This is a genomic window from Coleofasciculus sp. H7-2 (assembly GCF_042747725.1).
Lineage (GTDB): Bacteria > Cyanobacteriota > Cyanobacteriia > Cyanobacteriales > FACHB-T130 > FACHB-T130.
On the sequence record NZ_JBHZGO010000009.1, the window covers coordinates 1 to 57,671 of the forward strand.

Annotated in this window: 26 protein-coding genes, 1 tRNA gene, 1 pseudogene and 1 CRISPR repeat array (1 of these 29 running past the window's edge); of the genes and pseudogenes, 13 read left to right on the forward strand and 15 right to left on the reverse strand. The window is 44.0% G+C overall.

Annotated elements, in window-relative coordinates:
* Nucleotides 1-136 (forward strand): annotated as a pseudogene (locus ACFW2W_RS01810) (RNA-guided endonuclease TnpB family protein); the annotation flags it as partial.
* A gap of 82 nt (nucleotides 137-218) precedes the next feature.
* Nucleotides 219-803 carry an NADPH-dependent FMN reductase gene (locus tag ACFW2W_RS01815; RefSeq protein WP_378172543.1) on the forward strand — a complete coding sequence of 195 codons (585 nt, stop codon included), beginning with the start codon at nucleotides 219-221 and terminating at the stop codon, nucleotides 801-803.
* 151 nt (nucleotides 804-954) lie between these two features.
* Here ACFW2W_RS01815 and ACFW2W_RS01820 read toward each other — a convergent pair whose 3' ends face one another.
* The 3 genes from ACFW2W_RS01820 to ACFW2W_RS01830 form a co-directional block, all read right to left on the reverse strand.
* On the reverse strand, nucleotides 955-1,416 hold the full coding sequence (locus ACFW2W_RS01820) for an MgtC/SapB family protein (protein WP_378172545.1): 462 nt from the start codon (nucleotides 1,414-1,416) through the stop codon (nucleotides 955-957).
* Nucleotides 1,417-1,528: 112 nt separating this feature from the next.
* Nucleotides 1,529-1,613, reverse strand: a tRNA-Ser gene (locus ACFW2W_RS01825).
* Nucleotides 1,614-1,657: 44 nt separating this feature from the next.
* A complete protein-coding gene (locus tag ACFW2W_RS01830) occupies nucleotides 1,658-2,593 on the reverse strand; it encodes a TIGR04168 family protein (RefSeq protein WP_378172548.1) in 936 nt (311 codons plus the stop codon).
* 340 nt (nucleotides 2,594-2,933) lie between these two features.
* On the opposite strand from ACFW2W_RS01830, the gene nadA reads away from it, so the two are divergent.
* The 3 genes from nadA (at nucleotide 2,934) to ACFW2W_RS01845 (ending at nucleotide 5,399) form a co-directional block, all read left to right on the forward strand.
* Nucleotides 2,934-3,908 carry a quinolinate synthase NadA gene (gene nadA / locus ACFW2W_RS01835; RefSeq protein WP_378172551.1) on the forward strand — a complete coding sequence of 325 codons (975 nt, stop codon included), beginning with the start codon at nucleotides 2,934-2,936 and terminating at the stop codon, nucleotides 3,906-3,908.
* A 184-nt stretch (nucleotides 3,909-4,092) separates the two neighbouring features.
* Nucleotides 4,093-4,707, forward strand: a complete 615-nt coding sequence (locus tag ACFW2W_RS01840) for a TIGR04282 family arsenosugar biosynthesis glycosyltransferase (RefSeq protein ID WP_378172611.1) — start codon at nucleotides 4,093-4,095, stop codon at nucleotides 4,705-4,707.
* On the forward strand, nucleotides 4,704-5,399 hold the full coding sequence (locus tag ACFW2W_RS01845) for a TIGR04283 family arsenosugar biosynthesis glycosyltransferase (protein WP_378172554.1): 696 nt from the start codon (nucleotides 4,704-4,706) through the stop codon (nucleotides 5,397-5,399). The genes ACFW2W_RS01840 and ACFW2W_RS01845 overlap by 4 nt, the downstream gene beginning before the upstream one ends.
* Before the next feature lie 40 nt (nucleotides 5,400-5,439).
* Nucleotides 5,440-37,548: a CRISPR direct-repeat array (repeat unit 37 nt; unit sequence GTTTCAATCCCTAATAGGGATTTGTGGGAATTTCAAC).
* A gap of 404 nt (nucleotides 37,549-37,952) precedes the next feature.
* Here the strand turns inward: ACFW2W_RS01845 and ACFW2W_RS01850 are convergent.
* The 4 genes from ACFW2W_RS01850 to ACFW2W_RS01865 form a co-directional block, all read right to left on the reverse strand.
* Nucleotides 37,953-39,725 (reverse strand): M61 family metallopeptidase, encoded by a 1,773-nt coding sequence (locus ACFW2W_RS01850; protein ID WP_378172556.1) that lies wholly within the window; start codon nucleotides 39,723-39,725, stop codon nucleotides 37,953-37,955.
* Between the two features lie 904 nt (nucleotides 39,726-40,629).
* Nucleotides 40,630-41,313, reverse strand: a complete 684-nt coding sequence (locus ACFW2W_RS01855; RefSeq protein WP_378172559.1) for a Crp/Fnr family transcriptional regulator — start codon at nucleotides 41,311-41,313, stop codon at nucleotides 40,630-40,632.
* Nucleotides 41,314-41,484: 171 nt separating this feature from the next.
* Complete coding sequence (locus ACFW2W_RS01860; protein WP_378172562.1) at nucleotides 41,485-42,648, reverse strand: hypothetical protein; 1,164 nt, start codon at nucleotides 42,646-42,648, stop codon at nucleotides 41,485-41,487.
* 268 nt (nucleotides 42,649-42,916) lie between these two features.
* Nucleotides 42,917-44,050: a HetZ-related protein 2 gene (locus ACFW2W_RS01865; protein WP_378172614.1), complete on the reverse strand. Its 1,134-nt coding sequence runs from the start codon at nucleotides 44,048-44,050 to the stop codon at nucleotides 42,917-42,919.
* A gap of 425 nt (nucleotides 44,051-44,475) precedes the next feature.
* On the opposite strand from ACFW2W_RS01865, the gene ACFW2W_RS01870 reads away from it, so the two are divergent.
* The 5 genes from ACFW2W_RS01870 (at nucleotide 44,476) to ACFW2W_RS01890 (ending at nucleotide 52,350) form a co-directional block, all read left to right on the forward strand.
* Nucleotides 44,476-46,671, forward strand: coding sequence for an ATP-binding protein (locus tag ACFW2W_RS01870; protein ID WP_378172565.1), 2,196 nt, complete (start codon nucleotides 44,476-44,478; stop codon nucleotides 46,669-46,671).
* A 534-nt stretch (nucleotides 46,672-47,205) separates the two neighbouring features.
* Nucleotides 47,206-48,369, forward strand: coding sequence for a response regulator (locus tag ACFW2W_RS01875; protein ID WP_378172567.1), 1,164 nt, complete (start codon nucleotides 47,206-47,208; stop codon nucleotides 48,367-48,369).
* A 319-nt stretch (nucleotides 48,370-48,688) separates the two neighbouring features.
* Nucleotides 48,689-49,513, forward strand: a complete 825-nt coding sequence (locus ACFW2W_RS01880) for a cyanophycinase (protein WP_378172570.1) — start codon at nucleotides 48,689-48,691, stop codon at nucleotides 49,511-49,513.
* 151 nt (nucleotides 49,514-49,664) lie between these two features.
* Nucleotides 49,665-49,853, forward strand: coding sequence for a CsbD family protein (locus tag ACFW2W_RS01885; protein ID WP_378172573.1), 189 nt, complete (start codon nucleotides 49,665-49,667; stop codon nucleotides 49,851-49,853).
* 565 nt (nucleotides 49,854-50,418) lie between these two features.
* The gene (locus ACFW2W_RS01890; RefSeq protein ID WP_378172576.1) at nucleotides 50,419-52,350 is read left to right on the forward strand and encodes a cyanophycin synthetase; all 1,932 of its coding nucleotides are present in this window, start codon (nucleotides 50,419-50,421) and stop codon (nucleotides 52,348-52,350) included.
* Between the two features lie 768 nt (nucleotides 52,351-53,118).
* Here ACFW2W_RS01890 and ACFW2W_RS01895 read toward each other — a convergent pair.
* Nucleotides 53,119-54,006: a hypothetical protein gene (locus tag ACFW2W_RS01895; RefSeq protein ID WP_378172578.1), complete on the reverse strand. Its 888-nt coding sequence runs from the start codon at nucleotides 54,004-54,006 to the stop codon at nucleotides 53,119-53,121.
* Between the two features lie 9 nt (nucleotides 54,007-54,015).
* On the reverse strand, nucleotides 54,016-54,288 hold the full coding sequence (locus ACFW2W_RS01900) for a hypothetical protein (protein WP_378172581.1): 273 nt from the start codon (nucleotides 54,286-54,288) through the stop codon (nucleotides 54,016-54,018).
* A 9-nt stretch (nucleotides 54,289-54,297) separates the two neighbouring features.
* Between ACFW2W_RS01900 and ACFW2W_RS01905 the strand changes: the two genes are divergently transcribed.
* Complete coding sequence (locus tag ACFW2W_RS01905; protein WP_378172583.1) at nucleotides 54,298-54,489, forward strand: hypothetical protein; 192 nt, start codon at nucleotides 54,298-54,300, stop codon at nucleotides 54,487-54,489.
* A gap of 26 nt (nucleotides 54,490-54,515) precedes the next feature.
* Here ACFW2W_RS01905 and ACFW2W_RS01910 read toward each other — a convergent pair whose 3' ends face one another.
* Nucleotides 54,516-54,791, reverse strand: coding sequence for a hypothetical protein (locus tag ACFW2W_RS01910; RefSeq protein WP_378172585.1), 276 nt, complete (start codon nucleotides 54,789-54,791; stop codon nucleotides 54,516-54,518).
* A 16-nt stretch (nucleotides 54,792-54,807) separates the two neighbouring features.
* Here ACFW2W_RS01910 and ACFW2W_RS01915 point away from each other — a divergent pair, with 16 nt between their 5' ends.
* Together ACFW2W_RS01915 and ACFW2W_RS01920 are read left to right on the forward strand one after the other, a co-directional pair.
* Nucleotides 54,808-55,080 carry a hypothetical protein gene (locus ACFW2W_RS01915; protein WP_378172587.1) on the forward strand — a complete coding sequence of 91 codons (273 nt, stop codon included), beginning with the start codon at nucleotides 54,808-54,810 and terminating at the stop codon, nucleotides 55,078-55,080.
* Nucleotides 55,081-55,468: 388 nt separating this feature from the next.
* Nucleotides 55,469-55,777, forward strand: a complete 309-nt coding sequence (locus ACFW2W_RS01920; RefSeq protein ID WP_378172589.1) for a sensor histidine kinase — start codon at nucleotides 55,469-55,471, stop codon at nucleotides 55,775-55,777.
* Here ACFW2W_RS01920 and ACFW2W_RS01925 read toward each other — a convergent pair.
* The 5 genes from ACFW2W_RS01925 to ACFW2W_RS01945 all read right to left on the reverse strand — a co-directional run.
* Entirely contained in the window at nucleotides 55,774-56,457 is a 684-nt protein-coding gene (locus ACFW2W_RS01925; protein WP_378172591.1) for a response regulator, read from the reverse strand. The two genes, ACFW2W_RS01920 and ACFW2W_RS01925, sit on opposite strands and share 4 nt — an antisense overlap.
* 207 nt (nucleotides 56,458-56,664) lie before the next feature.
* Complete coding sequence (locus ACFW2W_RS01930; RefSeq protein WP_378172594.1) at nucleotides 56,665-56,835, reverse strand: hypothetical protein; 171 nt, start codon at nucleotides 56,833-56,835, stop codon at nucleotides 56,665-56,667.
* Nucleotides 56,836-56,865: 30 nt separating this feature from the next.
* The gene (locus ACFW2W_RS01935; protein WP_378172597.1) at nucleotides 56,866-57,198 is read right to left on the reverse strand and encodes a type II toxin-antitoxin system PemK/MazF family toxin; all 333 of its coding nucleotides are present in this window, start codon (nucleotides 57,196-57,198) and stop codon (nucleotides 56,866-56,868) included.
* Complete coding sequence (locus ACFW2W_RS01940; protein ID WP_378172599.1) at nucleotides 57,183-57,377, reverse strand: DUF2281 domain-containing protein; 195 nt, start codon at nucleotides 57,375-57,377, stop codon at nucleotides 57,183-57,185. The genes ACFW2W_RS01935 and ACFW2W_RS01940 overlap by 16 nt, the downstream gene beginning before the upstream one ends.
* Before the next feature lie 175 nt (nucleotides 57,378-57,552).
* A protein-coding gene (locus tag ACFW2W_RS01945; RefSeq protein WP_378172602.1) for a hypothetical protein crosses the window boundary here: on the reverse strand, nucleotides 57,553-57,671 show its final stretch. The gene runs 136 nt beyond the window's last position; the window shows 119 of its 255 coding nt (coding positions 137-255); its start codon lies off the right edge, out of view; its stop codon occupies nucleotides 57,553-57,555.

The window sequence follows — 57,671 nt, forward strand, 5'->3', positions numbered from 1 at the left end:
CCATGACCGGGATGTGAATGCCGCACATAACATACTCGCCGCAGGGCTTGCGGTGAAAGTCTGTGGAGCGAACGTAAGACCGGATAGGCATAAGTCTGATGGCAGTTGCATTGAAGCAGAAAAGTCTGAGAAGTGATTCTTGGAATCCCCGTACCTTTTAGGTCGGGGAGGATGTCAACAACCAGAGATAGAAGTAGCACGAAAACAGATTTGCACCTATGGCTTACACCTCTAAAATCTTGGCATTTGCCGGTAGCACCCGCACCGATTCGTACAATAAAAAGCTGGTACAAGTTGCGGCGAACGGAGCGCGGATAGCGGGAGCTGAGGTGACATACTTGGATCTGCGCGATCTGCCGATGCCGCTATACGATGGGGATCTGGAAGCAAGCGAGGGAATGCCTGAAAATGCGCGGAAGTTTAAACAGCTGATGATCGAACATCAGGGACTTCTCATCGCTTCTCCGGAGTACAATAGCTCAATTACAGCCGTTTTGAAAAATGCCATTGATTGGGCATCACGTCCATCAGCGCCGGAGGAACCCCCGCTAGTGGCTTTTGCAGACAAGGTGGCGGCGATCATGAGTACCTCACCGGGAGGATTGGGCGGTTTACGCTGTTTAGTCCACCTGCGCTCAATCCTGGGGAATATCAGAGTCATCGTTCTTCCGGATCAGGTAGCTGTGCCAAAGGCTTTTGAGATATTTAATCCTGACGGTACGATGAAAGATCCCAAACAGCAAAAGTCTATTGAGAAGTTAGGAGAAAAAGTCGCTACCTTCGTGGCAAAGTTGAACGGGTGAAATAGGCAGGACTTACGCAACTTGCGCGACATCTGAGGGCAACCACAGGGGGATTGCCCCTACAAAAGGCTATATATATAAGCTTTGCGTAAGTCCTGATAGGGCACGGGAAGCGATCGCTTATTTGCTAAGCCCAAACTTGATAAAAGAACTAGCTATGAGGCTCTAACCTTTTAAAAGCTCTCAAAACCACCAAACACAGCAAAGCGCCAATTAAGCTCATTTGCCACAACCCACACCCAGCAGCAATTCCCAAAGCAGCGGAAACCCAAGTAGCCGCAGCAGAGGTGAGTCCGCGAACTTTAACACCTGTTTTTGATTCCTGCTGAGACTCGCGTAAAATTTCTCCAGCGCCTAAAAAACCAACCCCGGCTGTAATGCCCTGAATGACTCTGCCAAGAGCCTCAGCGCTTTCTTGAGCCGTACCTATCTGGAGGGGCACGAGAACAAAGAATGCTGAACCCAAACTTACTAACATATGGGTTCTTAAACCAGCTGGCTTGTGCTTAAGTTGCCGCTCTAAGCCGATAACCGCCCCAACCAGCAAAGCAAGGCATAGCCTTAAGAGAATGCCTAAGCCATCATTGGGAGAAAGCACGTAGGTTTGTGACAATGTTGTGCTACTAAAAACGAATATTTCAACCAGTCTAGTTTACAAGCTGGTTTATGCAGATGAATCAAAGCGCAACGGTTGCGATCGCAACCATTCCCCTTTTTTTAGCTAACGGAGAGGGGGGGATTCGAACTCCCGGAACCTTTCGGTTCATCCGATTTCAAGTCGGACGCAATCGACCACTCTGCCACCTCTCCAGATGTGTTTTTTTATCATATCAAGGTTGTGGAGCTTGTTACTACTAACTTAAAACTGGTTGTATTACTGGCTCGGTGCGATGGTAAAGAATCTGCTCGGATGCAATGGTGAAGTCTTTACCAACCCAAATTAGGGAGACTTGGGAGACGACACCAGCTTGCAGGGAAACGAGGGAGAAATTATGCAGGCGGTTCGTTTCCGTTAGGATAATCCGAGGTACGCTTGCTGAATTTAAGTAAACTGTTCCCTCTGAGCTGACATACACAGGGGTTCGCAACTGTTTCTTGGTGTGGCGCATCCCGTGGTGCATATGACCGAAAGTGACGAGGGGAATGATTTTACCTCCGTCACGAGTTTGGGCGATCGCATCTGCAAAATCCGGATCGCCATAGTCGCCACCGATGGGATGCCAATCTTTGCCACAGGGGTCTTCTGCGCGATCGCCTAACCCGACAGGTCCATTGTGACCCATAAAAATAATCGTTTCAGAAGCAGCATTCTGAGCCGCTGAGACAATTCGGGCGGTTGACTCCTCAAAATTCCTCACTTTGTACCGTTGTTCATAGAACTGGGCATTTTTCCAGACTTCTCCACCCCAGCTAAAAGGACGACTCCCGACTACTGTTAAATTTAGTGCGGGAAAATCAAGCGAATCGTAGCCGACATGGGTTTCTCCCAGCAAATCCAGCTGTTGTTGCACCCGGTCTTCTTTCTCGCGGTCGTAGGGACACCGACTTCTCCCCCAATCTGAGGCGCTGTACCAAGCGTCGTGGTTGCCCATTATTGCCGCTTTGGGAAGATCGAGAGATGCGATCGCTCTTACCACCTCCACCGACTCATTGCCAAAATCCCCCACAAACAGCACTAGGTCAACACCCAGATGCTTCAGGGCAATTTCATCATCACTGTCCCACTGGTCGTGAATATCGCCAACAACCGCAATTTTGATTGGTTTTTCCAGGTTCCTCTGATTGCTCATCCTATCTTCCTCGTCAGTCTTTCTCCAGCATAAAAAAGCATCGCCTGTTTTCGTAGTATCCTCTGGAGTAACTCCTTTTTTTGTCAATATATAGCAATCCTATTTAAGTTGTGCGCGAGTATTCGCCTTAGCGTAGAGACAAGGGTTATCGCGTCTCTACAGGGAGAGTGCAAATCATTTAGGATTGCTATATCCTCGTTCCCACCCGGTAGGAGCGGGGTTTCCCCGCCTTGGGAACCAAAAATTTTCTCTGAAATGACTTCCCCACAAGTTTTGGTAAAAACAACTATAATTACTGATTACACGCCTAACGACTTGATTCTCTAGAAAAATTATCACTATGTTTACTAATACGCTCCCCCAACGTAATTTTACTCAGACCGCCGCGCTACCTCACGATCTATTTGAGGCGATAAGTGCCCTCAAAAAAGAATTAAATGCGGTTATTCTTGCCCATTACTATCAAGATCCTGATATTCAGGATGTAGCGGATTATATCGGAGATTCCTTAGAGCTTTCCCGGAAAGCAGCCAACACAAATGCGGATGTCATCGTCTTTGCGGGGGTTCACTTTATGGCGGAAACTGCCAAAATTCTCAACCCCGATAAGTTGGTACTCTTACCCGATCTCAACGCCGGTTGCTCTTTGGCAGATAGTTGTCCTGCGGATGCTTTTGCTAAATTTAAGGCGGCTCATCCCGGTCATATAGTAGTTTCTTATATCAATTGCTCTGCCGAAATTAAAGCGATGAGCGACATTATTTGCACCAGTTCCAACGCAGTTAAACTGGTTCTTCAGATTCCAGAAGACCAACCAATTATATTTGCCCCAGATCGGAATTTGGGACGATATGTAATGGAACAAGCGGGGCGAGATTTGGTGCTGTGGCAAGGTAGCTGTATGGTGCATGAAACTTTCTCTGAAAAGAAGATTGTCCAGCTAAAAATTGAACATCCAGAAGCTGAAGTCATTGCCCATCCAGAGTGCGAAACGTCGGTATTGCGCCATGCCAATTACATCGGTTCTACTTCAGCACTGCTGAAGTATTCTCAAGCAAGTTCCACTCAGGTATTTATTGTGGCGACTGAGCCGGGAATTATTCATCAAATGCAGAAGCAGTCACCTAACAAACACTTTATTCCAGCGCCGCCAATGAACAACTGTGCTTGCAATGAGTGTCCTCATATGCGGTTAAATACTCTGGAGAAGCTGTATTTAGCGATGAAAAATCGGGCACCGGAAATTACTTTAGCAGAAGAAACGCGAGTGGCAGCGCTGCGTCCAATTCAGCGGATGTTAGAGATGAGCGCTTAGCCAATGTTGGGTTGGGAAGGAAACCTGAGAGAAAAGAACCCCACCCCCAGCCCCTCCCCGCTTGCAGGGAGGGGAGCCGGAAGCGCAGGCTCGCTCTGTTGGGATTCCTCTTGATTGCGGGTAATCAACCGGATTTGGTATAACAAGCAACGATGAACGATGAATTAGGAACGATTTAGTGGCGATGAATAGAGAGTGCTTGATCGTTTTTACTCGCTATCCAGAGCCAGGAAAGGCAAAGACTCGGCTAATTCCGGTTCTGGGGGAGAATGGCGCTGCAAATCTTCATCGCCAGATGACGGAACATACACTCTTGCAGGCGAGGGAACTGCAAAGCGATCGCGCAACAAGAGTGGAAGTTTATTTTACTGGCGGCAACCAGCATTTAATGCAAGACTGGTTGGGAACTGATATCATCTATCAGCCGCAGGATGAGGGCGATTTGGGACAGCGGATGAAGTCGGCGTTTCAAACGGCTTTTGCAGCTGGGATGGAGGGCGTGGCGATCGTCGGCACCGATTGCCCTGGTTTGGATGCGAAGATAATGGCGCAAGCGTTTGAGCAGCTAAACGGTCATGACTTGGTTTTGGGACCGGCGACGGACGGCGGCTATTATTTAATTGGGTTGCGGCGGGTGATTCCAGAATTGTTTGCGGGAATCAACTGGGGAACTTCGGAGGTGCGAGAAAAAACGGTAGCGATCGCTATCTCTCTTGGTTTGGCTGTTGCTTATCTTCCTTCTCTGGCTGATGTTGACCGTCCAGAGGATCTGGCAAAAGTTACGAGTTTTGAGTTTTGAGTCACACAAGCGCTAGAATTTCCATCATTATTCCCGTTTTGAATGAAGCCGCTGACAGAATTAAGTCAACGTTAGCGAGTGTTCAGAATGTCGAAAATGTGGAAGTAATTGTGGTGGATGGGGGGAGTCAGAATGAAACTGTCGCCCTAGTGAAATCCTGGGGTATTCCAGTTGTGTCTTCCACCGCTGGACGTGCCTGCCAAATGAACGCGGGTGCAACTGCTGCTACAGGAGATATCTTGCTATTTCTCCATGCCGATACCTCTTTACCGGCTGGGTTTGAGAAATTAGTTTCCCTGACACTAGCGCAGTCTGGAACCGTTGCGGGTGCCTTTGAACTAACAATTGATTCTCCAATGCGATCGCTACGTCTAGTTGAAAAGATGGCAAATTGGCGATCGCGCTTTTTTTCCCTACCCTACGGCGACCAAGCTATCTTCTTAAAAGCTTCTGTATTTCAGGATGTTGGGGGTTTTCCCGATCTGCCGATTATGGAAGATTTTGAATTTATACGTTGTCTGAAACGCTTGGGGCGAATTGCCATTGTCCCCACTCCGGTACTGACTTCAGCCCGTCGCTGGCAGAAACTTGGGGTGCTGAAAACTACCCTGATTAATCAGATAGTAATTCTTGGCTATTTATTAGGAATTTCCCCATCTCGACTGGTTAAATTTTATCGTCTTAAGAAGTGAGTAGACAATTTATCTAAAACTTTATTAATATACATATTTTTTTTAATTCCGATAAAGGGATTTATGGGAATTTCAACTACAATCGATGTACGGTAATGCCGCTACAGCTATGGTTTCAATCCCTAATAGGGATTTATGGGAATTTCAACCCGCAAAATTGATATTGCTGTAATCCGGGCTTATCTCGTTTCAATCCCTAATAGGGATTTATGGGAATTTCAACATTTTAGGTCACCCAAATCACCGGTGGATTTTTTTGTTTCAATCCCTAATAGGGATTTATGGGAATTTCAACTATAGGAGCTTCAAGGGTTCCTATACGCTGCGTTTCAATCCCTAATAGGGATTTATGGGAATTTCAACTGACTCAACAATTAAGGAGATTATTCGTGCAATACGGGTTTCAATCCCTAATAGGGATTTATGGGAATTTCAACTTGGAAGGGTGCTTTACCTCCGGGATAGTGAATCTCGTTTCAATCCCTAATAGGGATTTATGGGAATTTCAACAAGTTATTAAGAAAAGGTAAGGGGGCGGTAGGAATTGGTTTCAATCCCTAATAGGGATTTATGGGAATTTCAACCTCGTGAATATGCAGAAATAATTCTGGGAAAAAAAGCAGCGTTTCAATCCCTAATAGGGATTTATGGGAATTTCAACTGCATTCTGATTCTAAAATGTTTAGGTTTCGCTCAATATGTTTCAATCCCTAATAGGGATTTATGGGAATTTCAACAGCGGCTCTCTAAAAGATGTTGATTTTCAACTTGTTGAAGTTTCAATCCCTAATAGGGATTTATGGGAATTTCAACCAAAGAGTGCCAGAGATCCCCTTTGCAAATTTCCCTGTTTCAATCCCTAATAGGGATTTATGGGAATTTCAACTTCGCATCTGTTGCTTCCGATAAGTTGAATGCTGTAAAGTTTCAATCCCTAATAGGGATTTATGGGAATTTCAACGCTAAAGCAAACACTATTTACATTCCTAATGTGGTTTCAATCCCTAATAGGGATTTATGGGAATTTCAACTTTACCCACGACAAAAATTGCCGTGGGATACAGTAAGGTAGTGTTTCAATCCCTAATAGGGATTTATGGGAATTTCAACATCTGATAATATTTCGCCCACACCAAGACACTCCGGTTTCAATCCCTAATAGGGATTTATGGGAATTTCAACCAAGCTATGGGTTCGTTATCCTCATCGCAACTACGTTTCAATCCCTAATAGGGATTTATGGGAATTTCAACTTAATCGAGAGATTTGCTCCAAGGACAAAAAAGGTTTCAATCCCTAATAGGGATTTATGGGAATTTCAACTATTTGTGAATTATTTTCTAATGTGCAACCAAAAAGTTTCAATCCCTAATAGGGATTTATGGGAATTTCAACTCTATCCGGGGTTCTTTTAAAGGAGTAATTGAATGACAATGTTTCAATCCCTAATAGGGATTTATGGGAATTTCAACTCGACAAACTGATTGACGATGAAGGGTTCTAAGTTTCAATCCCTAATAGGGATTTATGGGAATTTCAACTCGTCAAAAGCGGGTACGACGTTAGAGATGGGATGTTTCAATCCCTAATAGGGATTTATGGGAATTTCAACTCGACGTATCACGTAGCGGAGATATCCCAATCATGTTTCAATCCCTAATAGGGATTTATGGGAATTTCAACTTGTCATATTTTTTCGTCCAGTCGTCGTTATCGGGGTTTCAATCCCTAATAGGGATTTATGGGAATTTCAACAACGTCATACACAATAAAAGCCACGGCGTGTCTAGGTTTCAATCCCTAATAGGGATTTATGGGAATTTCAACTGTGGCCCCGCTGCTTATCCGCCGCCGCCCACAGGAGTTTCAATCCCTAATAGGGATTTATGGGAATTTCAACTCGTTAATTAGTGGTGAAAGCTGATGCTTAATTTCGTTTCAATCCCTAATAGGGATTTATGGGAATTTCAACTTCAGTCAAGCTGCTTTACTCAAATCCAATCTCTTGTTTCAATCCCTAATAGGGATTTATGGGAATTTCAACCCCTATATCGCCATAATCCCTGAGATTGATGTGTCTGGTTTCAATCCCTAATAGGGATTTATGGGAATTTCAACTTTACTTTTTCACGAGTGACTTCAATCGCTTTAAGCCGTTTCAATCCCTAATAGGGATTTATGGGAATTTCAACAAAATAGTAATTGGAATCAAAGCCTTGAGAACTATGTTTCAATCCCTAATAGGGATTTATGGGAATTTCAACCATTTTCGGCAAATTGCTCTATTTATAGATGTTCTGCCGAGTTTCAATCCCTAATAGGGATTTATGGGAATTTCAACTGGAGGCGCTGGATCATGCTGCAACCGGCTGGGTTTCGTTTCAATCCCTAATAGGGATTTATGGAAATTTCAACGTTGAGTTTCTGAGGCTTCGTGCCGCTGGTTTCTGTTTCAATCCCTAATAGGGATTTATGGGAATTTCAACTTTTTCGACGATCCCGATCTGCCCTCCTATCAGTGCCCGTTTCAATCCCTAATAGGGATTTATGGGAATTTCAACTCGGGATAGCCTACCTTCCGGGCGATCCGGTTGAGGGTTTCCGGTTTCAATCCCTAATAGGGATTTATGGGAATTTCAACTTTTCTAAATCTGCTTTCTCTTCATCGGTCAAATCGTTTCAATCCCTAATAGGGATTTATGGGAATTTCAACAAGTCGGGTAACGGCTATCTTTCTTATGCATGACGTTTCAATCCCTAATAGGGATTTATGGGAATTTCAACCTCCGCCTCGAACCTTGAAAAATGAATTTCCTAATCGTTTCAATCCCTAATAGGGATTTATGGGAATTTCAACGAGATTACGGGCCATGCATCCCTGGCAAACGTGCGTTTCAATCCCTAATAGGGATTTATGGGAATTTCAACTGTATCCATTGAGGATTTTTACAGTCAGTTTTCTCGTTTCAATCCCTAATAGGGATTTATGGGAATTTCAACCGCAGGATATAAAGGTGCACGAGGAACCAAGGTTCCTCAGGTTTCAATCCCTAATAGGGATTTATGGGAATTTCAACGAGAGGCTTTATGTTTGTCAAGCGACTTATAATGAAGTTTCAATCCCTAATAGGGATTTATGGGAATTTCAACAATAGCCCAGATTCTACTTTATAAGCATATTGAAGTTTCAATCCCTAATAGGGATTTATGGGAATTTCAACAGCAGTGGATTAGCGAGATTCGCCGCAAACTAAAAGTTGCTTGGTTTCAATCCCTAATAGGGATTTATGGGAATTTCAACCGAATCCTCATCAACTTGAGCTGTCAGCGATCGGGTTTCAATCCCTAATAGGGATTTATGGGAATTTCAACTGTTATCCAACCGTGAATCTCCCAAAATGTAAGGTTTCAATCCCTAATAGGGATTTATGGGAATTTCAACCGTATCCCGATTCAACTTCTTTGAGGAACTTTTCGTTTCAATCCCTAATAGGGATTTATGGGAATTTCAACCTGATTGTTGAAATCGAGCGCTACTTAATTGTCAACATTGTTTCAATCCCTAATAGGGATTTATGGGAATTTCAACGTTGCGTGGCATGGAAAGGGGTTTGGGGTTAAGCCGATGTTTCAATCCCTAATAGGGATTTATGGGAATTTCAACTCGGTTGGGCTGCTACAAGGGGCATACTACTGCGTTTCAATCCCTAATAGGGATTTATGGGAATTTCAACTACAAGGGCTACCAGTGCCCATTATCCTATGCGTTTCAATCCCTAATAGGGATTTATGGGAATTTCAACTTCGTAGGGACGATTAAGGCTGGAGGTGTCGGGATGTTTCAATCCCTAATAGGGATTTATGGGAATTTCAACAATTTTAAGCGCAAAACCAAGGCCAAACGGGACTACGTTTCAATCCCTAATAGGGATTTATGGGAATTTCAACGGCAATATCGCCGCTGCTGCACCGCCTCCAGCCGTTTGTTTCAATCCCTAATAGGGATTTATGGGAATTTCAACTTTCCCGCTTCCCAGCTCAGAGATCGGATTCTTGTTTCAATCCCTAATAGGGATTTATGGGAATTTCAACATGGCTAAATTCTCCACGGGATAAGTCTTGAGCATCGTTTCAATCCCTAATAGGGATTTATGGGAATTTCAACCTGTATGCCCATTCCGTTAAATCGTTGTAATCGTTTGTTTCAATCCCTAATAGGGATTTATGGGAATTTCAACATAATAATGAAATAATGAAAAGCTTTCTAAATACAGTTTCAATCCCTAATAGGGATTTATGGGAATTTCAACTCGCACCTGTGCATCTGATAGCGGTTCCAGTTTGATGCGCGGGTTTCAATCCCTAATAGGGATTTATGGGAATTTCAACAACACGGCAGCATCACCCTGTTGCAGTGCAAAAGGTTTCAATCCCTAATAGGGATTTATGGGAATTTCAACTAGCCTCCTTATTAACTGGTGATATATCTAAAATTTCAGTTTCAATCCCTAATAGGGATTTATGGGAATTTCAACTTTGAAGTAATATCATCAGCTTGAAAGTAAAAATTTGTTTCAATCCCTAATAGGGATTTATGGGAATTTCAACTATCAAAGTTGCTTGGTTCACTTTGGATTTCCATAGTTTCAATCCCTAATAGGGATTTATGGGAATTTCAACTGTGGATGAAGTGATGCAGCGATACGAGGATTTTGGTTTCAATCCCTAATAGGGATTTATGGGAATTTCAACGACAGGTACAAGATCCTTTTGAGGGCGACGGCTGCGTTTCAATCCCTAATAGGGATTTATGGGAATTTCAACGCGACAGAGAAAACGGAGGCACGAGGGCATAGCGGTTTCAATCCCTAATAGGGATTTATGGGAATTTCAACGATGGCGGAATAAAAAGGCGTATCTGCATGATTCGAGTTTCAATCCCTAATAGGGATTTATGGGAATTTCAACTTTTTAATCCAGTTCCTAGTTCATTGGATAAGATGTTTCAATCCCTAATAGGGATTTATGGGAATTTCAACTCCTTTGGATACCAGCCTTTCCTGCATGATGGCGTTTCAATCCCTAATAGGGATTTATGGGAATTTCAACGCTGGACTTTTAAATGTGTTGGGTCAGATTGGGAGGTTTCAATCCCTAATAGGGATTTATGGGAATTTCAACTTGATGCCCTAGCCAGCCGTGGAAAATAGCCAGTTTCAATCCCTAATAGGGATTTATGGGAATTTCAACATTAGTTGTAGCGAAAATAGTAAATATATTTTAAATGTTTCAATCCCTAATAGGGATTTATGGGAATTTCAACTAAAAAGGCAGCGCGCTCTAGGTCGCGCTGACCCGATTCAAAGTTTCAATCCCTAATAGGGATTTATGGGAATTTCAACTCCAATTATTCGCATTCGAGTTTGTGCAGAATGCCGTTTCAATCCCTAATAGGGATTTATGGGAATTTCAACTTGACTTTGATAGCATCAAAACGAAGAAAACCGAAGCAAAAGGTTTCAATCCCTAATAGGGATTTATGGGAATTTCAACCTGTTCAAAGGGTTCAACCACGGGACGATTCGTTTCAATCCCTAATAGGGATTTATGGGAATTTCAACTGTAAAGAGGGTGGGAGAGAATGGAACTTCGGTGAGTTTCAATCCCTAATAGGGATTTATGGGAATTTCAACCCCCATCAACTACAACGAGGTATTTCAATAATGCGTTTCAATCCCTATTAGGGATTTATGGGAATTTCAACATGAGTGATTTGCCTAGTTTGCCAAAGCTATCTAGTTTCAATCCCTAATAGGGATTTATGGGAATTTCAACCGCACGCATGCGCAATCTTTGTTTTAATACTTAAGGGATGTTTCAATCCCTAATAGGGATTTATGGGAATTTCAACTTTTGTAATATGGCATTTTATGGCGTTGTTGGTGCGTTTCAATCCCTAATAGGGATTTATGGGAATTTCAACATCGCCTTCTAAAGTCATTGCCCCCTCGTGCACCGTTTCAATCCCTAATAGGGATTTATGGGAATTTCAACACAAATCTTTTGGACGACTTGATAAAATTCCCAAGTTTCAATCCCTAATAGGGATTTATGGGAATTTCAACTTTAGATAGTGGTATCGGAAGTAATCATTGTGGACTGTTTCAATCCCTAATAGGGATTTATGGGAATTTCAACTTTGGGCGTTCGCGTCAGTTTCGTTCAGGTTGCCGGTAAGCTGTTTCAATCCCTAATAGGGATTTATGGGAATTTCAACATGTAGTAGGGGGCAACGTTATCATCTCGTTCCGAGTTTCAATCCCTAATAGGGATTTATGGGAATTTCAACTTGGTCATTTTGTTGGTCGGTGTGATTTCTTTTGTTTCAATCCCTAATAGGGATTTATGGGAATTTCAACTTGTGGTTGTTTCTTTCTTTCTTATTCTCAATATGTTTCAATCCCTAATAGGGATTTATGGGAATTTCAACCCCCCGCGGATAAAGACGAAGAAGTTGGATTTGAGTTTCAATCCCTAATAGGGATTTATGGGAATTTCAACATGCAGTCCCGATATACCTGATATTCTTCGGGCTTGTTTCAATCCCTAATAGGGATTTATGGGAATTTCAACCTACTTGGATACTACTTGGATAGTACTTGGATAGGTTTCAATCCCTAATAGGGATTTATGGGAATTTCAACAAAATAATGATTAATAGCTCCTACGGGTCGCTGGGGTTTCAATCCCTAATAGGGATTTATGGGAATTTCAACGCTATATGTGCCGCTAGAAACCTGGATAGCCGACGCGTTTCAATCCCTAATAGGGATTTATGGGAATTTCAACCCAACTCATTATGCACATCAATTCTAGCAATGCCCGTTTCAATCCCTAATAGGGATTTATGGGAATTTCAACATCCAGCTTATCACACCCCGGATTAATTAGCAATTTGTTTCAATCCCTAATAGGGATTTATGGGAATTTCAACGCGCTTTTTGAATTTACCGTTCGTCTTCAATGGTTTCAATCCCTAATAGGGATTTATGGGAATTTCAACGGTCATCGAATCGACTTTTTTCGTAACCGTGTCTGTTTCAATCCCTAATAGGGATTTATGGGAATTTCAACTTTCTTATCTAGAAGTTGGGGAAATTATTACTTGTTTCAATCCCTAATAGGGATTTATGGGAATTTCAACAAACTATGGAGCTAATCCACGATGAACGCAGCGGTTTCAATCCCTAATAGGGATTTATGGGAATTTCAACATCAGCTCAGCCCACTTTGGAAGCCCCTGGCGTCGGTCGAGTTTCAATCCCTAATAGGGATTTATGGGAATTTCAACACTTACAGATAGAAGTCAGACTAAGCCAGTTGTTGTTTCAATCCCTAATAGGGATTTATGGGAATTTCAACCCACCGTTCCGCCACTACCGGCACTGTTACCAGACATCGCGTTTCAATCCCTAATAGGGATTTATGGGAATTTCAACGCTAGTCTTTAAGACTGGTAGTTTGCTGTATTCTCCGTTTCAATCCCTAATAGGGATTTATGGGAATTTCAACAGATACCACGCCATCATAGTGTACTCAGCCTCGGTTTCAATCCCTAATAGGGATTTATGGGAATTTCAACGATGATACCACCATCAACCCGGATAATGTTTTGCCGAGTTTCAATCCCTAATAGGGATTTATGGGAATTTCAACCTCCACCAAGGTTCGGGAGGTTTGGCAAATCTTTGTTTCAATCCCTAATAGGGATTTATGGGAATTTCAACCAAATTTAGAAATCATTCAGAAACTTAGGGAGAGAGTTTCAATCCCTAATAGGGATTTATGGGAATTTCAACATCTCGCCCCAGGCTCCAGGGTTAAGACCACTTTTAGTTTCAATCCCTAATAGGGATTTATGGGAATTTCAACTACCTACGCTGAAAATGATATCGTTTCTCTTATTGTTTCAATCCCTAATAGGGATTTATGGGAATTTCAACTTGAATGCCCTACTCAAACGGGTATCCAAAGCAAGTTTCAATCCCTAATAGGGATTTATGGGAATTTCAACGGCGCTGGGACTGATAGACCATGCCAAGGCACCAGTTTCAATCCCTAATAGGGATTTATGGGAATTTCAACCCCTGAGATTGATGTGATGGGGCAAAAGCGATTAATCAGCGGTTTCAATCCCTAATAGGGATTTATGGGAATTTCAACCTCTTTCCAGTAGGTGCTATGGACTGATCGCCCTTTCTGGGTTTCAATCCCTAATAGGGATTTATGGGAATTTCAACCGAAGAGGCGATAGGTGTACAGACTGCCACAAATGTTTCAATCCCTAATAGGGATTTATGGGAATTTCAACTTGCCGTCAGTCATGCTTTCAAAAGAGATGGATAGTTTCAATCCCTAATAGGGATTTATGGGAATTTCAACTATATTATGAATATAAGAGCAGAAGACGCACTGCTAGGTTTCAATCCCTAATAGGGATTTATGGGAATTTCAACTTGATTTTGAATATACCAATACCTGCCGCTCTCGAAGTTTCAATCCCTAATAGGGATTTATGGGAATTTCAACCCGTTGCTGGTTACTTCGGTTTAGCCCAACAGCCTAAGGTTTCAATCCCTAATAGGGATTTATGGGAATTTCAACAGTTCATATTTGATAGCCTTTATAAAGGCATCCACGTTTCAATCCCTAATAGGGATTTATGGGAATTTCAACCTACTAGGAACCCTAATGCGAACCATAGCCGTTATAGTTTCAATCCCTAATAGGGATTTATGGGAATTTCAACTCTACTTTTGTTAAAGGCATAAGGATGCCCAACGGGTTTCAATCCCTAATAGGGATTTATGGGAATTTCAACGGAACCGAGCCAGGTACCGCAGCAACCGCAGCTGCGTTTCAATCCCTAATAGGGATTTATGGGAATTTCAACTCACTACTCTAAAATGGATGGAAAATATCGGGGATTGGTTTCAATCCCTAATAGGGATTTATGGGAATTTCAACCTCAACCCCCCGGATACAGATTTCTTCTTCTGTAGGTTTCAATCCCTAATAGGGATTTATGGGAATTTCAACCGGCGATTATAATAGTGTTGGGGATGCTAATCTACTCGTTTCAATCCCTAATAGGGATTTATGGGAATTTCAACCTACATCCGTAAGGGTATAGATTCTGAAAGTATTGTTTCAATCCCTAATAGGGATTTATGGGAATTTCAACCAAACATTGCAGCCCGAAATGTTTGGTTGCCGAATTGGTTTCAATCCCTAATAGGGATTTATGGGAATTTCAACCAAGTACTATCCAAGTAAAAGGCACTAATTATCCGTTTCAATCCCTAATAGGGATTTATGGGAATTTCAACCTGTGAGTATTGTGGAGCTGGGGGCCAAATTCTTGGTTTCAATCCCTAATAGGGATTTATGGGAATTTCAACAATTCTAGCATTTCCAGTCAAGCTGCTTGATTAAAGTTTCAATCCCTAATAGGGATTTATGGGAATTTCAACTTCTGTCTTACGCATTGATTGGTACAATCCGGGGTGTTTCAATCCCTAATAGGGATTTATGGGAATTTCAACAGGTTGATGTTAATTATGGTATGGCGAGTTATGTTGTTTCAATCCCTAATAGGGATTTATGGGAATTTCAACATAGTTGAAACCTATATCTGGAGGGAGGTACGCTAGTTTCAATCCCTAATAGGGATTTATGGGAATTTCAACCAAATGAAATGACACAGCAACATACAAATAGAATCGTTTCAATCCCTAATAGGGATTTATGGGAATTTCAACTGTCGAAGATATCTTTCAAGCACCGGACAGGCAAAGTTTCAATCCCTAATAGGGATTTATGGGAATTTCAACCATTGAATCATCCACCTCAAGCAATTAATTCATTAAATGTTTCAATCCCTAATAGGGATTTATGGGAATTTCAACAATCAAAAATACGGTAAAAAGCCAACTAAATTAGCTGTTTCAATCCCTAATAGGGATTTATGGGAATTTCAACGCTGTACCGTTGTTTCAGTTCGTTCTAAACACCCACTGGTTTCAATCCCTAATAGGGATTTATGGGAATTTCAACCATCATCATCCAAAAGGATGGTTCACCGAAGACAGTTTCAATCCCTAATAGGGATTTATGGGAATTTCAACTCCAGCAGGACAACATGAAGTGCTTAATTGCCGATGTTTCAATCCCTAATAGGGATTTATGGGAATTTCAACACCGAATCGGCTAGTCATTCGCTTCTCGCCCCTTCGTTTCAATCCCTAATAGGGATTTATGGGAATTTCAACCGGATACATCAACACGGTATTTGAGTAAAGCTGCTTGTTTCAATCCCTAATAGGGATTTATGGGAATTTCAACAAATGAAGTACGAGTTTGGATAGCTCAGGATTCATGTTTCAATCCCTAATAGGGATTTATGGGAATTTCAACAAATCATGATTTATGATTTCTGAGATTTCTATAGTGTTTCAATCCCTAATAGGGATTTATGGGAATTTCAACAGACCATGAATCCTGAACCAACCCGAACCGAACCGTTTCAATCCCTAATAGGGATTTATGGGAATTTCAACCCCTCTGGTCATGTAATCGAATAGATCTTTGCCCGTTTCAATCCCTAATAGGGATTTATGGGAATTTCAACGTTTCCATCTTGAATGAATCCGGGGTGCTGGATGTGTTTCAATCCCTAATAGGGATTTATGGGAATTTCAACCTCGCCCTCGGTCTAGCCGGTGAATCAGGTGAAGCCGTGTTTCAATCCCTAATAGGGATTTATGGGAATTTCAACCAATATTGGACCAATTCAGTATCGAGGTTATATGGTTTCAATCCCTAATAGGGATTTATGGGAATTTCAACGCCAAACCTCCCGAATCTTGGTGGAGTATTTGAACAGTTTCAATCCCTAATAGGGATTTATGGGAATTTCAACTGGTTACGCGGGAGAAATCGGTGGTATGGAAAGTGGTTTCAATCCCTAATAGGGATTTATGGGAATTTCAACTCAATCAATCGTCAGCAGATGGTCGACGATTTTCAGTTTCAATCCCTAATAGGGATTTATGGGAATTTCAACGTGATTATCCTTATCTTCACCAGGAGAAGTCCTTCTCTGTTTCAATCCCTAATAGGGATTTATGGGAATTTCAACTTTTGTACCTTGCGATGTTTCCGAGGAAGAGGTACGTCACGGGAGTTTCAATCCCTAATAGGGATTTATGGGAATTTCAACCCATCAGCCCAACAACAGCAACAGCAGCAAGCAGAGTGTTTCAATCCCTAATAGGGATTTATGGGAATTTCAACCCAACGTGTAACGGTACAGGGAGGCTACCGGACCCAGGTTTCAATCCCTAATAGGGATTTATGGGAATTTCAACCCCCAGCCAGAGAAGCCGCAGCCACAGCCCCACCCGGTTTCAATCCCTAATAGGGATTTATGGGAATTTCAACTCGGTAAGTACTGGCAGAGTCACCTGGCGTTTATTCGTTTCAATCCCTAATAGGGATTTATGGGAATTTCAACATGGATAAACTAGCAGTCGTTCAGGATCTCCGAAAGGTGTCTGAGGTTTCAATCCCTAATAGGGATTTATGGGAATTTCAACCTGTAAAACCCCTCAAGGTTTGCCAGTGGTAAGTCGTTTCAATCCCTAATAGGGATTTATGGGAATTTCAACCCTGCCAGATGTCATATATTAGCCCGTGGATGTCCAAGTTTCAATCCCTAATAGGGATTTATGGGAATTTCAACGTGAGGTTGCCTGCAGTGATCTTGCCATTCTGGATGACTTGTTTCAATCCCTAATAGGGATTTATGGGAATTTCAACGCAAAGAGAGTCTACATTGTAGAATGCTTCAAAGTTTCAATCCCTAATAGGGATTTATGGGAATTTCAACTTTTTCTCTAATGTAAGAAACACATACATTAATGTTTCAATCCCTAATAGGGATTTATGGGAATTTCAACGAGAATGTCTGACTATAGAATTCGTTATCCCAGTTTCAATCCCTAATAGGGATTTATGGGAATTTCAACTTTAACATCTTTGCGTATTCGGCAGCTTCTCTAGCGTTTCAATCCCTAATAGGGATTTATGGGAATTTCAACCTGGATATCTAATCGATCAATTATTAGATCGACTAGATTTGTTTCAATCCCTAATAGGGATTTATGGGAATTTCAACAGCTTGGATAGCTCAGGATTCATGGTCTGTTGCCCCGTTTCAATCCCTAATAGGGATTTATGGGAATTTCAACCAACCTCGCCAAATGGGGAGGGCATAGACCAGAGGTTTCAATCCCTAATAGGGATTTATGGGAATTTCAACCCCCGGATAACACTCTTCACGATATTCTCATCGTGGTTTCAATCCCTAATAGGGATTTATGGGAATTTCAACTAGTTGTAGCGAGAATAGTAAATACATATTGAATGTTTCAATTCCTAATAGGGATTTATGGGAATTTCAACATCATAGCTAGCCTGTCAAAGCTTGGTCATCAGGCTGTTTCAATCCCTAATAGGGATTTATGGGAATTTCAACCCCCAGGATCGTAGTCGTTAGCCAGTCCTTTTCTAGGTTTCAATCCCTAATAGGGATTTATGGGAATTTCAACCAGCCATCGCTGTTGCCGGTAATGTTAGAAGATGTTGTTTCAATCCCTAATAGGGATTTATGGGAATTTCAACTATATATAGATCATGTATATCTGCATTACTTACAGTTTCAATCCCTAATAGGGATTTATGGGAATTTCAACCTCAGAAAATCCACCAGAAGACATTAAGTATGAAGAGTTTCAATCCCTAATAGGGATTTATGGGAATTTCAACATCTCCCTGAGATCGGCTTTAAGCGAGGTTGGTCAGTTTCAATCCCTAATAGGGATTTATGGGAATTTCAACTCAAGTCATTAGCCGCTGCGGTTAATGATGGATTGTTTCAATCCCTAATAGGGATTTATGGGAATTTCAACCTTACATTAACTGTTAGAAATCGCCCTTTAAATGGTTTCAATCCCTAATAGGGATTTATGGGAATTTCAACTTCAAGCATTGAATTTCTCCTACAAAGATTTAATGATGTTTCAATCCCTAATAGGGATTTATGGGAATTTCAACTTGGTGAATTGCCCCCAAAGTGTGACGAGATGCTAAGTTTCAATCCCTAATAGGGATTTATGGGAATTTCAACTAATTCGTTACGGATGTCTGAGGTATCCCATTCGGTTTCAATCCCTAATAGGGATTTATGGGAATTTCAACAAGCGCTTTAGATGGTTTTAATCAGATGATCTCTGTTTCAATCCCTAATAGGGATTTATGGGAATTTCAACCTCAAGTCGCTAGCTGCTGCCGTCAACGATGGGTTGTTTCAATCCCTAATAGGGATTTGTGGGAATTTCAACGCGAAGTCATCATGAAACGCGCATTCATCAATCACGTTTCAATCCCTAATAGGGATTTGTGGGAATTTCAACACCCAGAGAATGGTTATTCGGGAGAATACCTATTATCGTTTCAATCCCTAATAGGGATTTGTGGGAATTTCAACTCGATTAGATATCCAATGTGATGTGTATGAGAGTGTTTCAATCCCTAATAGGGATTTGTGGGAATTTCAACAACAAGCGCTTTAGATGGTTTTAATCAGATGATCTCTGTTTCAATCCCTAATAGGGATTTGTGGGAATTTCAACGTGCTTCAATCACGAGCCGGAAGCACTAGAGACTCGTTTCAATCCCTAATAGGGATTTGTGGGAATTTCAACTTAGCCCGCTCATCAGAGGCAGGATCTAAGTCAATGTTTCAATCCCTAATAGGGATTTGTGGGAATTTCAACGTTATCTTCATCTATAATGGCTATTCTTCCAAATGTTTCAATCCCTAATAGGGATTTGTGGGAATTTCAACGGAACAACTAGATGCAGAGCAACTAGCACAAATATACCGTTTCAATCCCTAATAGGGATTTGTGGGAATTTCAACGTGGGGTTAACCACCACCCCAGAACCTAGAAAACGTTTCAATCCCTAATAGGGATTTGTGGGAATTTCAACGCCATCTCCGGACGGTCTGAGGCTACTGGGTCGAAGTTTCAATCCCTAATAGGGATTTGTGGGAATTTCAACGCTATTTTGTTTTGAGTTTCAGGTTTAGGTAGCGGATGTTTCAATCCCTAATAGGGATTTGTGGGAATTTCAACTTTACATTAACGGTAAAGATGGCAAGCTAGGCAAAGTTTCAATCCCTAATAGGGATTTGTGGGAATTTCAACTTCGCGCTGATCCATATCGTACGACCCAGTCGCATGAGTTTCAATCCCTAATAGGGATTTGTGGGAATTTCAACTAGTGCTTGTAGATGCTTGATAACTGCCGAAGGGTTTCAATCCCTAATAGGGATTTGTGGGAATTTCAACGCTGGCTAGGTCGGGTTGCTCAGGATTCATGGTCTGTTTCAATCCCTAATAGGGATTTGTGGGAATTTCAACTTAGAGAAGAAAGGAGTGAATATTAAACTGAAATGTTTCAATCCCTAATAGGGATTTGTGGGAATTTCAACGCTGGACTCTTAAATGTGCTAGGCCAGATTGGAAGGTTTCAATCCCTAATAGGGATTTGTGGGAATTTCAACCTATTAAGAGGGACTCAATAATCATTGCCCCTCTGGGTTTCAATCCCTAATAGGGATTTGTGGGAATTTCAACGAGATTTCAATAATCATCCCATTTATCTTGGATCTGTTTCAATCCCTAATAGGGATTTGTGGGAATTTCAACAACAACGGGGACTCTATCACTGGGATGGATTAATCAGTTTCAATCCCTAATAGGGATTTGTGGGAATTTCAACCGCACTCAACGCGACTGGATGCGATCGCATCTTTGAAGTTTCAATCCCTAATAGGGATTTGTGGGAATTTCAACACAAATGCCCCCCCCAGTGACCAGCAGCAACTCAGTTTCAATCCCTAATAGGGATTTGTGGGAATTTCAACCCACAGCCCACCGGGAATAGCAACCGACTGAACACAAGCAACCGTTTCAATCCCTAATAGGGATTTGTGGGAATTTCAACTAGAAACTACGCTGTAGCTTTCTTTCTATCTCAAGCTCTTGCGTTTCAATCCCTAATAGGGATTTGTGGGAATTTCAACTTTGTGCCCTGCGAGGTATCTGAAGAGGAAGTACGGGTTTCAATCCCTAATAGGGATTTGTGGGAATTTCAACGCTTGGACATTTTGGGTAGGTCGCCGCTCTGTTAGTTTCAATCCCTAATAGGGATTTGTGGGAATTTCAACTCACCATCAGTTCAATCATTCAGATACACATCCCGTTTCAATCCCTAATAGGGATTTGTGGGAATTTCAACCAATGATGCTCAAGCCGGGGAGATAGCTGTTAGAAGTTTCAATCCCTAATAGGGATTTGTGGGAATTTCAACTCCAACTAGGCAACTTTCCCACACGCTCCTATATAAAAGTTTCAATCCCTAATAGGGATTTGTGGGAATTTCAACCCGGGGGGTTCCATTTTCAGTAAAGCAGCTTGTTTCAATCCCTAATAGGGATTTGTGGGAATTTCAACCTGTAGAGTCCCTCAAGTTCTGCCAGCGGTAAGTCGTTTCAATCCCTAATAGGGATTTGTGGGAATTTCAACTCTATAGAGATAAAGAAGCAAACGGCGTCCGAGGAGGGTTTCAATCCCTAATAGGGATTTGTGGGAATTTCAACAATTTGTACTTCTTCACATCTTGCTTCCAGCCAAAAGTTTCAATCCCTAATAGGGATTTGTGGGAATTTCAACTGCATAGAAAGCAGCCTTTTTAGAAATCATTAATGTTTCAATCCCTAATAGGGATTTGTGGGAATTTCAACGCTCTCTGGAGACGTTCTTTAAGGGTGGATTATGTTTCAATCCCTAATAGGGATTTGTGGGAATTTCAACCCCCCTCCGTAATTAAGTACCAGCTCGAAGAATGTGTTTCAATCCCTAATAGGGATTTGTGGGAATTTCAACAAAATCCAAGATTAAATACCCGGCACCATTTATGGTTTCAATCCCTAATAGGGATTTGTGGGAATTTCAACTTGATTTTTCACATCTTCCATATAATCCACATAAGTTTCAATCCCTAATAGGGATTTGTGGGAATTTCAACCTGATCGCCAAGTACAGACCAAGGCGTTAATACCGTGTTTCAATCCCTAATAGGGATTTGTGGGAATTTCAACTTTTCAATCTTACCTACACGATTTTGTATACCTTGTTTCAATCCCTAATAGGGATTTGTGGGAATTTCAACTGGTAAAGTGAAAATTGCTTTAGCTGCCAATGCTGTGTTTCAATCCCTAATAGGGATTTGTGGGAATTTCAACTCTTCCATAATCTCTGTATAATGCCTATCTTTCGTGTTTCAATCCCTAATAGGGATTTGTGGGAATTTCAACTTGGACAGTCTGCTCCTACTCCTAAAATCGTGACATTAATGTTTCAATCCCTAATAGGGATTTGTGGGAATTTCAACAACTCATTGGGGGGATCAAGGACATAAACAGCTCGAATAATAGTTTCAATCCCTAATAGGGATTTGTGGGAATTTCAACCTGCTCCTCCGGATTTAATTCGATTTTACCGCAAAATCTAAGTTTCAATCCCTAATAGGGATTTGTGGGAATTTCAACGAAAAGAATGGAACTTCGGCAACACACCGAATGAATATGTTTCAATCCCTAATAGGGATTTGTGGGAATTTCAACTCGGCGCTGTGCGGTTCCTGGGAATGGCACTCAATGTTTCAATCCCTAATAGGGATTTGTGGGAATTTCAACAAGGCTACCACCGAGAACCCACTCCTTAAAGAAATTGTTTCAATCCCTAATAGGGATTTGTGGGAATTTCAACGTCTTAGCAGTGTCCGGGGTCATGGTGACGTAGTTGTAGTTTCAATCCCTAATAGGGATTTGTGGGAATTTCAACCCCCAGCCAAAGCGGGTATCGTTGGTAGCTACGGTCGAGTTTCAATCCCTAATAGGGATTTGTGGGAATTTCAACTCTAGTCAAAGCTGATGAACTCCGTAAAGATGATCTGGTTTCAATCCCTAATAGGGATTTGTGGGAATTTCAACATTTCAATCTCCTTTAGATGACTTGATGAAATAGTTTCAATCCCTAATAGGGATTTGTGGGAATTTCAACAAACTACAGGTCTAGATCCTCACACCAATAGAATTCGTTTCAATCCCTAATAGGGATTTGTGGGAATTTCAACCACAAGAAACTGAAGATTCTGGCTGCTCGTATAGGAACGTTTCAATCCCTAATAGGGATTTGTGGGAATTTCAACCGCTCTTTAAGAGAAGGGTAGCCATTAACAGTAGTTGTTTCAATCCCTAATAGGGATTTGTGGGAATTTCAACATGGCACAGTTTTACATGAGGGTATGGGGTAGAGATGTTTCAATCCCTAATAGGGATTTGTGGGAATTTCAACCTCACAGATGCCACTCAGGAGAACCTATATGGAGAGTTTCAATCCCTAATAGGGATTTGTGGGAATTTCAACTGGATCTCTATCTGGCACGATTCGATTCTCTACTTGTTTCAATCCCTAATAGGGATTTGTGGGAATTTCAACTCAAGCATATCTGGTTATCTGTGATACCACAAATGTTTCAATCCCTAATAGGGATTTGTGGGAATTTCAACAAAAGTATATCTTTCAATCGTTCCGAATGTGGTAAGTTTCAATCCCTAATAGGGATTTGTGGGAATTTCAACACAGTGGGGTTTTTTTCCGATGTGGTGTGTTCTAGCGAAGTTTCAATCCCTAATAGGGATTTGTGGGAATTTCAACATATAGAATTTTTAGCTCTACCTCAGATGGTTAATGTTTCAATCCCTAATAGGGATTTGTGGGAATTTCAACTTGCTAGCATTTTTTCTATCGCAATTCGCTAGGGATAGATCTCTAGTTTCAATCCCTAATAGGGATTTGTGGGAATTTCAACCTGTGTATGAATGTTAAAGAATATAAAGAAATTCTACGTTTCAATCCCTAATAGGGATTTGTGGGAATTTCAACTGTAGCTAATCCCTCGAAATTAGCTAAAGGTTTCCGTTTCAATCCCTAATAGGGATTTGTGGGAATTTCAACATGTAATTAAATGCTGTAGGTATGTAGCAAAATAGTTTCAATCCCTAATAGGGATTTGTGGGAATTTCAACTTGCTGCCGTCGTAGAGCGATTGCAACCCCAACAGTTCCAGTTTCAATCCCTAATAGGGATTTGTGGGAATTTCAACATTCCCGGTTATCAGGGAGGCGAGCCAAGGCTTCAGTTTCAATCCCTAATAGGGATTTGTGGGAATTTCAACATTATCTGGGTAATGGTGGGTGCCGTCTGCGAACCCGGTTTCAATCCCTAATAGGGATTTGTGGGAATTTCAACCCTTTGGGCGTCGCACCTGGCGGCAACACAGAAAACATCTGTTTCAATCCCTAATAGGGATTTGTGGGAATTTCAACCTGTGAGCGTGAAGCGCTGGGGATGTTCCATGTTTCAATCCCTAATAGGGATTTGTGGGAATTTCAACCCCACCCAACGACAACATCCGTAATCTGCTCTGGGTTTCAATCCCTAATAGGGATTTGTGGGAATTTCAACCTGTTTTTACCGACTCGCCTCAAGTCCATGAATCGCAGTTTCAATCCCTAATAGGGATTTGTGGGAATTTCAACAAGTGTATAAAAGGAGACTAAGTACAGTGGCATTGTTTCAATCCCTAATAGGGATTTGTGGGAATTTCAACAAGCGATCGCCTCGTCTGCCTGACGATTCAGCAGAATTTCGTTTCAATCCCTAATAGGGATTTGTGGGAATTTCAACTAAACGTACACCGTCTGATAGTGTCTTCCACTTATCTAGTTTCAATCCCTAATAGGGATTTGTGGGAATTTCAACTTGTAGACCTAGCGATCGCCCCGCTAGGTCTGATGTGTTTCAATCCCTAATAGGGATTTGTGGGAATTTCAACGGATCTCTAGCGACTGCTGGAGGTACCAAATAAGAGTTTCAATCCCTAATAGGGATTTGTGGGAATTTCAACCCGCTCTCCAAGCTCAGCAACGAAAGCTACATCCGTTTCAATCCCTAATAGGGATTTGTGGGAATTTCAACTTGCCTCGCCTTTGCCTGCCACGACGATATTTGTGTTTCAATCCCTAATAGGGATTTGTGGGAATTTCAACGTTTGGGGGCAAGCCCATTGACCCGCTCGTGGATGAAGTTTCAATCCCTAATAGGGATTTGTGGGAATTTCAACGTCAATTGGGCAGCGACAGGCGGCGGCATTAAAGAAGTTTCAATCCCTAATAGGGATTTGTGGGAATTTCAACCCTCTGCGCGCTTCTGCTGCTAGCTCTTCGAGTAATGGTTTCAATCCCTAATAGGGATTTGTGGGAATTTCAACTGCTCTTTAGTTAGGGTCAAGCTGCCATCCGCGCCGTTTCAATCCCTAATAGGGATTTGTGGGAATTTCAACGGTAGGCTCAGCAGTGTCAACCCTAATTTACAAGTTTCAATCCCTAATAGGGATTTGTGGGAATTTCAACCGGGTGTATCCTCCAGCCGTAGAGGCTGGTTATTAGTTTCAATCCCTAATAGGGATTTGTGGGAATTTCAACCAAAATGGCTGGCGAAGCACTCTATCCCCTCAGTTTCAATCCCTAATAGGGATTTGTGGGAATTTCAACAATCATCGATGATTGGCTCTCCTTTACTGGATACTACGTTTCAATCCCTAATAGGGATTTGTGGGAATTTCAACTCTCCAGGTGCTGAGAGAAAAGCAAATGTACATAGTCAAGGTTTCAATCCCTAATAGGGATTTGTGGGAATTTCAACCCAATGGATCGGCTAATTGATAGCCATTAGCTGTAGTTTCAATCCCTAATAGGGATTTGTGGGAATTTCAACGATCCATGAGGATGGATCATCATTTCAGCCTAAGCGTTTCAATCCCTAATAGGGATTTGTGGGAATTTCAACCAAACAGATATAAATACATAGATGAAATTAATAGCAGTTTCAATCCCTAATAGGGATTTGTGGGAATTTCAACTGAGTGGATATAGATCTGTGTTTGCAAGTGCTGTGTTTCAATCCCTAATAGGGATTTGTGGGAATTTCAACAGAATACAGCATTATAATCCTGTACTTAATGATCGTTTCAATCCCTAATAGGGATTTGTGGGAATTTCAACGTGGTATGTTCCAGCGAAAACTCGGAAGATCCGAGGTTTCAATCCCTAATAGGGATTTGTGGGAATTTCAACATGTACTTGTACCAGTTGCTCCGCACTCAGTTCGTTTCAATCCCTAATAGGGATTTGTGGGAATTTCAACTCTAGTAAATTACAATTTTATAAAAGATTTAATAAAAGTTTCAATCCCTAATAGGGATTTGTGGGAATTTCAACGCAATTTCTGCATCATTTCCGGGGTAAGCGGATAAGTTTCAATCCCTAATAGGGATTTGTGGGAATTTCAACACGTCTACTTTGAGCTAGAACAACAGCTTACGGAGTTTCAATCCCTAATAGGGATTTGTGGGAATTTCAACTGTTTTGGCAAGAGGCTTTCCACCTCTATCGGTTTCAATCCCTAATAGGGATTTGTGGGAATTTCAACAGAAGAGATACGATGATGCCAGATACTAGAGGGGTTTCAATCCCTAATAGGGATTTGTGGGAATTTCAACATAGAAGCTCTAGTAAAGTCTAGTCAAGCAGCTTGTTTCAATCCCTAATAGGGATTTGTGGGAATTTCAACGTTAGCGAAAATATCCCTCTAATACCAACCTTCGGATGTTTCAATCCCTAATAGGGATTTGTGGGAATTTCAACCGCCCGATTCTACTTTTGAAGGCGCTGGCGCAAGGTTTCAATCCCTAATAGGGATTTGTGGGAATTTCAACGCCATTCCAGAGCTTAATTGTTCTTCATTAAGTGTTTCAATCCCTAATAGGGATTTGTGGGAATTTCAACTTATTAGCTCTGCGTAAACTTCTCGGCTTCTCTGTGGGTTTCAATCCCTAATAGGGATTTGTGGGAATTTCAACAAAGGTTTTAGTCAAGCTGCTTTACTGAAACCAAGTTTCAATCCCTAATAGGGATTTGTGGGAATTTCAACCCGTGGATTTATTAGCTGCTGAGGGCATACTTCCTGTTTCAATCCCTAATAGGGATTTGTGGGAATTTCAACAGCAGTTGCTGGATTGACCCGTGATTGAAGCCCTTGGTTTCAATCCCTAATAGGGATTTGTGGGAATTTCAACGAAATGCCTGATAGCCGATGATCAAGGTCTCGGAAAGTTTCAATCCCTAATAGGGATTTGTGGGAATTTCAACTTCTATCTCTTCTCTGCCTGAAGCGATCAGAGCTGTTTCAATCCCTAATAGGGATTTGTGGGAATTTCAACTCCTTTGGGCGATCGCTTTCTAGCTGGTTCTGGGGAGTTTCAATCCCTAATAGGGATTTGTGGGAATTTCAACCAATCCGCAGCTATCGCTTTTAGAGCCTTTCTTTTTGAAAGTTTCAATCCCTAATAGGGATTTGTGGGAATTTCAACAAGATAGTGTAGCTCGGTTCATGGCTGAATTTTCGTTTCAATCCCTAATAGGGATTTGTGGGAATTTCAACTTCAATGTTTGAAGCCTTGGCTCGGCTGGATGACGTTTCAATCCCTAATAGGGATTTGTGGGAATTTCAACCCCATCAGATGTGTTTACCGCTTCCGATCTGACAATGAGTTTCAATCCCTAATAGGGATTTGTGGGAATTTCAACCTTAGCTGTCTCTAAGGATATTTGCTCGACATTAGCGTTTCAATCCCTAATAGGGATTTGTGGGAATTTCAACGTTGAAACCGCGGCCTGCACGGGTGCCATTACAGCCGCGTTTCAATCCCTAATAGGGATTTGTGGGAATTTCAACACTAGGCTGCTAAGTTATGTCAACCTAGTTTGGGTTTCAATCCCTAATAGGGATTTGTGGGAATTTCAACATGGTTCCGCTGGACTTATCCAGGTAGAACCAGAAGTTTCAATCCCTAATAGGGATTTGTGGGAATTTCAACGCGACTCCCTAACGCGGAAAACAATTAACGTCCCAGTAGGTAGTTTCAATCCCTAATAGGGATTTGTGGGAATTTCAACTCAGTGAAAAATTCTTAAAGAAATCCACTGCTGTGGTTTCAATCCCTAATAGGGATTTGTGGGAATTTCAACCTTCCCCCGGTCTTTCCCCTGGTTCCCCCCATATCCCGCAGAGTTTCAATCCCTAATAGGGATTTGTGGGAATTTCAACCCCAGGAGGTTGGCGAAGGCTCTGCAGTCGGCTGGTTTCAATCCCTAATAGGGATTTGTGGGAATTTCAACCTTTATCGCGTTACGATCAACAGTGGCCTCAGCGTTTCAATCCCTAATAGGGATTTGTGGGAATTTCAACGTCGGGAGTTTGGCGGTCAGGCGGTGGGATTTGTTTCAATCCCTAATAGGGATTTGTGGGAATTTCAACTCGTCGGGTGATGGATCGCACAATTAATTTGGTTTCAATCCCTAATAGGGATTTGTGGGAATTTCAACCCCATGCCGTGATGCCCAGGATGGGCTTCATCTACGTTTCAATCCCTAATAGGGATTTGTGGGAATTTCAACAGCCGGGGACGGCTGGCGTGGCGCAAAAAGCCTCGGTGTTTCAATCCCTAATAGGGATTTGTGGGAATTTCAACTCGCAGCTCCGGTTCCCGTCGAAGATTTCGTGAAGTTTCAATCCCTAATAGGGATTTGTGGGAATTTCAACGTTCTGCCCCTGGGCCTGCGTCGTCACCGTCCGTGTTTCAATCCCTAATAGGGATTTGTGGGAATTTCAACGTGCCGAACCCAGCTCAAACAAGAGCAATTCTGTGCGTTTCAATCCCTAATAGGGATTTGTGGGAATTTCAACGTTGGCCCTACTCCGATTACCAATGGTGCGATGTTTCAATCCCTAATAGGGATTTGTGGGAATTTCAACCACCCGGACAGCGCAAGCGAACGCGCCCAACCCTGTTTCAATCCCTAATAGGGATTTGTGGGAATTTCAACATCCAATCCCCGCCCGCCGAGACATTTTTGATCCAGTTTCAATCCCTAATAGGGATTTGTGGGAATTTCAACGATATGTCTTTGAAGTAATGTATTCCAGCAAAAGCGTTTCAATCCCTAATAGGGATTTGTGGGAATTTCAACGGGTTTGCACCATCACTCCAAGTTCTTCCAGGTTTAGTTTCAATCCCTAATAGGGATTTGTGGGAATTTCAACTTTTTGCCGAAGCTGGGTTGCCGTTTAAAGGCAGTCGTTTCAATCCCTAATAGGGATTTGTGGGAATTTCAACTCATTTGTTGTATTTTGGTGCGTATTTTATAATTGTCGTTTCAATCCCTAATAGGGATTTGTGGGAATTTCAACTTGGGCGCATTTTCTAGGAAAATCTTAATTAGCTAGTTTCAATCCCTAATAGGGATTTGTGGGAATTTCAACAGTAAGGGCTGCTACGATTCCGAAACCCAGGTGTTGTTTCAATCCCTAATAGGGATTTGTGGGAATTTCAACTTTCCACCAACGTGCCATCTTCAGCCTGGAAGTAGTTTCAATCCCTAATAGGGATTTGTGGGAATTTCAACATCTGTTTCTGTGTCTGTTAATTCAAAAGTAGGTAGTTTCAATCCCTAATAGGGATTTGTGGGAATTTCAACCATTATGTGGGATTTTCTTATTGACCTTTTAGGTGGTTTCAATCCCTAATAGGGATTTGTGGGAATTTCAACGGAGTTGTTGAGTAGTGGATGTCAGGTAAGAGGTAGGTTTCAATCCCTAATAGGGATTTGTGGGAATTTCAACTTCCAGGGCGCAGGATACCTGTGTATCTCCTTTCTGTTTCAATCCCTAATAGGGATTTGTGGGAATTTCAACGTGAAGCCGAAAAAAGCAACCATGTTGGAAATAAGTTTCAATCCCTAATAGGGATTTGTGGGAATTTCAACGGTTGCAGACTGAATACTCCCGTCCGCCCCAACTGTCGCAAAGTTTCAATCCCTAATAGGGATTTGTGGGAATTTCAACCTGCCAGAGATAATTTGGGGATTTCTTTCCCTAGTGTTTCAATCCCTAATAGGGATTTGTGGGAATTTCAACGATCCTGAAACTGGGAATCAGGAGCCAATTGTGGAGTTTCAATCCCTAATAGGGATTTGTGGGAATTTCAACTTGGTTCATCGTCTTCCCGAATATCAAATTTGTCGGTTTCAATCCCTAATAGGGATTTGTGGGAATTTCAACGGGGCTTTTTTCATCAAGCTATTCATCAAGCTATTCGTTTCAATCCCTAATAGGGATTTGTGGGAATTTCAACCCCCGATCGCTTCCCTCATGTCCTTATCCTAGGTGCGTTTCAATCCCTAATAGGGATTTGTGGGAATTTCAACTCGCCGTCTGAGCGCTAATAGATCGTTGCTGGTGGTTTCAATCCCTAATAGGGATTTGTGGGAATTTCAACCAGGAGCAGGAGCAGGGGCACCCACAAAAGAAGAAGCGTTTCAATCCCTAATAGGGATTTGTGGGAATTTCAACCCGAACCCGAACCAGAGAAGGCACGCGCCGATGAAGCGGTTTCAATCCCTAATAGGGATTTGTGGGAATTTCAACAGCAGATGTCGCTGCCTGGTGCCAGACTTCTTCTACGTTTCAATCCCTAATAGGGATTTGTGGGAATTTCAACAGCCACAGGCTCTAGTTTTCGTTGGTGGCAGTGGGTTTCAATCCCTAATAGGGATTTGTGGGAATTTCAACTCGTCAGAGTTCCCATCATATAATGCGGGAATCTGTTTCAATCCCTAATAGGGATTTGTGGGAATTTCAACTCGCCAGCGGGTACAACACCCAGCGCAGCGGTCAAGTTTCAATCCCTAATAGGGATTTGTGGGAATTTCAACGATGAAGCTTGGGCGGATGTTGTGGCATCCCTAGGTTTCAATCCCTAATAGGGATTTGTGGGAATTTCAACTCCAGCCACTGCTTACATCCTGATACTTCAGCAGCGTTTCAATCCCTAATAGGGATTTGTGGGAATTTCAACAGCTCGATCGCGGCTTGAAGTATAAAGGTCACGGAATTTGGTTTCAATCCCTAATAGGGATTTGTGGGAATTTCAACTTGTAACGCTGGCGGGATTGTCGCGAAGCTGGTGGGCGCGTCACGTTTCAATCCCTAATAGGGATTTGTGGGAATTTCAACGCGCGATCGCTTGCCTCTGCCCAAGATACGCCGATACGCCGCGTTTCAATCCCTAATAGGGATTTGTGGGAATTTCAACGCTATTCTTTAGCATTGCCAAATACGGCACCGGCTAGCGTTTCAATCCCTAATAGGGATTTGTGGGAATTTCAACTTCTTGCCCACTTGGGAAATGTTTCGGTGCGAAGATGTTTCAATCCCTAATAGGGATTTGTGGGAATTTCAACTTCAACTCATAGACTTTTTAATTTCCGCGCCCAATACTTGCGTTTCAATCCCTAATAGGGATTTGTGGGAATTTCAACTCCATTATGCGGCCCATCACAAATTGCTTGAAATAGTTTCAATCCCTAATAGGGATTTGTGGGAATTTCAACTTGAAACTCTGGATCTAGGATGTAGTTTGGCGCGTTTCAATCCCTAATAGGGATTTGTGGGAATTTCAACCAGAGGATGAATTTGGAACTATGCTCTGAGCGAGTGTTTCAATCCCTAATAGGGATTTGTGGGAATTTCAACGTGGACGTGCCAGAAACCTTGAGAAAAGCGATGCAAGGTTTCAATCCCTAATAGGGATTTGTGGGAATTTCAACCGCTCAATCCCTCTTTTTTCACCGCCTTATCAATGTTTCAATCCCTAATAGGGATTTGTGGGAATTTCAACTTCTACTTCCGACTCCAATGCTCTTTTGAGCTTTTTGTTTCAATCCCTAATAGGGATTTGTGGGAATTTCAACGCGCCCCACCTGTTTTTTCAGCGTCCAATCCCAGGTTTCAATCCCTAATAGGGATTTGTGGGAATTTCAACCTTCGGTACGCCGCAGGCACGGCTCTAGCGTGGGGAGTTTCAATCCCTAATAGGGATTTGTGGGAATTTCAACAGCTCCGCTGCCGGATGTTACATCGCCGCTCCTCGTTTCAATCCCTAATAGGGATTTGTGGGAATTTCAACCGAACAAGTCGAAATAAGCCTTGCGCTGGTCAAAGTTTCAATCCCTAATAGGGATTTGTGGGAATTTCAACCTGATAACAATTGGTTAAACAAGCGACATTTGAGAAGTTTCAATCCCTAATAGGGATTTGTGGGAATTTCAACTTTTCTTTTCGGCTTCTCCATCGCCAAGGCGATCCGTTTCAATCCCTAATAGGGATTTGTGGGAATTTCAACGAGAAACAGAAGCTGAACTTTACGCCGACTACCTGTTTCAATCCCTAATAGGGATTTGTGGGAATTTCAACGATTTTTTAATTTCCGCGCCCACGCCCAATACTTGCGTTTCAATCCCTAATAGGGATTTGTGGGAATTTCAACTTTTTGGGCGTCAGACGTATCGACTTGGACTTTTGTTTCAATCCCTAATAGGGATTTGTGGGAATTTCAACGTTTTTGAAAGTTCTTCAATCTCTGCCAGCTTCATGTTTCAATCCCTAATAGGGATTTGTGGGAATTTCAACCGAGTCAGGACGCCCAGAGAATTAGCTACTGATACGTTTCAATCCCTAATAGGGATTTGTGGGAATTTCAACCTTCCGTGCGGCGAAGACCCGTTTGTTGTTCTACTTCTACTATTAGTTTCAATCCCTAATAGGGATTTGTGGGAATTTCAACGGCATCCGCCGCAATGGCAGTAGCTGCCGTCCTCGTTTCAATCCCTAATAGGGATTTGTGGGAATTTCAACGAAGCACCAGTGAATCAATCCTACCCTTCTTTAAGTTTCAATCCCTAATAGGGATTTGTGGGAATTTCAACTTTCTTCTTGGAGTTTCCCAAGGTTCTTTACCGCTCGGTTTCAATCCCTAATAGGGATTTGTGGGAATTTCAACGCATTTGGGAAAAGGTCGTTTTATGCTTTGAAGACGTTTCAATCCCTAATAGGGATTTGTGGGAATTTCAACGAGGCAGTTCCCAACGCGGGATTGGGCACCGTGAAGTGGTTTCAATCCCTAATAGGGATTTGTGGGAATTTCAACGCGAAGACCCGTTTGTTGTTCTACTTCTACTTCTATTAGTTTCAATCCCTAATAGGGATTTGTGGGAATTTCAACGCAGGGATTCGCGATCGCTCACCGCTTTTTGCATGTTTCAATCCCTAATAGGGATTTGTGGGAATTTCAACGCTCTAGCGTGGGGAGATAGCCTGCGGGAATTTCGAGGTTTCAATCCCTAATAGGGATTTGTGGGAATTTCAACCGAATTGCCAGTTGGGGCAAAAGTTGAGTTTTCTGCGTTTCAATCCCTAATAGGGATTTGTGGGAATTTCAACAACAGCTACTACGGCATGGACTTTGCTCGTAGCGGCGTTTCAATCCCTAATAGGGATTTGTGGGAATTTCAACACTGCAGCGCCGCGTTGTCTAGTTCGCTAGACAACATAGTGTTTCAATCCCTAATAGGGATTTGTGGGAATTTCAACTTCTTCTGGTACCCTGACGCTAAGGTTTAAGACTGGTTTCAATCCCTAATAGGGATTTGTGGGAATTTCAACTATTCATTGCGCTTACCTCATCATTGTTTACAACGAGTTTCAATCCCTAATAGGGATTTGTGGGAATTTCAACATTCTGCTTGCTCTCCCCCATCCCCCCATCCCCACAACATGTTTCAATCCCTAATAGGGATTTGTGGGAATTTCAACCCGAATATCGAAGGATCGAAAGAGCAGATGAGGTGTTTCAATCCCTAATAGGGATTTGTGGGAATTTCAACATGGTCGTCGCAGTACCTCTGCCAACAAAGCCGTGTTTCAATCCCTAATAGGGATTTGTGGGAATTTCAACACTACGATGTCGATATCAGAAGATATCGCTGGATAGATGTTTCAATCCCTAATAGGGATTTGTGGGAATTTCAACGAATGATTCCGAAGCTTAAAAATGGGTGCATAATGTTTCAATCCCTAATAGGGATTTGTGGGAATTTCAACTTCAAAAGATACACTTACGGAGGCGACCTGATTGGGTTTCAATCCCTAATAGGGATTTGTGGGAATTTCAACGGTAACCATAGATGTCCCAAGGCGTCCCTAGAAGTTTCAATCCCTAATAGGGATTTGTGGGAATTTCAACTTAGCGGTGTCGGGACTCATGGTGACGTAGCTGTAGTTTCAATCCCTAATAGGGATTTGTGGGAATTTCAACTCTAGGTCAGTACCGCCGGTCAATGGCTCACTATTATGTTTCAATCCCTAATAGGGATTTGTGGGAATTTCAACCTTTATCGGGCTACGATCAACAGTGGCCTCAACGTTTCAATCCCTAATAGGGATTTGTGGGAATTTCAACTCCAGAAAATTCACATAGAAATCAGGCCTATGAGTAGTTTCAATCCCTAATAGGGATTTGTGGGAATTTCAACTCCGGGGTGGTGATCTCAGTAAAGCAGCTTGACTCGTTTCAATCCCTAATAGGGATTTGTGGGAATTTCAACACGTAATGCAGCATGGAATCCTTGGAATGATTCAGTTGTTTCAATCCCTAATAGGGATTTGTGGGAATTTCAACCGCTCTGCCTGAGCGTTCGCCAGTGCGGCTCGCTGCGTTTCAATCCCTAATAGGGATTTGTGGGAATTTCAACGCCAAATTCAATTGGGAGCGCCGCATTCGCACCAAGTTTCAATCCCTAATAGGGATTTGTGGGAATTTCAACCGGATGGTTGTCCGATAACTTCTTCTGTCATGCGTTTCAATCCCTAATAGGGATTTGTGGGAATTTCAACTATCCGCACCCATCCCCACCGATGCAAAATTTTTGGTTTCAATCCCTAATAGGGATTTGTGGGAATTTCAACCCCTAAGTTGTGCGGAATTCCGCACAGCTCAAGTGCCGTTTCAATCCCTAATAGGGATTTGTGGGAATTTCAACTGGATTTGAATCGCGTGGCATTCCTCCTAAAGTAATTGTTTCAATCCCTAATAGGGATTTGTGGGAATTTCAACGCGACCCTGGAGGTATTCCAGCACGTATTTCCTGAGGTTTCAATCCCTAATAGGGATTTGTGGGAATTTCAACCTTTCTAGCGTCTACATTCCTTACTGCCTCTGGAGTTTCAATCCCTAATAGGGATTTGTGGGAATTTCAACGTTGCGTCGTAAACCCCCATAAAGGGTGTTCAGCATACTTGTTTCAATCCCTAATAGGGATTTGTGGGAATTTCAACCTTGGATTTTGCTGAGGATCATTCTGAAGAATGGTCGCGTTTCAATCCCTAATAGGGATTTGTGGGAATTTCAACCCTTCCAGCGCTGTATCCACCGCTGCAAGGTGTCGTTTCAATCCCTAATAGGGATTTGTGGGAATTTCAACATACTCCTTTTAGTAAATGAGGGGGTGATTAAGGTGTTTCAATCCCTAATAGGGATTTGTGGGAATTTCAACAGCCAAGGCTTGTGCTGAGGCTTATCACAACCATTTGTTTCAATCCCTAATAGGGATTTGTGGGAATTTCAACTCTCGATGATTCCTGAGTACGGCGCGTATAAGGTGTTTCAATCCCTAATAGGGATTTGTGGGAATTTCAACCTACAGATCACTGCATCTCTAACCCAGGTTTTGCGTTGGTTTCAATCCCTAATAGGGATTTGTGGGAATTTCAACTTTTATACCAAAGGTCTAGGTATAAAGTTCAGGTTTCAATCCCTAATAGGGATTTGTGGGAATTTCAACACGCTGCAAATAAAGGTTGTTAAATCTCGGAGTGTTTCAATCCCTAATAGGGATTTGTGGGAATTTCAACTCGGCAGTTTTCACATTCGATCTAGCAGATGTGAAGTTTCAATCCCTAATAGGGATTTGTGGGAATTTCAACGGGCGGAAGGCAGAGCCAAAGACCGGTGGCAACTTGTTTCAATCCCTAATAGGGATTTGTGGGAATTTCAACCCGATTGTTTGCTGCAAGGAAAGGACGGAGTTCTGAGTTTCAATCCCTAATAGGGATTTGTGGGAATTTCAACGCTGGGTTCAACTTTTACAATATCGGCGATATCAACGTTTCAATCCCTAATAGGGATTTGTGGGAATTTCAACCCAAGGCCAACTGGTAATAGAAAGGGCTATTGAGTTTCAATCCCTAATAGGGATTTGTGGGAATTTCAACCTTACCGGGATGGGTGCTACGGATACGCTGCGTTTCAATCCCTAATAGGGATTTGTGGGAATTTCAACTTGAATCTGCTGCATCCGAGCGATCAGGTTAGCCAATCCTTTGTTTCAATCCCTAATAGGGATTTGTGGGAATTTCAACCAAGCATGGGTCAACTATTGGGCTAGCCAGGCCTTACGTTTCAATCCCTAATAGGGATTTGTGGGAATTTCAACACGACGACCGTTGTTGCAGGCAAAGGCGAGGCAATGTTTCAATCCCTAATAGGGATTTGTGGGAATTTCAACTCGCCCCCCACAAACAGGCGAATATCCGTGGCGTCTTGGTTTCAATCCCTAATAGGGATTTGTGGGAATTTCAACTATTGAAGTTAGCCCTGGTGTCATGGGCTTGGTTTCAATCCCTAATAGGGATTTGTGGGAATTTCAACTTCCACGCCCACTTAGTAACAACAACGCCATTGAAGTTTCAATCCCTAATAGGGATTTGTGGGAATTTCAACCAGTGATTATAGCCAATCAGGTCAAATTTTCAATGTTTCAATCCCTAATAGGGATTTGTGGGAATTTCAACTTATTGTAATCAATGCGGGGCATGAACATTTTGGTTTCAATCCCTAATAGGGATTTGTGGGAATTTCAACTTAGGAATGATACATCTCTTAAATTTACGAGTTGGTTTCAATCCCTAATAGGGATTTGTGGGAATTTCAACTGCTGCCATGAAATTATGTGGGAAAGTTCTAATCCCAGTTTCAATCCCTAATAGGGATTTGTGGGAATTTCAACTATCAGTCTTTCCTGCATAATGGCGACATATTTCGTTTCAATCCCTAATAGGGATTTGTGGGAATTTCAACTTCAGTTTTCTAAGTTCCTCTACCACGTCTTTGTTTCCGTTTCAATCCCTAATAGGGATTTGTGGGAATTTCAACTCCTCCCAGATTCCCCCTCGGAGTTGCAAGGCCTGTTTCAATCCCTAATAGGGATTTGTGGGAATTTCAACCCCCTTTTCGGGTGATGGACAGATCGATAAATTTAGTTTCAATCCCTAATAGGGATTTGTGGGAATTTCAACTACGCAATGTTTAGCTGAGCGCCGGGTGCAGTCGGTTTCAATCCCTAATAGGGATTTGTGGGAATTTCAACGGGAAAGATTGCGAAAGATACGATCCGCATCAGTTTGTTTCAATCCCTAATAGGGATTTGTGGGAATTTCAACGGAAGATTCTCGATTCAAACGCTAGAGCAACAATTAGTTTCAATCCCTAATAGGGATTTGTGGGAATTTCAACATGTGGGAAGAAATGAAAGGTGAGCTTCCCTGCCTGGTTTCAATCCCTAATAGGGATTTGTGGGAATTTCAACGCTATATGCGAGAATGCCGCTTATCTACCTGATGGAGTTTCAATCCCTAATAGGGATTTGTGGGAATTTCAACTTTTAGCTGAGCAAGCATTTCTTCCCAAAATAAAGTTTCAATCCCTAATAGGGATTTGTGGGAATTTCAACGGAAACGATAAAGATGATACCCCTAGAAAAGAGTTTCAATCCCTAATAGGGATTTGTGGGAATTTCAACGCGCTTATTACAAAGGCGCTACTGAATACAGCCATGTCGAAGTTTCAATCCCTAATAGGGATTTGTGGGAATTTCAACGGCGCTGGCTGGAAACGCTTACGGTATTTAGTTTTCAAGGTGCTATTGCGCGAATCTAAAAAAATATTAGCATTGAAGGGTGGATTAGGCAAGAGTCTCATATAGCCGCTTCGGCTGAAAAGCCTGTTATGAAAGCAAAAAAAGCAGTTGCGCGAATCGAGCAATCATCTCCTAAGCCGTCAAATCCTTATGCTGAGTGAAATTCAGCCATTTTTTAGCTAAAGGAAATCCCAACACCTACCCCTCCGCGCACTCGACAGATTTATTCAGATGAATTGACTGAAAAAATCGCCCTCTAGGACAAGAAAAAGCGATCGCGTTGCGCCGATCTTCTCGGTTCGCCTTCTCCCGAAGCTGAATGTGAAAACGCGATCGCCTTGCGCCTACCTTGTCAGTTCGCCCTCTTAGAATCCCGATCCCAGCCACTTGACAAAGTTTTGTTTTTGGGCATCGTCAGGAGACTCTACCGGCACAATTTTGTAGGCACTGGGGCGCGGATCTGCTAAGGTTACGTGTGGCATCCGGAGTTCATCTTGATGGAAAACCGTCACCTGAATCGGATTACCCGGTTGGTAGTCTTTCAAGCGATCGCTCAAAGAAAGCGCCGTGACTCGAAAGCCGTCAATTGCTAGCAACTCATCTCCCGCATCAATCCCTGCTAACTGCGCTGGAGAACCCGCTTGGACAAATTTGATCGTCTCGCGCCCATTCTCCGTCTTCGCCGTCACACCCAAATAAGGAACGGGTTCCTCTTCCTCAACCACCAACCGCAAGCCAAAAGGTTTCAGATACTCATCAAAGGGTAACTCTTCGGTTCCGTCAATGTAGCGCTTAAAGAAGTCGCTCAAATCCATGTCAGCGACTGATTCTATGACTTGCTGCAATTGTTCTGGAGTGAAGCCTGTTTCCTGTCCAAACTGCTGCCACATTTGCCGCATCACATCATCGAGCGATCGCTGATTGCCATGACGCCCTCGAATCAGCAAATCTAGCAACAATGATACCATTGCCCCTTTCAGATAGTAGGAAATCTGGGAATTTCCACTATTGGCATCCGGACGATATAGCTTAATCCAGGCATCAAAACTCGATTCACTCGCAGATTGCACCAGCCGTCCTGGTGTCGTTTGTAACCGCGAAATTTCCTTGCCTAACTCCTTCAAGAAAGACTTGGCATCGTAGATTCCCGCCCGAAACGGAATCACCAAGTCGTAATAACTGGTCGTCCCCTCACTAAACCACAGAGACGGCGTATAGTTTTCCCCAGTATAATCAAACACTTCCAATCCTTTAGGACGGATGCGCTTCACATTCCACAGGTGAAAGAACTCGTGGGCGACCAGCTGCATAAACCGATTGTACTTCTCGCGATCGCGGAAACCAAAGCGGTTGTAATTCAACGTGCAAGCATTCTTGTGTTCCAAACCTCCAGCACCCGTAGAAGCTAAATGCAGCAGAAACACATATCGGTCATAAGGTAAACCCCCAAACATCTGAGATTCCACCTCAATGATTTTCTGCGTGTCCTCAATAATCCGCTCTGGTTCAACGTTACCCTGTCCCCAGATGGCTAACTCATGAGCTTTACCCAAAACTTCAAAATGATACAATTGGTGGCAGCCAATCTCGAAGGGACTATCCACCAGCGTGTCAAAATCTGGCGATTGGAAGGTGTTCGCTTGCCCATCCGCCGCTGGTAATGGGGTGGTGACGCGCCATTCGCGCTGAGGCGGCACAATCGTCACCAAAATGGATTGTTTTTCAAATTCTGGTATATAAAATAACAGAGCAGCGCTGTTAAAATACCCGTGAGTAGCATCCAAATGATTGGTTCGCACCGTTAGTTCATTGGCAAACATTCGGTAACGCACCGTTACTTCCGACACACCGTTTGTATCTACTTGCCAGTGATTTTTGCTAAGCTTACGCCACACCAAAGGTTGTTGTTCGCTAGAATCAGCCGAAAAGTCTTGCAAATGTTTGGAATACTCGCGCACCAGGTAGGAACCAGGAGTCCACACGGGTAATTTTAAATCGAGAATCGGTAACTGCCAGTTTTGTACGGTCAAAGTCACGTCAAATAGATGCGATTCCGGCTCCCGTATCGCCACCTGGTAATGAATTTTTGGTGCGGTGTTGGATAAGCGATTATGGCGAACAGCTGTTGCTTCTGTCATTTTTAACTTTTATAAGTCATATATATTAACTAATGTAACTCTAGCAATTCTTTTAGGCTTTCTTGGCTTTAGGGTGATAGGTAAAACTTATTATTTGGCTCGTGCTGAGTCTTGTGTTAACAATAATTGTAGGTTGGGTTGAGGTACGAAACCCAACAATTGCTATGTTTTGTTGGGTTTCGCTGACGCTCTACCCAACCTACAAGCTCGACTGCTTATTATTTTTTTCATGCTGAGTCTTGTGTTAACAATAATTGTAGGTTGGGTTGAGGTACGAAACCCAACAATTGCTATGTTTTGTTGGGTTTCGCTGACGCTCTACCCAACCTACTAGCTCGACTGCTTTTTATTTTTTTCATGCTGAATCCTGACGTTAACAATAATTGTAGGTTGGGTTGAGGTACGAAACCCAACAATTGCTATGTTTTGTTGGGTTTCGCTGACGCTCTACCCAACCTACTAGCTACAGCACTTTTGAAGCTAGTGAGGTACGAGGATCGCCTAAAACCTTTGATTTTGGAAGCTTGACTGTACCTCATCCAGAAAGAAAACGCTGTAAGTTAACAATAATTGTAGGTTGGGTTGAGGTACGAAACCCAACAATTGCTATGTTTTGTTGGGTTTCGCTGACGCTCTACCCAACCTACAAGCTCGACTGCTTTTTATTTTTGTCATGCTCAGGACTTACGCAAAGCTTATACATATAGCGTTCTTGTCGGTTCAATCCCCCTGTGGTTGCCCCCAAATGTGGTGATGTTGCGTAAGTCCTGATGCTGAGTCCTGATGTTAACAATAATTGTAGAAACCCAACAATTGCTATGTTGTGTTGGGTTTCGTACCTCAACCCAACCTACAAGCTCGACTACAACAAGTTCATGAACTTACCTTCCCAATTACCAATTACCTAAAGTCTTCCGGCTAGATGCGTTAGCTGCTTGAGGTTGAGAAGATGGAGCGTCTCTTGCGCCGGATCGATTTTAATCCAGCCTTTACTTTCCAGTTTCTCGATAATTTTGCTAGTGTCCTCGACGCCGATATCTGTGACATTAGCCAAATCTTTAGAAGGAATATTATAGATTTCCATTCCTCTTTCAGTGGCTTCACCGTAGTTTTCTCCCAAAGCAACCAGCGTGTTCGCTAATTTTACGGCTGGAGGTTGATGACGCATTTGAAAGCGAAGGTTCGTTTGGCGCAGACGCTTCACCATCAGTTGCAACATCCGGTGGTGTAACTGCGGATCTTTGAAGAGGGTTTGAATGAAGCGTTGGGCAGAGACGCTGAGCAATTCTACAGGTGAGAGAGCAATCACATCGGTTGAGCGGGGAGATTCATCGAGAATTGCCATTTCCCCAAAAAAATCACCTTTGCCCAAGATTGCCAGGGTGACGACATCCTCCCCAGAGAGGCGTCGGACTTTTACCCAACCCGACACGACAAAATAAACTGCGTTACCCCAAGCGTCTTCCATCAAAACCGCTCTGTCTGATGGGTACTCGTGTTCGACTGCGACAGACAAAAGCCATTCTAATGTCTCTGGAGCGGCAGTGTTAAAGAGGGGGAACAGCTCAGAAAAAGCTTTGGTCTGCATGAAAGGAAGTATAAAGTATGAATTATCAAGTTTAAAGTTTGAACAAGCAAGTCTGGAAAATACAATTAGCTAAGTGGGATATTTGTCGATTCATCCTTCATGATTTATCCTACCCTACCGCAACGGGTACGAATTCGTTCATGCAGGCTACGGCAATGGCTGCACCTTACATCACAGATGAGCCATATTGTCCTTTGACTTGGCATCAGGGTTGGCGCGATCGCTCTGCATTTGTTTGAGTCCTTCTAGTTGTTGCTCGACGCTCTCCAGCAAGTGATGGAGGGCTGGTAGGGCTTCTAACTGAGCGGCGTTCGAGGTGGGATGGGATGAAGTGCCTAGAACCGAGTCTGAGGCGCAGGCATTGCATATCTGATTCATCTTGCGCTGGAGTTTTTGGGCAATATTTAAAGCTTCCCCCCAGAGATTTTCTAGCTGCTGCTGCTGATAAGCTCTCAAAGCTTCACCGCGAAACACTTGCATGACTGCCTCATCTCCGTACTCACCGGGTATGATTTGCAAACGCAGCAACAGATGATTGTGCTGATAGCATCGCTCAATCTCCACCACTTTGGTTTGTTCGACTGGCATTAATTGCAGATTTCCGATTCGCTTTAGCTCGTCGATGACTCCTTGGAGTACGGGTAGCGTCAATCCTGGGAGCGCAAACTGCAAGACATTGTTTCGGCTACAGAGAATGTTTCCTTCATACAGCTGTCGTTCGCAATCCAGCCGATCGAGGGTTCCATTCAGCACCCGCTTTAACAATTCTTTTAACATCTGCTGGGACGGTAGGGCTGCTAGATTAGCGGTGAAACCAGAGATGTGATGCTGCGATCGCTCTTGCCATTGCAGCGACGGATTGCCAGCAGGTGGGACTGTGGTGTTGCGCTTCACCTGTGGCGATTTTCTCAAGGGTGTTTCTGGCGCGGGCTTTTGCTGCACTTGAGCGTTGGGGCGCGCTGCCTCTTCGGCCAACTCCTCCGGACTATCGACAATCAAAGTGGGTAGAGTTTGCCGTTCTATCCGATCGGAATTTTTGCTGGCTTTTTCTTGATCTGGCTGAGTGTCTGAGTCTCCAGTGGCAGGCGTAGGCGCTTGTTGTTTCATGCCTGTGTTGTGTTTCAAGTACGCGCTGAGGATTGCCTGGAAAGCGTCAGCGGCTATCGGCTGGGTTTCTAACGAGTAATTTTGGTAAGCCAGGATGCGATGGACATAATCCAACGAGGCGGTGTCTGTTGGATTTACCATGCCCAGTTTCAGGCAGGTGCCTTCTAAGGTGATGGGCAAGATTTGATAGTACAGACAGGCTTCAAAGGGCAGGAGCTTGTCAATCAATCTAAACATTTGATTTGCATCTATCAGAGCCACCCAGAAAAAGAGTGGGGAGGGGATCGGCACCAGTAGTAATCACCAGCCGCAGCTTGGTTACTTCCGAGTGCGGACATGGCGAGTCACAGAACTTGAGTAGTGAATGTTTTAGATGCCCCTGCGAACCAGTTGCCGCTATTATCTAGCGGATCGTTTTGAATCAATCAATTTTATTCATATAGTTATAGTTATGTTACCCTGTGGGAAGAAAATATTGCTGGTTTTTGAAAACAGGTTAGGAATCGCTCCGTAAGGCTTGAGCGGCTAGATAAAGTTTGCTCCATTCGCCCATGACCTGATGATTTTTCAGGTTCAACTCAGCAGCGATCGCGTCTAGGGTTTTGCCTGCTTTCAAACTGTCAATCAACTGGCGATGCACGGGTGTGAGGGTGGCGTAGAATTGCTCCCACTCAGTCAGAGTCAAACCCAGGTTGTGTTCCTGCAATGACGCTTCTAGCCAACTGGCAACTAATTCTGGCTGGCTTTTGACGGCAAAGACGCGAATCGCATGGTAGCTGACTTTTTCGCGCAGCCGGTAGACTTCTTTAATCTGCAAGTTCAAGGCGCTAGCGATCGCTTCTTGGGACTTGCCTTGCAGATACAGTGTCAGCCACTCGGCAGCAGATTCACTCACGTTTTGGGCTAAATAGTCTTTAAATTCCTGCTTGACAGTGGTACGTAAAGCTTGTTGTTCTTCCCAGACTTGATTTTCTTGGTACTGAGTGACTGCTTGAGAGTCTAGCAAACTGACTGGATTGTCTGTTTCATCGGGCGTCACTTCTTCAGAAACCAGCCGCACCAGTTCGCCATCAGGAACGTGAGTCATGCCGCCTCGCTGGGAACGCCGCAGATAATTCACAAACCGATATACTAACAGCGGCTGGTTGCGAATCGGTCTGAGACAATACTCTTCGATACTGGTCATCAGCAGGGAATTGCGGAGGCGAGTATCACTGGGAGTACATTGGGCAATCCAAGCGATTTGCTGTTGAATATAGCGATCGCTGTGTAATAGTTCCTGAATTACTTCTTGCAATACATCGACCACTGCTCGCTGGCGATCGCGCGAGAGAGCCACCCAGGTACGGATTTTATTGCGAAGCAACACTAAGCTGCCCAACCGGGTCGTGAGATTACGATAGGCACGTTCTGGCCCCACGCCTAAGTAGCGCTGCCGTAAAATCCGGTAGCGATATTCCATTGCTTGCCGAGCAATTGTCATCTGGCTTGGGTTCAGTGTTTCAAATCGCTCTAAATCTTCTCCAACCAGCCAGCGGGTAATACTTTCTCGCGTTGCTGCGCTAGAGTCAGGATAGTCGGCTACAATCTGCTCTCGCCAATTGTGTGCCAGTTCTTGGGCCAGTGACATGGAGTTTTGAGTATTTAGCATCGTTTGAGTTTTCAGTTTTGAAGCCGGAAATTCAGACGGAGGAAGACCGACTCCAAACTCACTTTCTTGATTTAAAGTTTGCTCTACAAACCTCATCTCTCGCCTCACCCATTTAAGGAGCAACTGACCTCTATTTCATCATGTCTACCTTGAGATAGAAGTGATCGCACCACCCTGGATGGTTTGACCCGTAACATCTATGGAGTGAGATTTTGATCTTATTGCCTTGTGTTTTGAATCACAATATCTGGTTGTTCAACTCACGAGAGATAATGTTAAATTTTGTTAAATAAAGAATGATTAAGAAAGGTTGACTTTTGGCGATGGAAAGCCCAACTGAGCGTGATTCAGACGGCGCTAGACTGATTTCCGACTCCTTAACCCTTAACTTCTCAAACAAAACAATGCAACCAGAGCAGACGATCGCTGCTTGGCAGCAGTTAAAGGAGGAACAAGAACTCATTTTGAATCAAGCAGACAACGCGATCGCTTTATTTGACCACTCTCATCACTTAGTCTTATTTAATCGAAAGTTAACCCTTCTTTGGGGACTTTCCTCGGAATGGCTAAGTATACAGCCGCATTGTAGCGAAGTCTTGACTGAAGTGGTAGCACGGGGCTACTGGTCGAAGCAACAGAGCGAACAAATCGCTTCAGCCCTCAGCAAAACCGAACCAGAGTGCATTTCCTTTTCCATACAGCAATCCAACGGCATCTGCCTAGAGGTAGATAGCACACTGACCAATGATGGGGGACGCCTGTTTACCTTCCGCGATGTCACCGGGGATCAACACCACCAGGTAACTTTGAACGCTGAGGTGAGGCGGCTGACCTTTTTGGTGGGTTTGATGGAACGGTTGCAGCCAGAAAGCGACTTGCAGACAATTGGGCAATTTGCACTCTCCTATCTGGTGGAGACAATGGGTGCAGCCTTCGGCGATGTCAAGGTGATTACGGGTCAAGGAATTGATGCCCATGCCGATGTTCTCACCAATCAAATTTCCGGTCGATTCATCGCTACCCACGGTGAAGCCGTAGTTGCCGATATGCAAGCCGTTCTCGATCGAGGGATTCCCTATGGTCAAGGGTTACTGTGGCAAGTCGTAGAAACCAGCAAGCCGGTATTTGTTGACGATTATTCCAAACATCCCCAGGCAGTGTCGGCGTTTCGCCATCCAGCGATTGGTCAACTGGGCATTTTTCCCATTCCAGCCGCCAACGGCAAGATCATTGGTGTCCTGACGCTGGAATCTCGGACTCACCAAAGACTTCAGGAAGCTCCCCAACAGGATATGCTCTTGGTAGCTTGTCGCACGATGGGCGTTGCCATTGACCGGGCACAGGCGCAAGAACATCTGCGCGAAATCAACCAAGATTTAGAACGGGCTTCCCAACTGAAGTCTGAGTTTCTGGCTTCCATGTCCCACGAACTGCGAACGCCCCTCAACAGCATTTTAGGATTTTCGGACTTGTTGCTGCGGCAAATCGCCGGTTCCTTAAACGAACGCCAGATTAAATATGTGCGGGTGATGGAAGAAAGCGGTCAACACCTGTTGCAGTTGATTAATGACATTCTGGATCTCTCCAAAATAGAAGCCGGAAAAGCAGAACTCGAACTCCAGCCGGTTTTCATCCCGGATCTTTGCACTCAATGCCTGCAAATGATTCAGCCCCGTGCTGATAAAAAGCGACTCGCCTTAACCCTAGAATTAGACTATCGGCTGGGGCAGGCATCTCTAGATGAACGTCGTGTCCGCCAGATATTAATTAATTTGCTCTCTAACGCTGTTAAGTTTACGCCAGAGGGTGGGCAAATTAAATTGAGTGGACGACTGGCTTATGGCACCCAGTTGGTCGGAGAATTTCGACCGGATCGCAGTCCGGTTAATCCCAGCACTCCTTACTTGTGTATTGAAGTCAAAGACTCAGGTATCGGGATTTCTAGAGATAAGTGGCATTTGCTGTTTCGCCCTTTTCAGCAGGTGGATGCTTCCTTGACGAGGCAACATGAAGGAACTGGCTTAGGTTTGGCGCTGACGAAGCGACTGGCGGAACTCCACGGCGGCACAGTCTCTCTGGAATCGGTGGAAAATCAGGGCAGTACGTTTCGCGTCTGGCTGCCGGTAACGGAAATGCGCCAGAAGTTGGCAGAGGCAGCGAACCCGGTGCCAAGCCAGCAGCGGTCATCATTTCTCGGTGGTGTATCCTCTGGGGATGCCAAGCGAATTTTAGTGGTAGAAGATCAAGCTTTCAATCAGGCATTGATTTTTGATGTGCTGGAGTTAGAAGGGTACGCGGTTGAGTTAATTTATGACGGTCGCACGATGATGGAGGCGTTGCAATCTTCCTTGGTGACGTCTAAATCGCTGCCGCACTTGATTTTGATGGATATCCAACTACCGGGGGTGGATGGGTTTGAAATTATCCGTCAGCTCAAAGCTAATCGCTTGTGGAAGCCGGTGCCGGTGATTGCGGTAACGGCGATGGCAATGGCGGGCGATCGCGATCGCTGTTTGGCTGCTGGTGCGAATGGTTACATCAGTAAGCCAATAGATATCGATCTCCTCACGACCACCGTCCGCTCTTTTATGCAGGATTAAGAGCGAAAGAATCCAGTAGGGATGGGATCTCCCCGCCCCTATACCCCACTGTTTGAATATCAGGACTTACGCAACATCACCACATCTCTTGGGCAACCACAGGGGGATTGAACCCGAAAAAACGCTATATGTATAAGCTTTGCGTAATTTCTGAATATGCAAATTAGATGTGTGGCAGCGAATAACCAAACGCCTATCTAGCTTTTGGGAGAAAGATCATCTCTTCATTGGTTTATTTTTCGAGCTACCGGATGGCTAATTGTCATCCCGGAAGTCTTGTGTTTCAATATGTTAAGGTTCTCTCAGGTATATTCGACCTTTGAGTAGTCAAGTTTGCATTTATCTACCTAGCTGTACTGAAAGTAAACTGGTCAAGCTGAAGAATCGTCAGGGGCATCTAGTTAAAATTACCTACTTCAGCGAACAACTGCTTTAAGTAGTTTCGCTGAAGGAAAATCCTAGGCGCGAGTGTAATGGTTGCTAATAGAAATAGTTTTCCATAACAGCGCCACTTGCTCTAATATTGTCAGTCCCATGACAAAGCCCTTGCCGCGCATTCTGTTAGTTGATGATGAACCCAATAATTTATTGCTGCTAGAAGAGTTGTTGCATTCACAAGGCTATGAAACTCTAGTAGCATCCTCAGGGGTTCAAGCACTGAAAATTGCCAAAGATTTTCAGCCAAATTTGATTTTACTAGATGTGATGATGCCGGATCTGGGAGGTTTTGAAGTTTGTTGTCGGCTGCGGGAGGATGCAAAGCTACAAACGGTGCCGGTGATTTTTTTGACAGCTTTGGATGATGAAGAATCCAAGCTACGGGGATTGGAAATGTTAGGCGATGACTACTTCACCAAGCCGATTAAAATTACTTTACTTTTGAAAAAGATTGCGAATATTCTGCGCTTGAGAGAGATGCGATCGCAACATTCCGAACAATTGATGCAGGAAAAAATCAAAGAGAAAACTAAGCGTCAATTATCAGCGGCATGGCAAATCAATGAATATCTCTCAGAAAAGTTTCGGCTATTTGTGCCGGATCAATTCTTGAGTCGCATTGCACCCGAAGGGGTAGAGTCAATTCAACTGGGGAACGCCAGGGAAGAAGAATTGACGATTTTGTTTTGTGATATTCGGGACTTTACAGCGATCGCTGAAACTCAAACACCGAGTGATACTTTTGAGTGGCTGAATGCTTTCTTTACCCGGATGAATCAAGCGATCGCCACCCATCATGGATTTATTGATAAATTCCTGGGAGATGCGCTGATGGCGGTGTTTGACCGCACGGGAAACCACGCACAGGATGCCTTGAGTGCAGCGGTGGCGATGGTACAAAGCTTAAATCAGTTTAATAGCGATCGCCAGCAATACAACCTGGAGCAGCCGGTGAACATTGGTATCGGCATTCATACAGGCGTTGCCATGATTGGTACAGTTGGTTCAGACCGGCGCATGGACTCTACCGTAATCGGCGACGTAGTGAATACTGCCGCCCGTCTAGAAGAGTTGACAAAGCTTTATGGCTGTCACATCCTTGCCAGTGATGCCGTTATCGCCCAGATGAGACAACCGGAGTTATTCAGCTGTCGGTTGATTGACCGGGTGACACCTCGCGGTAAGCAGCAAGCACTTGATCTCTACGAAGTCTTGGGTACGCAAACTCAACTGTTCCATGAAGCAAAGCTACTCTATTAATTCAGCTTTGCCTTTGGGCTGTCGTGCATAGTCTCTGGAGAAAAGCGGCAAGATTTAATAAATTGTAAACTATATAGTTTTGCGGCTCTACAATCTTATTTATGGTCAGCGGTCAAAGACTTTAAAATTAACTTTTGTATTTTAAATTACAGATTTCCTGCAAGTTATATCCCTAGAAAGAAGTTGCGGCAAACAGTATGCAGTTATTTTAGTTATTTAGGATAGCCAATCTGACACATAAAAAATTTCCTGGGAGTATTGTATACCTCCTGGGTATTTTTATGCGGAAAACAGCCATTAATACCTGGACATAAAATCAATGGAAGCTCAAGAAAACGTACCAGTGAATAAACCTAGCGGGCAATTGGTGATTATCGGGGGTGCAGAAGACAAAGAGGGTGACTGCACAATCCTGCGGGAGTTTGTTCGCCGCGCTGGGGGCACTAAAGCTCGAATTGTCGTCATGACCGTGGCGACAGAGCTGCCGAGAGAAGTGGGAGAGAATTATATCAGAGTGTTTGAGCGGCTGGGAGCCGAGGACGTTCGCATCCTTGACACCGTTGAGCGGGAAGATGCAACTTCAGTCACTTACTTGGAGGCAATTGAGAAAGCCACTGGTGTATTTTTTACCGGCGGAGATCAGGCTCGCATCACCAGCATCCTCAAGGATACCCCAATCGATGAGGCGATTCACAGACGGTATGCTGAAGGAATCGTGGTGGGAGGCACCAGCGCGGGAGCTGCCATGATGCCAGATGTGATGATCGTTGAAGGCGAGTCTGAGACAAATCCACGGGTTGAAGTTGTGGAGATGGGTCCCGGTATGGGCTTCTTGCCGGGAGTAGTAATCGATCAGCATTTCTTACAGCGCGGACGTCTGGGACGGTTAATTTCAGCCTTGGCACAGCAGCCTGCTGTCTTGGGATTCGGCATTGACGAGAATACAGCGATCGCAGTCAGCGATAACAAGTTTGAAGTGATTGGGGAAGGCGCTGTCACCATTGTCGATGAGTCAGAGCTTACCCATACCAACATCGGCGACATCTTGAAGGATGAGGCTTTGGCAGTTTGCGGAGCCAAGCTTCATATTCTTCCACACGGGTACAAATTTGACCTAAAAACTCGCAAGCCAATTCTTGATTAATTGAAAATAGAGTGGGCACTTTCCACCCTACTTTTGAACTGCTGCCTATGCCTTTAAAAATCTAACTGCGGAGGGATGTCTTTTGTACCCTTAGGCTTATTATACTGTGGATAGTATAAGAAATTACATATCCTTGTAAAGGAGCTACAAAATGAGCGTAGAAGATAGAGCCAAAGCGGTTGCTAAAAACGTAGAAGGCAAGGTTCAAGAAGGACTTGGTCATGTAACCGGCGACCAAAAAGACCAAGTAGAAGGTCAAATTAAGCAGGATGAAGCTGCTGCCATGCATCTAAAAGAAGACCTCAAAGATAAAGCAAAAGACATTGTAGACCGCGCTTAGATTTTGAATCAATTTTTCAAGGAGAAAACTCCACGAATCATAAAAACCCGTTTTCTTTAAGAAAACGGGTTTTTAAAGTGTTTTATTGAGGAAATTTTGGCGATTTGGGCATTGGCGATGGCGAATGGTAAAAAGGCTAACCATTCACTATTAACTTAAACAGGACTTACGCAACTTGCGCGACATCTGAGGGCAACCACAGGGGATTGCCCCTACAAAATGCTATATGTATAAGCTTTGCGTAAGTCCTGTTAAATAAAAAGGAGTGGCTCTTCATTACTTGGTATGCTAAAAAGTTGATTCCAAAACTTGAAAGGCTTACCTAGCAAGGTATAACGATTTTGGACTGTATTTTCTATTTAATAAACGCTAAATTGGCTTAAATTCATGGCTAGTATAGCTTGTGGCGCTTCTTGACTATAAATTTAGCATACCAACTACGGAAGAGCCAAAGGAGTTGACTTGACTCTGCCCTTTGATAGCTGAAAATGCTTTGCAACCGAATTAGGCTCAAGTAAGCGAATCGCCAAGTTAAGAAGGGTGTTTAAATAACGGGAGATACTCAATGAGCAGAGAGATAATGACCGATGCAGTCCGCGTTAATGCTAGAAAAACGGATGCATTCGATATCTTTAACTTCAAGCATTACATAGGACCAAACCCGTATTTGGAAACGGGGGCGCTAATATTCGATTTCGCTCTGACTGAGTACACGCAACCTCCAGCTATTAGCAATTATGTGTCGATTGTTGGCGATCGCTACCCCCAACTGCGCGATGAAACCTACGAATCTCATGCCCAACTGTTCGCTCGAACCGTGTCAGAAGTGGGAAAACTGGACATGGGGCTGCACCTCAAGCACTGGAGTATCAAGCCATTTCCGGCGTGCATGAAGATTGCCGTAGAATCGCTTCATGCACGCACCAGTCGGGCAGTCGTTTACTGCGTTTGGGATTGGTTTGAAGCGATCGCTCAAGGCAAAGACTTTCGAGTTGAAGATCAGTTCAAGGCGATGCAGGATCTGTTCCGCTACTCTGTCTACGGCGGACCGACAGTCTATGCTCTGTGGCGTACAGCTCACGAAAAAGGAATTCCCACTTTTTATCTATGGGACGAAGGACTGGTTCAATATGGCTATGGAAGAAAGCAAGTTCGCGGGATAGCGACGACTTTTGACTGCGATAGCCATTTGGATTCGGACTTCACCACTCGCAAAGATGACTGCAAAGCTTTCTTAGGTACCTTGGGATTCCCCGTTCCCAAAGGTGATATCGTCTTCTCACTGGAAGACGCTCGTTTAGCTGCTAGAGAGATTGGCTATCCCGTAGCCGTGAAGCCGGTAGTGGGTCACAAAGGAATTGGGGTAACGGCTGATGTGCAAGATTCAGAAGAACTGAAATATGCCTTTAGCAGAGCAGCCAATGCGATTCCTAAAGAGCAGCCAGTCCGGATCATCGTCGAAAAAAGCTTCAAAGGGGCAGATTTTCGCTTACTTTGCGTCAATGGTAGATTCGTCGCGGCGACAGAACGCCGCGCCGCATCGGTCGTGGGTGATGGAGACTCGACAATTGAAGAATTGATCGAACAGGAAAATCAGAAGCCAGACAGGATAGATACACCAACGTCGCCGATGGGCAAGATCCAGTGCGATGAGGCGATGGAAATGTACCTGGAGGAACAGGGATTAGGGCTGGATAGTGTGATTGAAAGCGATCGCATCGTCTATCTTCGCAAAGTTGCCAACCTCTCGGCTGGCGGCTTGAGCATCGATCAGACAAGCACTGTTCATCCTGACAACATTATCCTGGCCCAAGACATCGCCCAGCATTTCCGGCTGACTTGCCTCGGTATTGATGTCATCGCCAAAGATTTATCCAAATCTTGGAAGGATGGTGATTTTGGCATTATCGAAATCAACGCCGCCCCCGGTATCTATATGCATCTTAGACCCGCCGTTGGTGACAGCGTTGATGTGCCTTCCCATATTCTGGAAACCTTCTTTGACTCCGCCGAAAAAGCCAGAATACCATTCATCACCTTCAACCGGATCTCAGTTCAAGAACTTCAAGAAGTCATTGACGATATTCTGATGCGACACCCCGACTGGACAATTGGCGCAGTTTGTCGGGATGGAGTTTTCGTCAACCGTTCTGAGAAAAACTTGAACAAGGATTACAACAGCAACGTTCAAAATCTGCTACGGAATCCCCAGCTCGATCTGCTGATTGTCGAGTATAGAGAAGACGTACTAGAGGCAGAGGGGATGTTTTACTACGGCAGCAATCTTGTAATCTTGGATAATCCTACGGAAACTGAGATGATGCTGGCGAGAGACATTTTCCACGATTCAACCGTCGTGATTAAGGAAGGAGACACTATCTCCATCCGCTCTCATGGCTTGCTTGAACAGTACCAGCTTGGCTCAGCCGAACCCTTTTCGCGTGTTTATCTCAAAGAAATTCCCAAAATCTCGTCTGAGCTTGAAGTCAGACACTAAACCTTTTGCAAAAGTCCCTGGAACACACAAGCCAAGCCTCCCCGCTTGCGGGGAGGGAGCTAAATTATTCTGTAACGCCCCTGTAGCTGTTAGAGATTGAGGGGTGCTTATTTTCTAGTACTGGCACGCCTCTACCGATTAGTAGGGACGAGTGAAATGGGATAATAGCGATTCATCTGTCTGGATGCCAAAGTTGCTAATCTAGTACCGTTGATAAAAAAAAGCGGCTGAATAATCAAATGGAAAATATTGATTGGATGAATGTTACTGCGGGCGGGATGGCGATCGCTATTTTTCTGGGCGGGTTAACTATGATGTTCACGGATCTTTGGACTCGCAAAAAAAAATAATTGAGATCGTCTCCGGGTGAATGTCCCGATTATCTGTGAAGCTGCTAATCGCTAATGGCTGGTTTACCATTTGCAGCAGGATTAATCGCACATCGCTTCACGGCTTCATCGCCTCTCTATTTCATAAGTTAAAGAAATTTCCGGCATTGCATAATGGAGTATGAGATAGCAAATTAAGCCAGGGTTGGCGGAGAAGTCTGGCGATATGTTTGGCAAGATGGCACGATGGAGATAACGATGCTACCCAGCACCCACCCAATGACTTTGGCAAATTTCTTGTTTCATTGCAGACCTGAAATCGTGAGGACTAACAACACCAGGACTTACGGAAAGCTTATACATATAGCTTTTTGTAGGGGCAATCCCCCTGTGGTTGCCCTCAGATGTGGTGATGTGCGGCGAGTCCTGAACACTCAACTCAGTCACCCGTAATGAAAATAGTCATTTTCCATTTCCCTTGTTTATTCTCAAATCGAGCGCGGTAGCCAGATGGAATATAGGCATAGCGACTCGAAACATAGCCTCGGACTCCCTCTGGTGTAATCACGGGCTTCCAGCCGTCCCAAGTTTCCATACTTTGAATCTGCTGTTGGGATAGGCGCTCAGCTCCTTTTGAGTCAAACGGCACCACTTCGTTGGAGAGAACTGCTACCACTGAACTGTTAGCTTCAGGTTGGGATCTCACATTGATCTGTGTCCCCACAATATAAACGTCTGCGAACGGATCGCCAACGGGCGCTTCAGCTACATGAGGGCAAGTCCAAGCATCACTTTTAGAAGAATCGGCAGAGACTTCATAGGGCGCACACCCTGTATTGATAATGCGCTCCAAGTGTTGCCAAACGACTGCTTTGGGGTTGGCAATTTCTAATTGCTCGATCGTCAGGGGCAACCCAAATGAAAGCTTGATCTGTGGGTCGGCGATCTGGCGAAGGAAGGCAGCATCTCGATTCCGCACTGCCTGTCGTAAACGCTGCCGAAACGCATAGAATGAACTTCCTGGTTTTGCCCGATCGGTTAACACAATCGGGCGGCGCGGAAAAGGCTTTGCGGTGGCGATCGCTTCTGAGGATGGAGCGGGCAGCGTTTTAGCTGGGGTAGGCTCCTCTGTGCTGGCGGCTGGTTGAGGCTGGCTGGCTTGAGTTGAATCCTGATTGACTTTAGGGCTGTCTGGTAGCGGGCTAGTTGGGATAGCTGTAACGCGATCGCGCGGAGCGTGACGCATCACCAGCGCCACCCCAACTAGCATGGCAAAACTGCTCACCAGGGACAAAAGGAAGATCGTGACTCGTTGATTGAATTGCATCGTTTCTTTCTACCGAGTTGAATTAGGGTGGTGTTGCCAGAGTCTCACTTCAGAACTGTTTGCGATCGCAAAGATCGAGCCAGTGCGATCGAATGCCATCAATCCACTCCAGCCCGGAAAGACATTATCAGTTCGGGTGACGACTTGCGGCTGCATCAGATCCACAAACGCCAAACTGCTGCTAGGACCACCGATTGCCACCGTTCTGCCATCGGGACTGAAGCTGATCTGGCTACTCCAGTTGCCAATGCCAAATCGCCGCATGGCTTGTCCGGTCTTCACGTTCCAAACTTGAATACTTTGATCTGTGTTGCCAAGTGCAGCCTTGGACGTGCTGTACAGCAACGTATTGTCGGAATTAAAGACGAAGTTCCCCAACGGATAGCGGCTGCTGAAGCGTTGGATAAGCCGCCTACGAGAGCAAATCCCACAGATAAATCGCGGATTCGCCACCGCGCCCCAGCGATCGCCCGTCCTGACTGAAGGCGAACCGACAGGTCGGCGCTTCGCTATCGCCGTTCCATCACCACCGACAAACTTTTGGGTGACTTTTCTCTTAGGCCCAATCCCACACTTGCACGGGTTGAGTTATTGCCAACCACACCGACCAGTCGTTTACCATCGGCACTGAAGACTATGTTAGAGTCCGATCGATAGCGCGGGGAGCCGTCTGAATTGCGATCCGACACCTTCGGTATCAGCCGACTGCGAAGGGTGCGAAGTTCCCGTCCCGACTCAGCATCCCAAAGTTTAATCAAGAAGGTTTGTTGTTCTGGTACATACACACTGGCAGCCAGGATCTTGCCGTCAGGACTAAACGCTAGAGCGCCAACTTGGGATTCACTCGACAGTTCAGGGAAACTGGCAACAGTCCGAAAGGCAGTTCCTTCTCCTAACTTCCAGACTCGAATGGCACGGGGAGTCTCCCTCCGCTACCACTTGCCCATCGGGACGCAGCGCTCGCGCGATCGCCATGAAAGGACATTTTTTGAGGAAGCGGAATTTCTTGCCAGAGCGAGACGGTTGCTTGTTGAGTCGGAGTCAGAGGACGAGGGGTTGCCGCGTGTGCGATAGCTCCGAATGGGGTTGTGCCCAGCATCAACGGGATGAAGAGTAGAAAGCTCAATTGGTTGAGTTGCATCGCCGGGTGCTTTATCTTTAGATTCAAAGTAAATGGCGCATTGGGTGAATTGCTGACAATTGAACACTTTTGCAGCACAAACATGGCACTTCCGATCCTCAAGAAGCAGAGTGCATGGACAGTGCCGCAATACTTAGCTTGACTTCAATCAACTCGCTGGGGTTTCCAGGAGCGGTTGGAGATTCATTTACCGCGTGCTAGTTGGCAAGAAGATGGCTCTATGGTGGCTGTCCCAAGTATCTTCGTTGGCGTCATGGCTAGCGCTGGCATCATGTTAGAAAAACCATTCCATCTCGATTGGTGTCAGCCTGCAAATCCACAATGGTATTGGCTGTGCCCTTGCGAGATGTCGAATATTGCTTGCTGCACTGTGTCTTTGATGCAACGTTGCAAACGCCTCGACTGCTGCGCTGTACGATTCAAGATAATGGAGTTGGAATTCCACCCCAGCAACAACAACGCCTGTTTGAACTCTACTACCGGGGTGTTCATTCACGCTATATGCCTGGGCTAGGTTTGGGGCTGTATTTGTGCCAGCAAATTATTAAAGCTCATCAAGGGAAAATTGGGGTCATTAGCCAACCCGGATGTGGAGCAACTTTCAGGTTCACCCTGCCTGTAGCTGCTTAAACTAATCCTGAACGCAGAGCGATAACAGCAGCCTGCACTCGATCGTCAACTGCTAATTTGCTCATAATGTTGCGGACATGAGCTTTGGCAGTACTGAGGCTGATATACAAAACCTCGGCAATTTCAGGATTGCTTTTACCGTCAACCAGCAGTTTCAAAACTTCTCGCTCTCGACTTGATAATTGAGCCAAACTGTTTTTTTCTTTGGGAGATGAAGGTTTAAAGTTTTCAACAATGCGTCGAGCGATCTGAGGGTCAAGGTATACGGCTCCCTCCTTAGCGCACGCGATCGCTAGCAGTAATTGCTCTAAACTGGTTCCCTTCACACAATAGGCATCAGCACCGCTAGCAAATGCTGCAAGCATTTCATCCTCAGCCGTGTGAGAGGTCAACATCACCACTCTAACTTCAGGCAGTGCTGCTTTAATTTGCTGGGTTGCAGCAATTCCATCTAGTTCAGGCAACCCAATATCCATAACGATCGGGTTAGGCTTGAGTTTTAGAGCAACATCCACTGCTGCATAGCCATTTGTAACTTTATCAACAATTTCAAATTGGGAATTGTCTTCAAATAACTCAACTAACCCCAATCGCATCACAGGGTCATCTTCTACGATCAAAAGCTGTAGGGGCAGCAGATTCGATGAGAAAGTTTCGGTTAAATCTGTTGCAGATGACATTTGATGAAGCTATAAGTTAGGCAACGCGAATTCATCCTACCACGCTCAAACATTGACTTGGCATGAACAGAGTTGATTACTATCCTCTGTTGTATCTTAAGATGGATTTGTGGAAGGAAATAGAGCGAACTGACTTTTTGGAGCGCTTCGCGAACTGACAAGTCAGCGCTTCGCGATCGCCATCTTCAGCACTCTCTAAAATTAGCTCTACTTCCCCTCAACAGATGATTCCTGCCCTTCCAGCGCCCTCGTTAAACGCGAACCAACAGGTCGGCGCAACGCGCGATCGCATCCACCAGTTGCACCAGCTTCCTTGAGGCGTAGCAAGCGTTGCTGGTAAAGTTGGGAGGGATTGACGGTGAATGAGCGAACTGACAAGTCAGCGCTTCGCTATCGCACTCTAATGGTTTAGGTTTGCAAAATCTCAATTATCTTGGCAATGACCTCATCAAACTTCTCAGAAGTCAGTTGCCCCACTTTGTACAAAATAATTTGCCGATCTGCCGTGAATAGCCGATTGGGTCTGACATTGCTGACCTGATTTAGACTACCCGTACTAAAATCATCCATCCCAATCGCGATCGCTTGATTGTCGGCTACTGTCTGACTTGTAATCTGGCAGAGAATAACATCATCTCCCTGTAGAACCGCTATCACCAACGCCGGACGCCGCTTTGCTTGAGTCAAATCTGAAAACGGAAAGGGGACAACAACCACATCCCCTTTTACAAATCTTGCCAAGCCTCATCCTCCTCTGGACGTAACCAATCCTTTTGCAAAGAGGATTCACTGAGTAGATTGACTTCAAGCGTCTCTTGCCGAGACTTAGCCTTGAGAAATTTCAGGAAGTCTAAAACTTCAGCTAATAACCATTCTGAGGCTTGATCGAGTTCCTGGATAATTAACTCTTTCAAACGCATATTGATTGATCCTTCGCGCAGCTTTGACCTTAGCTTAACAGTAATGTCGATCTCTATAGAAAGTGTAAGGAGCGCGAACTGACAAGTCAGCGCTTCGCTATCGCTATCTTCAGCAGTGTCTAAAATTAGCTCTACTCCCCCTCAACAGATGATTCCTGCCCTTCCAGCGCCCTCTTTAAACGCGAACCGACAGGTCGGCGCAACGCGCGATCGCATCCACCAGTTGCACCAGCTTCCTTGAGGCGTAGCAAGCGTTGCTGGTAAAGTTGGGAGGGATTGACGGTGAATGAGCGA

What these genes read in the sequence shown, in the direction of transcription:
- ACFW2W_RS01920 (WP_378172589.1), top strand. Translation starts at nt 55,469, where the DNA reads ATGGTATTGGCTGTGCCCTTGCGAGATGTCGAATATTGCTTGCTGCAC.
- ACFW2W_RS01815 (WP_378172543.1), top strand. Translation starts at nt 219, where the DNA reads ATGGCTTACACCTCTAAAATCTTGGCATTTGCCGGTAGCACCCGCACC.
- ACFW2W_RS01885 (WP_378172573.1), top strand. Translation starts at nt 49,665, where the DNA reads ATGAGCGTAGAAGATAGAGCCAAAGCGGTTGCTAAAAACGTAGAAGGC.
- ACFW2W_RS01840 (WP_378172611.1), top strand. Translation starts at nt 4,093, where the DNA reads ATGAATAGAGAGTGCTTGATCGTTTTTACTCGCTATCCAGAGCCAGGA.
- ACFW2W_RS01865 (WP_378172614.1), bottom strand. Translation starts at nt 44,050, where the DNA reads ATGTCACTGGCCCAAGAACTGGCACACAATTGGCGAGAGCAGATTGTA.
- ACFW2W_RS01850 (WP_378172556.1), bottom strand. Translation starts at nt 39,725, where the DNA reads ATGACAGAAGCAACAGCTGTTCGCCATAATCGCTTATCCAACACCGCA.
- ACFW2W_RS01880 (WP_378172570.1), top strand. Translation starts at nt 48,689, where the DNA reads ATGGAAGCTCAAGAAAACGTACCAGTGAATAAACCTAGCGGGCAATTG.
- ACFW2W_RS01890 (WP_378172576.1), top strand. Translation starts at nt 50,419, where the DNA reads ATGAGCAGAGAGATAATGACCGATGCAGTCCGCGTTAATGCTAGAAAA.
- nadA (WP_378172551.1), top strand. Translation starts at nt 2,934, where the DNA reads ATGTTTACTAATACGCTCCCCCAACGTAATTTTACTCAGACCGCCGCG.
- ACFW2W_RS01870 (WP_378172565.1), top strand. Translation starts at nt 44,476, where the DNA reads ATGCAACCAGAGCAGACGATCGCTGCTTGGCAGCAGTTAAAGGAGGAA.
- ACFW2W_RS01940 (WP_378172599.1), bottom strand. Translation starts at nt 57,377, where the DNA reads ATGCGTTTGAAAGAGTTAATTATCCAGGAACTCGATCAAGCCTCAGAA.
- ACFW2W_RS01855 (WP_378172559.1), bottom strand. Translation starts at nt 41,313, where the DNA reads ATGCAGACCAAAGCTTTTTCTGAGCTGTTCCCCCTCTTTAACACTGCC.
- ACFW2W_RS01830 (WP_378172548.1), bottom strand. Translation starts at nt 2,593, where the DNA reads ATGAGCAATCAGAGGAACCTGGAAAAACCAATCAAAATTGCGGTTGTT.
- ACFW2W_RS01895 (WP_378172578.1), bottom strand. Translation starts at nt 54,006, where the DNA reads ATGCAATTCAATCAACGAGTCACGATCTTCCTTTTGTCCCTGGTGAGC.
- ACFW2W_RS01875 (WP_378172567.1), top strand. Translation starts at nt 47,206, where the DNA reads ATGACAAAGCCCTTGCCGCGCATTCTGTTAGTTGATGATGAACCCAAT.
- ACFW2W_RS01925 (WP_378172591.1), bottom strand. Translation starts at nt 56,457, where the DNA reads ATGTCATCTGCAACAGATTTAACCGAAACTTTCTCATCGAATCTGCTG.